The organism is Nitrosospira sp. TNL300 (assembly GCF_055385915.1).
Genome location: NZ_AP041005.1, coordinates 1,896,440 through 1,954,110, shown reverse-complemented (window position 1 = coordinate 1,954,110; position 57,671 = coordinate 1,896,440). Strand labels below are relative to the sequence as shown.

Sequence of the window (57,671 nt, the reverse complement as noted above, 5' to 3'; positions counted from 1 at the left end):
CGGCTCACGCCAATTATGCTCGTCTCCAGGCGCTCGAAATATTCGCTTCAAAGCAGAATTCCCAAATCGAGGTGAAATATCCACCACGCCTGGCCGAATACTTCTTCGGATCAAAGTATTTTCCAGCCAAAAGGGATGATACCGATGACACAAAGAAACAGGAGGAATTACAGTCGATTCGGAACCAATGGGGTCTTGGAGGAAAACTGGATAATGCCGACTATTTTGCATTGCGCAGAGAAATGGAACGGCTTGAGCTGTCACAATGGAAAGCCTTCGCAAAGGCAGTCAGGCACAGGAATGAGCGGGAAGTGGCGCGGCAGTTGGCGCTCATTTCGGATCACCTGAAGCGTCAGCCTGCGGCCGCATCGCATGCGGACATGCTCCCCTTATCCATAGACGATGTGGATCGCGCGAATCGCTGGTTGGCCGGCGAACCGAAACCCAACCCGAGCGATTTGGCGACGGAACTGGATATCTGCCGCGAAACGCTGACCAAGATCCGGGAATTTTCTGCAAACAGTGAGCCTGCAAAGCGATGAAGAAACCCTGGCTGGAAGGTATAGAGGTTGTCGATGTAAACACCCCGGTATCTGCGTGGGGCGGCTGGTTTGAAACACTCGTTATAACTGCTGTTGTAATTGCGGCATCATTCATTACTCAGCAGGCGGACCCTTTCCGGTTGAGTGGCGGATTCCCATGGGCAGTGCTGGCGCCCCTGCTCGCGGGGTTACGGTACGGGTTTGTCTTTGGTTTTGTCAGCGCCCTGCTGACACTCGCAGTGCTTGGTGTTGCCATTGACCAGCAATGGCAGGTCGCGAAGAGCTTTCCGCTGCCTTGGGCGATAGGCGTTGTAGTGGTAGCGATGGTGGCGGGGGAGTTTCGTGACATGTGGGGGCGCCGCCTGCACCGGCTGGAGGGTGCGTATCAGTACCGCGCCGAGCGTCTTGAGGAATTCACGCGCAGTTACCAGTTATTGCGCCTGTCGCACGATCGTCTCGAACAAACCGTTGCCAACAGCGGCTTTTCCCTGCGTGAAGGCATCATGCACCTTCAATCCACTCTGGATGGCATTGATGGATTGACGGAAAGCTCGTTGCAAAAGCTTATTGAATTTGTGGCGGAATATGGTGCATTGACGCAGGCCTGCATTATCGGTATTACTGCCGACCGCATTGATACCTCCCACGTTCTGGCCTGTGTGGGAGAGCGATTTCCCGTCGATGAGGCTGATCCAGTGCTGAGAATGGCGCTCGATAGCGGCGAACTGGCCACGGTGAATTTTTTGCAGGATTCAGGGATGGATCAGGCCCGGCTTCTGGCCGCGGTACCTTTGACCGACTCCATCGGCGAAATAAATGCCGTGCTGGCAGTGCGTTCCATGCCTTTTTTTTCGTTTCATGAAAGCAATCTCAAGCTTATCGCCGTGCTGGTGGCGCATGGCGTGGACCATCTCCGCTTCGGAACGGCGAGACCGTCGGTTCCCCGGTTTATTGCTTCGTTTGAACGTGCATATCAGGATTTTTCGCGCTTCAGGCTCGATACGGCACTCCTGAGATTATCCGGAAATCCGGATGAGATGCGGGGCATTTACGAAAAGCTGCGGTTTTCGATTCGTGCTATCGATTTTATCTGCCTTGCGCGTGAAAAGGATCAGCATGTCGTCTGGGTGATGTTGCCACTGACGGATATTACTGGCGCACGGGCATGGGCGCAGCGAGTAGCCGATATTCCTGCAACCTCCGCACAGGAATGGATGCCTGTCAACGAAATCGATCCGCAAAGGATCCGTTCCCTGGAGCAGGGGTGATGCGTCGCATGCATGGCCTGCTTGCGTTGTCAGGAGTGACTGCTGAAGTAGTAGCAGTTCTCCTGGTGGGGTTGAGCGCGGATGATGCGCTTGCAGCTTGGCAGGAAGGCGCGCTGCTGTTCACGGCAGTTGTATTTCACTCTGCTTCCTCGTATTACCTTGCGCGCATGTTCTGGCAGTCGTTGCCGCGTCGCTACAAACTTCCTCCTCGCAGAAGCCTGGGGTTGCTGTTTGCCTTTCTATGGATTCTGCCGGTTTTCGGGGCGCTGGGCGTGCTGTGGAGCATAACACGTGCATTGAAACGACCCCGGACCCGTTCCGCGAAGAATGTAAAGATTATAATCCTGCCTGAACTGCCTTTTTCACCACCTGTCATTTTCCCTGTTCCCCCTTACAGCCAGGGGGCCCTGCGCCAGATTGTCCATTTTGCCGAGCGCTCGCTCAAGCGGTTGAAAGCGGTGATGGCAACACGGCACATGGCGCCGAGAGAAGCCATGGAGATCTGGTCGAAGGCTACTCGCGACCCGATCGATGACGTAAGGTTGCTTGCCTATGCGATGAAGGATGCCCATGAAAAGAGGCTCATCGACCGCGTCCTGGCTTTAACCGAAGCGCTGCCACAACTTCCTCCACGAGCACAAAATGCCTGCCGCAAAACGATCGCCGCGCTGTGCTGGGAACTGGTATATCACAAGCTGGTACAGGGTGCGGTCAGGCAGCACTGGCTGAAAAACGCCCGTACACAAATGGAGATCGTATTGACCTCGTCATCCATTACGCCGCGCGACGCTCCCTCTGCATCTGCCCCTGTGCCTACTGCATCCGAGGCATCTCTGACGTCGCCCGAACATGGGATGAGTGAAGCATCCTCTCTATCGGGGGGCACAGACCCCGACAGTTGGCTGTTGTATGGCCGGATTTTATTGGAATCAGGTGAAGCTGCCCTGGCGAGAAAGGCTTTTGTCAACGCGGAAACCCATGGCGCGCACCAGCAACAACTGCTGCCATGGTTTGCCGAAATCGCTTTCCGGGAGCGGAAATTCTCCGAGGCGAAGCGCTGTTTATCTGCGCTTGCACGTGTTGGGGAGAAGGGGCGGGAACTGGCCCTGGTAAGAGCGTGGTGGAATAAATGAGCATGACCCAGGCAGGAGCGGAGAAGTCCTCGATGGTACGGGCAGCAGGATCGGTTGTGGAACCGGTGGCGGATATCGCTCTGCTGCTGGAAGGCACCTATCCCTATGTCCGTGGCGGGGTATCTTCATGGGTCCACCAGATCATCAACGGACTGCCGGAATTTACCTTCGCCGTGATCTTCATAGGCGGCCAGAAGGAAATGTATGGACCGGCGCAGTATCAGTTTCCGCCGAATGTGACGCATGTCGAAACACACTATCTGTTGCACCGCAGCCTTGCGAAGCCCCATAGCCGCAAGGGGAACCGCCAGCTTTTCCAGGAAATGGAAGAGCTGCATGCCACCATGCGGCAGCCTGGGAAATTGGCTGAGGGGAAAATGGTCGATGCGTTTGCGCGACTGGGCGCCAAGGGCGGCATCAGCCAGGAGGATTTTCTGTACAGCGAAGCTTCGTGGGATTACATTACCCGCCAATATAAAGAGCGCTGTACCGAGCCTTCGTTTGTGGACTATTTCTGGGCGATACGTGCAATGCATGCACCGCTGTTCGTGCTGGCCGATATCGCGGCCGGCCTTCCGCCAGTGCGGGCGGTGCATGCCATTTCGACCGGTTATGCAGGAATCCTGGGCGCGATGATGCGGTTGCGGCGAAACATTCCCTTTGTGCTCACCGAGCATGGTATTTATACCAAGGAGCGGAAAATAGATCTGGCGCAGGCTACCTGGATCCATGATCATAATGACGATGTATGCAACACGCTGCACGATGAAATGGGGTATATCCGCGGCCTCTGGATCAGGTTCTACGAGCAGCTCGGGCGCATGGCGTACGCGCAGGCCTCACCCATTATCAGCCTGTATGAGGGGAATCGGTTGAGACAGGTTGCCGATGGGGCGGCTCAGGAAAAAACAAGGGTCATTACCAACGGAATCAACGTGGAACGTTATCGAGGCGCACTCGAAAAAAGGCCGGAAAAGATTCCACCGGTGCTGGGACTGGTCGGGCGCGTGGTGCCGATCAAGGATATCAAGACGTTTATCCGGACATTGCGGATGCTGGTCAAGGAGCGTCCTGACGCTCAAGGATGGATTGTCGGTCCGGAAGACGAAGATCCGTCGTATGTGAATGAATGCAAGGAACTGGCCGAAAGCCTCGGCCTGAAGGATCATCTCAGATTCATGGGCTTTCAAAACATGCTGGAAATTCTGCCCCAGCTTGGCCTGATGGTGCTGACCTCGATCAGTGAAGCTCTGCCGCTGGTAATACTCGAGGCTTTCGCCAGCGGTGTTCCCTGCCTCGCCACGGATGTAGGGTCCTGCCGGGAGCTCATCGAAGGAACGGCCGAGCAGGATCGGGCACTGGGGGCAGCGGGTAGTGTAGTGCACATTGCCGATCCCGAAGGCACGGCAAAAGCAGCGCTCGAACTGCTGAACAACCCGGGGAAGTGGCGCGCTGCGCAGCAGGCGGGGCTTGCGCGTGTGAAACGCTACTATGACGACCAGCTCATGTTTTCATCTTATCGGAAAGTCTACTCGGAAGCCCTGGGCGTACCACGGCATCCGGCAGTAGCGAATTGATGTAACTAACTATATGGCCGGCATCGGTTTCAAAATCCGCAAAATCCTGGAGCGCGACAATTACTGGTCGGTGTTGCGAGCCTATGGTTATGCCGGCCTGGTCAGTGGTGGTCCCTGGGTGCTCTCAATTCTGAGCATCATGATGATAGGCGTTCTTGCCGTCATGCTGGGTGTGGAACAGCACGAAGTGAATGCCTTTCAGATTTGCGTTACCTACATGATGGCGGGTTCGCTGATCTGGACCGGGGGTATGCAGCTCATGTTCACGCGGTTTGTCGCGGATCGGACTTATGCCAATGACAAGGCAGAGGTGCTGCCCAATCTGTTCGGCGTCCTGATGCTGACCATGGCGGGCGGCTTTATGTGGGCAGCACCCTTCATCTTCTCGCTTTTCACGGGACCATTTTTCCAGCAGCTGTTGCTCCTGTGCAATTTTGTCGCGCTGAGCGGGATGTGGATTGTCCTCATCTTCCTGTCGGGGATGAAGGCCTATGGGCGCATCATATGGACCCTGGCCAAGGGTTATTCCCTGGGAATTGCAGTCGGGCTCTTCGCATCTCCGTGGGAACTCAACGGCCTGTTGCTCGGTGTGCTGACCGGTCATGGCTATCTGCTGTTTTCATTCCTGCATCATATCGTGCGGGAATATCCCGGAAATTCTCTGCTCAAGTTTGACTTTCTCGATCGAAGCCGGAGCTTTTACAGTCTGTTTGCGGTCGGCACGCTTTATTACCTGGCGGTGTGGATTGACAAATTCATCTTCTGGTTCGTACCCTACACTTCCGAAGCGGTTATCGGTCCATTGCGCGCATCCATTATCTACGATCTTCCCATTTTTCTGGCCTATCTATTCATCCTGCCGGGAATGGCCGTATTTCTGGTGAGCATAGAAGCGGACTTTGCCGAACAGCACGAACGTTTTTACCGTGCCGTGCGGGAAGGCGACACGCTGATGCATATCGAATACAGGCGTGACCAGATGGTGTACGCTGCCCGGCAGGGTATCTATGAAATCTTCAAAGTGCAGGGTTTGACGGTGGTGCTGTGTCTTCTGTGGGGCAGGGGCCTGCTGCAAACCATTGGCATATCCCCGCTCTACATTCATTTGTTTTATATCGATGTGGTTGCAGTCAGTGTGCAGGTGCTGCTGATGGCGATACTCAACATACTTTTTTATCTCGACGCCCGGCGGGAAGTGCTGATCGTTACGGCATGTTTTTTTATAACCAACCTGCTGTTCACCGTTGCCACGCTGCAACTAGGAGCAGAATCCTTCGGATACGGCTTTGCGGTATCCGTTACGTTGTCCGCATTTCTCGGCCTCTTCATCCTCTCGCACAAATTCAACCGGCTGGAGTATGAAACATTCATGCTGCAGGGTTAGCCGGCATCTCTCACGAATACCAGGTGCACCGCGGCCAGAATCATGAAAAAGTCGTTTTACGATAATGACTTGAATCATGAAATGGAGAGTTTCGCCCGTACCGGTGCCGACGGCCAGCAGCGGATTCTGCGTGGCATCGGTGAACTCCATCGCGTCAAGCCGTGTAATGAGTGCCTCCGCTTCGGTCAGCACTTCCCCCTCCAGCACTTCCCCCTCTAGCACTTTCCCCTCTCATACGAGGTTCTGCAGCCGCCCACACTTTTTGTCTTGAATGGTTCAGGTTGCAGTATTCACAAATTGACCACCTATACATCATAGTTCTCTTACAAAGGGTGTGATACTTTGATCTCACACTGGCCGTTGGCATCCTCTAAACCTATGCTGATCAGTCGAAGAAAGGCCACTGTGGGAAGTGTCGCGTTTGACCGCTGAATCGATTATTCGCACTTCATAATCGCCAGTCCATCAGCCGTGATAGCACGAAGCTAGGCGCTTTCGGTATGCGAGTTACCTGCTTATCCTGGAAGAGGAAAAACTTGGAAGCTCATCACCATGCAACTTACCATCCATACGATTGACATCGAGCAGGGAGAAAGTGCGCTCGTGGTTGCGGCAGACGTGGCAGCAGGGCGGCACCGGACGATATTGATCGAGGGCGGACTACTCGGGTATGCCGAGACAGTCCACAATTTTATCGATCCCATCCTCAGAGGTTACGGTTACTCCCTCGATCACGTTCTCGTCAGCCACTACGACAAGGATCATTCAGGGGAAATCATAGGACTCCTGAATGCGGACAACATGCGAGTCGTAAGTGAGACCATCTCGAACGCGGTGGCAAATGCGGCGCAATGGGCCGCAGCAGGTACTCGCCCCCAGCAAATCGCCTGCGGAGCCGTGGCCGCATCGGCAACGATCCTCGGAGCTTGCGGCCGGAACGTGAGCCAAATCCTGGCAATGTGCCAGGCTGTTTTCCCCCGGGCTGCCGGGAAGACAGACGACGAGGCGGCCGAGCTTGGATTTAACTACGCGCTGGAGCATACCAACAAGGTTCAGAGCTTTCCCGCACTTGAAGTCGGCAAAACCGGAAGGCGCAGAAATATCGCAAAAATATCCGCGGTCGCTGCGGCGATTGCCATCGCGTCGGGAAACAATCCGGCTGCCGCAGCCTTCGGCGCCATCTTCCTCCTGATTGCCAAAACACTTCCCAATCAGCTACGGCTCGATACCGGCGGCCGATACTGTAACGTCCATCTTATCGATATCGAGCAGCCAATCTGGCCATCACGATCTGCCGAGACATACGCCGGCACGGCGCTCGGGCAACACATAACGAAGGACGAGATTTTCAGGAACAGCGGGACTGGTACGGCTCTTTCTTCCCCCCATTCTCCCGGGATATTCTGCCGGGTGATCAGCTTCTGGGTTTGGCAAGGGATCGGCAATAATCCTGTTCAGACCGTCTGGAGGCGCAAGGCGGGGGACTGCACGTCCAACCTTGTAAGGATTTGCCAAAGAATTGCCTCATCCATACGTGCAATATTCTAGGTAAATGAATTTTACCGAAGGCATAAGAGGGAACATAGTATGAACCAGATCGTAATTGTCGCGTTACGGAAACCTTACACCTTCGTGGTCATGTCAATTCTGATTGTCATATTTGGAATCAGGGCCATACGGCACTCGCCAACGGACGTCTTTCCCACTATCAAGATTCCCGTGATCTCCGTAGTCTGGGCTTACGCCGGCATGCTGCCGCTGGATGTGTCCGGTCGTATCACTTTTTACTTCGAACGCTTCTTGACCTCGACGGTGGAAGGTATCGCGGACATCGTCAGCCAGTGTTACTATGGCATCAGCATCACGAATATTTTTCTTCAGCCCCACACCAACCTCCCTGGCGCAGAAGCGGAAGTCACAGCCATAGCCCAGACGATCGTCAAGCAGTTGCCGCCGGATATTTCCCCGCCGATGATCATGCGCCTGGAAGCCTCTCAGGTAGCGGTAGCCAGCCTGCAGGTTACCTCGGAAGAGATGACCCCGGCAGACCTCTACAATCTTTCTTATAACCAGCTCAGGCCCCTGATTGTCGTGATCCCGGGGGCGATCGTTCCGCATCCTTACGGCGGAAAGCCCAAGCAGCTTCTGGTATCCCTTGATCAAGACAAGATGCTGGCTCGCAATGTAGCGCCGACTGATGTCCATGCGGCTTTCGATCGCCAGAATATCGTGCTGCCCGCGGGTGACATGAAGATCAAGCAGACCGACTGGATGGTCGCGACAAACGCGATGCCCCCGGATATCGAGGATTTCAACAATATCCCGGTAAAGAGGGACGGAAATTCGTTCGTTTTCCTGCGTGACGTCGCCGATGTTCAGCTGGCAGGGCCGCCGCAAACAAACTCCGTCATCGTGGACGGGAAGCAGGCCGTCATTATTGTCGTCATGAAAAGCGGCGAGGCCTCGACCCTGGACGTGGTCGACGGCATCAGGGCAACCCTTCCGCGGATCAAGGAGATCGTGCCGTCCCATGTGGACGTCAGGATCATCACCGATGCGTCGGTCTTCGTGCGGGAATCCATCAACGAGGTGATGCATGAGATGATGATCGCCGGCCTGCTTGTCGGTTTCATCGTCATGCTCATGCTCGGCTCGTGGCGTCCCATGATAGTCGTTACGACTTCAATTCCGTTGTGTATCTTAACCTCCCTCATCTGCCTGCAGGCGCTGGGCGAATCGATGAACGTCATGACACTGGGGGGACTGGCGCTGGCGGTAGGGATTCTTGTCGACGACGCGACAGTGATGATCGAGAACATCGATACTCACCTGGAGATGGGCAAGGAACTCGATGAGGCAATCATCGATGCGGCAAACCAGATCGTTATTCCGACGCTGCTCGCCACATTATGCATATGCATTGTCTGGCTGCCGCTGTTCACGCTTTCCGGCGTATCGGGCTATCTGTTCAAGCCGATGGCGCTGGCGGTGATATTCGCCATGCTGGCATCCTTCATCCTGTCGCGTACGCTCGTGCCGACCATGGCGAAATATCTTATCAAGCATCCTCACGGGGAAGGGCACGGCGAAGGACACGGCGAAGGACACGAAAAGGAAGGCCACCATGGCGAGGAAAAGCCGGCAGGGAAGTTTGCCGGTTTTCAGCAGAAGCTAAAGAGTCCCCTGGTGTTTTTTACCCGTGCCCAGGAGGCTTTCGAAGCTCGTTTTCTTCAGTTCTGCGCCTGGTATGGCAATCTGCTTGAACGAACGATTGAAAATCGCCGCGTGTTCGCAACGTTCATGCTGATCTTCGCGCTCGCTTCTCTTGTTCTGTTCTACTTCAACGGCCGCGATTTTTTCCCCGAGGTCAGGTCAGGGACTATCCAGATGCACATGCGGGCGCCTCTCGGCACACGGATGGAAGCCGTAAACCGCATCACCACGCTCGTTGCGAATGATATCCACGAAATGCTTCCCGGACAGGTTGAAGGCGTCATCAGCAATTGCGGCCTGCCCGTCGGCCCGCATAATCTGGCGTTTATTCCGACCCCCACGATCGGAACGCAGGACTGCGATCTCACGGTCACCCTGTTCAACGAGAAATCAGCCGTGTGGGATCTTCGGAAAATTCTCCATGAAGGCCTGAAGGAGCGCTATCCGGGGGCTGAATTCACCTTTCAGCCAGCCGATCTGATCGCGAAAATCCTGAATTTCGGCGCCCCTTCTCCGATTACTGTTCAGGTCAACGGGATGGATATATACGGAAACTACGAATACGCGCGCAAGTTGCAAGCCAGGCTGCGTGAAATTCCCGGTTCCTCCGATGTGGTGATCCAGCAAACCATGCGCACGCCGACCATGTTTATGGAAGGCCAAAGGACCTATGGACTCGGTGTTGACAGGACCGAAGAGGATATCTTCCTGAATATGCTGATAACGACTAACGGAACCCAGCAGATCGACCAGAAATACTGGCTGGATCTGAAGACCGGCATGTCATACCAGATCAACATCTATCAGCCTCAACCTCAAGTTTCAAGCATCAATGAGTTGAACAGGGTTCCTGTCAAGTCACTGGAGGGAGACGACCCGGATCAGAAATATCAGCTCCTCGGCAATCTGACGCAGAAATCGCCGATAGGCACACCCGGCCTGGTCACTCACAGAGGCATCATGCCGTTGATTGAAGTGTATGTATCCGCCGAAGGACGGGGGCTGGGCGACGTGCTGGAGGACGTCAAGAAAATTGTCGACGAGATGGATGAAGAAGTTCCCCGCGGCTCCGAAGCTACAATCGCCGGCCAGGCCGCGAATATGGTCACGACCTATGGCGAACTGCTTGTCGGCCTCCTGGCGGCTGTCGTGCTGATCTATCTCATGCTTGTCATCAATTTTCAATCATGGCTGATTCCCTTCATCATCATCACAGCCTTGCCCGGCGCCCTGGCAGGCATTGCCTGGGCCCTGTTCCTGACCCACACGAATATTTCCGTTCCGGCCCTGACGGGCGCCATCATGGCCATGGGAACGGCCACGGCAAACTCCATACTTGTCGTGTCCTTCGCGCTGGAGCGCATCGAGATGCATGGCGATCCGCTGCTGGCCGCCATTGAGTCCGGAAAAGCCCGTATTCGTCCTGTTCTCATGACCGCGGCGGCCATGATCATGGGCATGCTGCCGATGGCGATGGGAGGGTCCACCAATGCGCCGCTGGGTCGTGCGGTCATCGGCGGCTTGACGTTTGCAACGATATATACCCTGTTTTTTGTTCCCGTTGTGTATGCCATCATCTATTACACACGAAGCACTCCAAAAGACAAGGAAAGCGTTCTTCAGCAGGACGTTCCACTACACGGCGCTCCTCAACAGGGAGATTTCTGACATGAAAATGAAAGCATTAAGTAAAAAAACCACGGTAATCATTGCGAGCGCTCTTCTTGTTTTTCTCATCTATATCGGTTACCGGGTCACTGAATCCAGGAAGCATATGGATTCTTTAAAATCACAGGCGACGCAAAATGACACTCCGAGCGTGGCTATCGTCCACGCCGAGCCGCTGCCTGCCAAAGAAACCATCCAGCTTCCAGGGACCATCGAGGCCTGGTTTCAGGCGCCGATCTATGCCCAGGTATCTGGTTATGTCAAGATGTGGTATAAGGACTGGGGTGCGAGAGTCAAAAAAGGAGATGTGCTTGCCGAAATCTACGCGCCGGCGCTCGATGCCCAATACCGGCAAAGCAAGGCGGATCTGGCGTCGGAAATTGCGCTAAATGACCTCGCCAAACTTACTGCTGACCGGTGGATAGCCTTGCGCAAAAACCAGGCGGTATCCGAGCAATCGATTTCGGTAAAGGTGGCCGAGGCAAAAGCCCAACAGGCAAAGGTCAATGCCGCCAGGCAAAATGTCAGTAATTTCGAGGCATTGATCAACTTTAAGACAATCGTCGCACCCTATGACGGTGTGGTCATCAACCGCGCCATCAATGTGGGTGATTACATCAATAAGGAAGGCACTATCAGTACCCCTCAAGGTGAGGTCCGCAATCTTTATACGGTTGCGGACATCAGCCGGTTGCGTTTGTTTGTCAGTGTGCCTGAGCGATTCGGCGCCCTGATGCATGACGGCCTGAAAGCCGATCTAACGGTGCCGCAATTTCCCAACCGGCATTTCACCGCCGAGTTTCTGACCACTGCCCGCGGCTTCAATGTGAGTACGCGTACGGTGACTACCCAATTCGTGATTGAAAATGAAGAGAAGGATCTGTGGCCCGGCTCCTATGCATCAGTCAACCTGACCGTGGATGTCGAGAATAAACACCTCTCCATTCCATCCAGTTCTCTGGTATTCGATGAGATGGGAACGCGAGTGGCTGTAGTAGATGACGACAGCCGTGTTCGCTTCAAGCCCATCAAAATAACCAGAATCCTCGACGCTACTGTCGAATTGAGCGGGGGCGTTACGACAGAAGACCGGATTATAAACAATCCCAGCGCGGCCCTGCTGGAAGGTGACAAGGTGACCATTGTAGCGCCTGCACCGGGATATGACATGATCAATGCTCCCCATAAGCCGGCTTCGGAGTCATCGAAACCAGCTTCACATGCAGAAACGCCTCTGGAGTCATCGAAACCAGCTTCACATGCAGAAACACCTCCGGAGTCATCGAAACCAGCCTCAAATGCAGAAAAACCGAATCCGGAGTTAAAACAAGCGTTAAAGGCATCACATGTACGATGACACTCATTTGACCGCGATTGACTTGCGGCATAAAAAAAGAATTCCTGTTTCAAACCTCTATCGTCTCGGCGTCAGGTTTGGGAGTTTTTTATTTGTGGCAGCCAGCCTGACGGCTTGCAGCAGCCTTCCTTTTCCTGCATTCGATCTGACGCCCGCTTATCAGCCGCCTGAATTTGTTGTTCCGGATTCCTGGGAGGGGACGAGTTCTTTCGTCAAGGCTAATCCATCGGATGATGCGCTCCGGCCCGACTGGTGGAAACTATATGACGATCCGGTTCTAAACAGTCTTGTAGAGCAGGGGCTTGCCGCCAACCCGGACTTGCACGCAGCGGCCGAACGGTTCGTTCAAGCGCGCAATTCAATGATGAAGGCACGCTCTCAATATTTCCCCCAACTCGGTTTTGAGTATGGTGGCAGTAATAACAGGCAATCCGATAAAACTCTCTTTCGTGCTCCTGGAGAACCTGACAGCGATACTCAACATATTTTCCGTGGGATTGCATCCTGGGAACCGGATTTCTGGTCGAAATATCGGAATGCGGCACAATCCAAAATCTATCGTGCTGAAGAACGCGCGGCCGATTATGGACTGGCACGCCTTATTCTGCAGGCGGAAATTGCATCGAATTATTTCATGCTGCGTGGACTGGATGCGCAAATTGCGATTTACCAACAGTCGATCGGTCTCTATAAGTACTCACTGGATGTTGTAGTGACTCAATTCGAAGGCAAGATCGCCTCTAATCTCGACGTAGCGCGGGCTCAGTCGCTGCTGTTCGCTACCGAGGCAACATTGGCCCTGATGCACGGTGACCGCAAGGTGGCGGAGCAGGCCATTGCAATTCTCCTTAATCTCGCTCCAGCCAGCTTTAAGATCGAGCCGGTACCTAACCTCCTTACCACGCATTTTAGCCTTCCAAAGACAATTCCATCCACTTTGCTTGAACGCCGCCCCGATATTGCCGCAATGGAGCGCCAGATGGCACAGGCCAACCGCAGCATTGGAATTGCACGTGCCGCCTTTTTTCCCGATGTAGCCTTCCGGCTGGGAGGAGGAATGGAAGATTCCGGGTTCAATCTGATCAGTGCGGCTAACAGTTTCTGGGCCTATGGTTCCTCTTTTTCCATTCCGCTTTTCCAGGGCGGATATCGCCGGGCTCAATTGCAACAATCATGGTCGATCTATCGCGAGACAGAAAACTTATATCGTTCGACAGTGTTGAAGGCCTTTCGTGAAGTTGAAAATAACCTGGCACAGACTTATTGGATGACTATTGCCGCCGAACGGCAGGATGCTGCCGTCGAAGCCGCACGTACAACACAGAACCTTACCATGGACCTTTATAAGGGCGGTCTGGCCTCCAGCCTTGAGCTCATTTATGCCCAGCTCGGCACGCTGACGGCAAGCATCGATTCTGTACAGATCAAGACTAATCGGCTGGTAGCATCGGTGTCGCTTATTCGTGCGCTTGGAGGAGGCTGGAGCCGCGACCAATTACCCACTGACGATCAAATTCAACCCTTTGGGACACTCCAATATACTGATCTTGATAAGCCAGTACCAGCTGGAGGAATTGACGTCAATGCAGATTTTGTCGATAGAAACAACAAAAACAATAATTTGACAAGACCTCTGGTTCCAGTTGACGACGACGCCAATATGGATCAGAGCGATGGAAGCGACAAAAACAGTACCTTGGCAAAGCCCCCGCTTCTATATAGGGATCAGAGCGATGCGAGCGACAAAAACAATAATTTGACAAAGGCCCCGGTTCCATAATTGCATCTGCGGCATCATCGTAACCATCAAGCAGTACCGAAAGGGCCGGTCCATGAGACCGGCCCATCGACCCCTGGCTACATGCAGTTCGCCCTGGTGGCTGGCGGAGCAGAGTACGCGCTTGATCGTACTGCACGCTGAAATATCGACATTGTTGAATCCCCCGCACCGGCTTCCAGTATCAGCGCATCCAGCGTATCGTTGACGAACGCGCGCACTGCGGCCGATTGAATGGCCGTCGTCCCAGCATGTCGCGCAATATCCGGCTGTCGGCAAATGGATGTTCCAGATGCAGTGCGTCGATCCGGCGCATCAATACCAGGTCGGCTTCGCTGAATTCCTGCCCCCGATAATAAGCGGTCGAGCGCGCTCGCGACAGTATCTGATATTGCCGGGGCAACCGGCAGATCGTGCATACGGTCTATCATCTCTTTGCGTTCAGCAATCCCGCCTTGTTGAGCGCGGCGCTTGAAAAATCGATTTCCAGCGCCTGCTGTCCGATCTTCGCATGCAGCACCTCAAGCTCCGGATCGTCCTCCTTCCTGCCCCCCGGCAAAGCTCCGACTTATCAATTGTCAGAATTTCCGGGGCGACTTCCATGTCTAAAGCCTATACTTATCGATAAGGGTTTGTGAAAGAAGCGCCTCCTCCTTGCGTGCAATATCGTAGGTAAATGAATTTTTTACCGAAGGCATAAGAGGGAACATAGTATGAACCAGATCGTACTTATCGCGTTACGGAGACCTTATACCTTCGTGGTTCTTTCCATTATGATCGTCATATTTGGAATCAGGGCCATACGGCACTCGCCGACAGACGTCTTTCCCGCTATCAAGATTCCCGTGATCTCCGTAGTCTGGGCTTACGCCGGCATGCTGCCGCTGGATGTGTCGGGTCGTATCACTTTTTACTTCGAGCGTGCATTGACCTCGACGGTGGAAGGTATCTCGGACATCGTCAGTCAATCGTACTATGGCATCAGCATCACGAATATTTTTCTTCAGCCCCAAACCAGCCTCCCTGGGGCAGAAGCGGAAGTCGCAGCGATAAGCCAGACGATCGTCAAGGCATTGCCACCGGATATTTCCCCACCCATGATCATGCGCCTGGAGGCCTCTTCGGTACCGGTTGTCATGCTGCAGCTTACTTCGGAAGAGATGACGCCGGCACAACTCTATAATCTTGCTTTTACGCAACTCAGACCCCTGCTTGTCGTGATCCCGGGGGCGATCGTTCCGCATCCTTACGGCGGAAAGCCCATGCAGCTTCTGGTATCCCTCGATAGAAACAGAATGCTGGCTCACGATGTGTCGCCGACCGATGTCCATGCGGCTTTCGATCGCCAGAATATCGTGCTGCCCGCGGGTGACATGAAGATCAAGCAGACCGACTGGATGGTCGAGACAAACGCGATGCCGCCGAAGATCGAGGATTTCAACAAGATCCCGATAAAGAAGAAAAAGAATTCCTTCATTTTCTTGCGTGACGTCGCCGATGTCCAGCTGGCAGGGCCGCCGCAAACGAACTCCGTCATCGTGGACGGGAAGCAGGCTGTCGTCATGGTCGTCATGAAAAGCGGTGATGCGTCGACCCTGGATGTGGTCGACGGCGTCAAGGCAGCCATTCCACTTATCAAGGAGATCGTCCCGTCCAGTGTGGACGTTAAGATCATCACCGATGCGTCGGTCTTCGTGCGGGAATCCATCAACGAGGTGATGCATGAGATGATGATCGCCGGCCTGCTTGTCGGGTTCATCGTCATGCTCTTGCTCGGCTCGTGGCGTCCCATGATAGTCGTTACGATTTCAATTCCGTTGTGTATTCTAACCTCCGTCATCTGCCTGCAGGCGCTGGGCGAATCGATGAACGTCATGACGTTGGGGGGATTGGCGCTGGCGGTAGGGATTCTTGTCGACGACGCGACAGTGATGATCGAGAACATCGATACTCACCTGGAAATGGGCAAGGAACTCGATAAAGCGATCATCGATGCGGCAAATCAGATCATTGTTCCGACGCTGCTCGCCACATTATGCATATCTATTGCCTGGCTGCCGCTGTTCGCGCTTTCCGGCGTATCGGGCTATCTGTTCAAGCCGATGGCGCTGGCGGTGATATTCGCCATGCTGGCGTCCTTCATCCTGTCGCGTACACTCGTGCCGACTCTGGCGAAATATCTTATCAAGCCTCCTCACGCGGAGGAACACAAGGAAGAACACGAAAAGGAAGGCCGCCATGGCGAGGAAAAGCCAGCGGGGAAGCTTGCCGATTTTTGGCAGAAATTAAAGCAGCATATGAAGATTTTTATGAGGATTTTCTCTCGTTATATGAGGATTTTCTCCCGTTTTCAGGAAGGATTCGAGAGCCGCTTTACCCATTTCTGTGCCGGGTATGGCAATCTGCTCGAACGAACGATTGAAAATCGCCGCATGTTCGCAACGGTCATGCTCACCTTCGCGCTCGTCTCTCTTGTTCTGTTCTACTTCAACGGCCGCGATTTTTTCCCGGAGGTCAAGTCAGGCGCCATTCAGATGCACATGCGAGCGCCTCTTGGCACACGTATGGAAGCCACAAACCGCATCACCACGCTCGTTGCGGAGGATATCAGGCGAATGCTTCCCGGGCAGGTTGAAGACATCGTCAGCAATTGCGGCATACCTGTCGGGCCGCATAATCTGGCGTTTATTCCGACCCCCACGATAGGATCTCAGGACTGCGATCTGACGATCACCCTGTTCAACGGGAAATCAGCCGTGTGGGATATTCGGAAAATTCTCCATGAGGGTCTGAAAGAGCGCTATCCGGGGACTCAATTCACCTTTCAGCCAGCCGATCTGATCGCGAAAATCCTGAATTTCGGCTCCCCTTCTCCGATTGATGTTCAGGTTAACGGGATGGATATATACGGAAACTATGCCTTCGCGCGTCAACTGGCCAATAAGCTACGCAGAATTCCCGGTTCCTCCGATGTGGTGATCCAGCAAACCATGCGCACGCCAACCCTGCTTGTTGAAGGTCAAAGAACATTTGGATTCGGTGTTGACAGGAACGAAGAGGATATCGCCCTGAACATGCTGATAACGACTAGCGGCAGCCAGCAGATCGACCAGAAATACTGGCTCGATACAAAGACCGGCATGTCATACCAGATCAATATATATGATCCTCAACCTGAAGTTGCAAGTATCAATGACTTGAACGAGGTTCCTGTCAAGCCGGTGGGGGAAGATGGCCTGTATGAGGATTATCAGCTCCTGGGCAATGTGGCGGAGGAATCGCCGGTAGGCACGCCCGGCCTGGTAACTCACAGGGGTGTCAGGCCGCTGGTTGAAGTCTATGTATCCGCCGAAGGACGGGGGCTGGGCGGCGTGCTGAAGGACGTCCAGAAAATTGTCGACGAGATGAAAGATAAACTTCCTCGCGGCTCCACTATTAAAATCGCCGGCCAAGCCGAGACTATGGTCGCTACCTACCGCGAGCTGATTATCGGCCTCGTAGCGGCTGTCGTGCTGATCTATCTCATGCTTGTCATCAATTTTCAATCATGGCTGATTCCCTTCATCATCATTACAGCCTTGCCCGGGGCCCTGGCAGGCATTGCCTGGGCCCTGTTCCTGACCCAAACGAATATTTCCGTTCCGGCCCTGACGGGCGCCATCATGGCCATGGGAACGGCCACGGCAAATTCCATACTTGTCGTGTCCTATGCGCTGGAGCGCATCGCAGAGCATGGCGACACGCTGCAAGCCGCCATCGAGGCCGGCAAAGCCCGTATTCGTCCTGTTCTCATGACCGCATCGGCCATGGTCATGGGCATGCTTCCGATGGCGATGGGAGGATCCACCAATGCGCCGCTGGGCCGTGCAGTCATTGGCGGCTTGACGTTTGCAACGGTATATACCCTGTTTTTTGTTCCCTGTATGTATGCCATCATGTATTACAAACGAGGCGTTCCTAAAGACAAGGAAAGCGTTCCTAAAGACAAGGAAAGCGTTCCTAAAGACAAGGAAAGCGTTCCTCAACCGGAAAATTCCTGACATGAAAACATTCTCTGCCCCGCCAGAAAATACCATGAATCTCGTCATTCGGGCCTGATCTGGCCAAGCCGCCGCCTTCCCGTTTCAGGACGGTTCAGGATGATCCTCAAGACGATCTCCGGACGGCCAATCCCGGTTTTTAAACACACTCTTCACTCTTTTGGAGAGATAGAAATAAGGAATCCAGATGATTGGCCAGATCATGGTCGTTATATTGAAAAAAGCTGTAGAGTCCTCCTCAAAGTACTTATTGTTAATCACGATAGCAATAAGCGAAGCTGCCAGAGCTGCGAAGAGTATGTATCTCAGGATGTGAACATAGAAATAGTTTCTAGACGTTCTGAGCTTTTCCGCCACTACAAATTCCGCACAGTACAACAACAGGCCAGGAACTGTGGACCAAAGAAAGAATGGATACAGGTCTGGCTTATTTGCCCATGCTTCAGGCAGATAGCTATCATAGGAGCTCACTGCCACCAGCACTACTATAATTACCCCTATATAGAGCCGAATATAGTAATAGAGCAGCCAACCGCCAATTTCTTTTTTCCTGCGGCTCGCACAAACGTACCATATGAGCAGCGTGAGCAGAACCCCGACCCAGCCCGCTTGAAACGACGCATCCGATGTATCGGTTGATGCGAAGACGGGCAGCGATAATGCAAGCAAGCCAAAAGCTGTTATACCAATCATGTTGTAAATTATGTTTTTAACGAGGTATGGTTTATGGGAGGCAGAGCGATATAGCAATGCGGGTGTTTTCTGTATCGGGTTGGTTTTCAGCAGAACATTTATTGAATTACGCCAAAATTAACATATCCTTTATTATTGATAAAATACATTATTGATAATCTGCCCACGAGTCAGCCCAGAGGATTCCCGCCCAAATCACGATTTTTCCACCGCCTTGCAAAAGGTTGATGATTCCAGAAGAACCATCAAGAATACACTGCCTCTTCCTTTCTTGTCATACACACATTCTGAGCATAACCCTGGCAGAATCGAGGATATCAAGCGCGGGCTCAATCCCGGGAGTTGAAGGAGATGTACAATACATGGTGTGACTCCCGGACGAAAGGGGTACAAAAGGGATATAAAAGGAATATAAAGCATATTTGTTGGATCGGCGAGCAAACAGTACAACATCATACCGGCGGAAGCGGTATCCCGTGACGTTCAAAGCATGCCATTATTGGTTTGGCTGATTTCGGAATCAGGGCCGGAATGACGAGATTCATAGTATTTTCTGGCTGGATCAATAAGCTCAGTGCGGCACGGTGTAACGGCATTTGCTTTTACCCTTATCTCCGATTTCTGGTTTGCCAGTTTTGTGGAAGTTTGCTCTACAGGTACAAGAATGAAAACTCTTACCAATGTTGTAACCATGAAGGAATTATCACCCAATGGTGGACAACTGAATTATCTGATCAGCGGCGGACGTGTATATGCGTCGGCAAAATCATGGGGCAGGGCATTACAGGTTCCGGACGCCATGAAAGTCTGGTTTGAAACAGGTCTGATCAGAACAGCTTTGCTGAACAAGAACGTGATGGATGGCGAGCTGGAAATGATCTACAAGGGTGTGCTGGTTTATCGCTGGCACATCGTTGCTGAGCAGCTGCGCGTCTTCGACAGACAATGGTATCAAACCCAGTTTAAAGGCAGGCCCAAACAGGAGCAGCGGGATATTGAAAGATTTCATGATAACTACGAACGCCTGGTTCATTGGGGATATGATCTTCAGGAGCGGGCGCTAAGTCATGGAATAAGCTCCAGTACCATGCCGGGTTCACCTGTCACACAAGAAACATTGCTTGAGGTTATCAGGCAGGTTATTGCGCCGCGGCTGGGAGATCACGATAAGAAATTGCATGAACAGGATGTTGTAATTGCGGAATTGAGAGAAGCCGTGGCTGCTCTGCGTGACCAGCACGCGTTCATTTCCGTCAAACAGGCGATTGCCGAGCAGGGTCTGGATTCAAGCCTCATGCCGCTATATCCTGGCTCAAGGGAAAATCTTTCCAGTCTGGTTGGCCGTTTTTTAAAAAGACGGGGAGTTGAGCAGGGGTCAAGCATAGTGGCGAGACTGGATGGAAAATCCTTATCGACCGAGATGAATACTTACAGGCGCGGCGATATTTACGCGGCATTGAATGAGTTCAAGGACGTCAAGCAACTAGACCTCAACATAGAATAGGGCAGTAAACGTTCAAAATGGCTGCCGGATATCGGGGAACAGCCGTATGATCAAGATCAGTAATTGCCCGATTTTGATCGTCCCGACCCGGCAAAACAGGAAGGATCTGCAGAATGGGTTTACTCGTCAAAGGCAAGTGGGTGGATGAGTGGTACGATACCAGATCGACCGGCGGCCGCTTCATCCGTACCGATGCGCAGTTCCGCAACTGGATAACGGCCGATGGCAGTCCGGGGCCCAGCGGTGAAGGCGGATTTCCCGCCGAGGCAGGGCGTTATCATCTATATGTCTCGCTCGCTTGCCCCTGGGCTTCCCGCACGCTGATTTTTCGCATGCTCAAAGGGCTTGAGAGCATGATCAGTGTTTCCGTGGTGCATCCCTACATGGGCGAGCATGGCTGGACTTTTGATGAGGCGCCGGGAGTAATACCTGATCCCGTTGGTGGTGCACACTATCTTTATGAGGTCTACCTCCGGTCAGTGCCTGACTATAGTGGACGCGTGACGGTACCCGTGCTCTGGGATTTGCAGCGGAATACCATTGTCAGCAATGAATCGGCCGATATCATCCGCATGATGAACTCGGCTTTCGATGGAATAGGCGCTTTGCCCGGGAATTATACGCCTGAGGTGTTGCTTCCGCAGATCGATGAGATCAATGCGCGCACTTACGCTGACGTCAATAATGGCGTTTATAAGGCAGGTTTTGCCACCAGGCAATCGGTGTACGAGAAGGCGGTGATGGCGCTGTTCGGATGCATGGACGAGCTGGAACAACTGCTTTCACGTCAGCGTTATCTCATCGGTAACTGTATCACTGAAGCCGACTGGCGGATATTCACCACGCTGATCCGTTTTGATCCGGTCTATCACGGCCATTTCAAGTGCAACCTCAGGCGTCTCGTGGATTATCCCAATCTCTGGGCCTACACGCGGGAGTTGTATCAGTGGCCGGGCGTGGCAGAGACGGTGAACATGCAGCACATCAAGGAACACTATTACCGCAGTCATCCCACCATCAATCCGAATGGCATTGTGCCGACCGGCCCGATTCTGAATCTCGATGAGCCGCATGATCGCGCGAAGCTGGCATAGCGCGCGGATGCTGGTCAGAATTCTTGTTATACAAGGTCCCCATAACAGATTGCAGGCAAGCTGCCTGATAGAGAGGGCGTTGCCGAATGTTTGATTGCAGATCAGCGGGATGCGCGTCTGGCGATTTCAATCCGCTTCAGGAAAATCCGCATGATTTCCTCGTAGAGCGCATCGCCGAGCACTGCGTCTTCGTTGCCGGCATCCACATTCGGGTTATCGTTGACTTCCATTACATAGCAGCCATCATTCGTCTGCTTGATATCCACCCCGTAGAATCCATCCCCGATGAGATTGGCTGATTCGAGTGCGATACTGATGACCTCTCGCGGCGCTTCATCCAATGGAACAGCCGATGTGGCCCCCTCTCTCAGTTTATGCCGCTGCTCGTCTCGCTCGATAACCTGCCAATGTCCCGGAGGAAAGAAGTATTGAGCTACGAACAGCACCTTCCGGTCGAGTATGCCAACCCGCCAGTCGAACTCGGTCGGCAGCCATTGTTGTGCAATAACGAGTGCAGATTTTGCCAGCAGTTCCGTTACCCTGGGGATCAGCTCGCTTTCAGTTTTCACTTTCACCACTCCTCGTGAAAATGAACTATCGGGTTGCTTCAGCACGCACGGAAGACCCAGTTCAGGGATAATCCGGTCGACATTATCGTGGTGGATCAACAGCGTTTTCGGTATCGGCACTTTATGCAGGGCGAGAAGTTCAGCCAGGTAAACCTTGTTGTTGCATTTGAGGATAGAGTTGGAGTCATCGATCAGTGCCAATTTTTCCGCGAATGCAAGCCGCGAAAAACGATAGGTGTAGTGATTGACGAAGGTGGTTTCGCGAATGAACAAGGCGTCGAAATGAGACAACCGGCCGATATCCGTCCGCGTTATGAAATCCACGTGCATGTCCAGTTTTTCCGCTGCCTGCCTGAACTTTTGCAGAGCCTCTGCATTGGAGGGCGGCTCGGATTCATCGGGGTTGCAAAGAATGGCAAGATCATAGCGGGGAGGAGGTTTTCTTGATTGCTGCATGCGTCCATTGAAATAAGTGGTCGCGGCAAGTATCGCGAAGGCCTGGTGTTCGGCAGGAATCTCGCTGGCGCCTATCGGGCGCGCGCTGCGCAAGCTCCACTGGTTGTGGTGGCGTTCGAAACGGACGGCCAGGAGTGGCACCTGCAACAGGCTGAAGAACTGATGACCCAGGGGATCATAACCGGTAAGCGGATTGCGGCCAAAATAGAAGGGAAGCTGGAAGTCGTCTCCCGGCAAGGGCGCCAGCATACTCTGAACGAGCTCCTCCAGATCCTCCGTGAGGTGGCGCACCAGATTCCGGGAATGCAAATCCTCGATAGCGCCTACTTTGGGTACCGGTTTATGTCCTCTTGCCTCGGCAAGCAATGAAACGTAATATCCCGATCCCTGGTAGCGGTACGATTTGCAAAGGTTGAAAACCTTGACAGACTGTCCCGCAGCGCTCATGCCGCGATTGTTTTTCGCCTGGGTGGCAAAAAATGGATCGGTCAGATAGGCCCGGGACTCAATCACGGTCACGCCTGGAATCTGAAGAGGCCAATCTTCGGGTTTGTCTACAATAATCAAGATATTCACAGAAAACCTTTGGCCGGATCGTTGCCGTTGGATTCGTGTTAGCAATCTTGCTTACGGCGTTATCGCACGGGGCTGGGGGGCGCTTTTACTGCTTTCCCCGGGCGGTGTCCCCGCGCTGCGCAGATTGACGAATTTGCTCAATGTATCGAACCAGAAGGGAGCGCCCAGCGTGACAGCAAGTATGGAAATGAACAGGCCGAATATCTTGTAAAATGCCCACCCCGTGTAGTTCCACGATAACTCGGGAGATCGAAAATAACCGGGGTCACCCGGGTCCAGCGACCATCCTACCGGCAGTTTGAGGTTCTCCGCCGCCTTGAGAACCGTTTGCGATTGCGCAGAAACAGCCGCACCAGGCTGAGCCTCCACTGTATCCTGCGCCGCCGCAACAATCGAAGCGCGCAAAACGTTGTCCTTTGAAAGCCTTTCGATGAGCATCACCGTGTCCGCATTGGAGGCAACCACGACCAGAGTCGCAAGACAAAGCAGCACGCGCTGTGTCCAGCGCTTGTACCAGCCGCCAACGCGTTCCATGGCTGTGTTGAACCAGTCTTCGAGATTGTTGCGAAAGGCTTCCGCCTGACGCTCGATCGCAGTCTCTTCCCGTCGAGTCTTATCGACAAGAACGAGAAGAGTTTCCTTGGTATGGCCCTCGGGCAGTCTTTTCAGTCCTTCCTGTATGTTGCCCAAAGGGTCCGGATATTCCGTTGCAAAATCCCGTGCGAAAGCCAGCGCCTCCTTCAATGTGGCGCCTGCTGTCAGCAGCAGTTTAACCTCCTTGGGATTTTTTGCGGAGGCGACCGCGGCGCGGCGTGCGTCGAGCATCTTGAGGGCCGCGCTGATACTGTCAGCTTCGTGCCTGGCCTCTGCCTCTGCTTTGGCAAGATCCGTATCGTTTGGCGCAGCTTTTGCCGCTTGCACGGCCTGGTCGTACGTAGTCTTTGCTTTTTCGGTAATTGCTTCGAGCGCTACCCTTGCCTTGTTACGTGCGTCTTTTGCCTGTGCGACGGCTGAAGCGCACTTCGGATCATGGGGAGCCCCTGCCGCTGCTTCCAGGGCTTCTTCATAAGCGTCATCCGCCGCCTCGGCATTCGCCAGAAGGTCGCCGTACTTTCCCGCAATGATCCCCCGGGCCGAGAGGATGTCGAGCAAAGCCAGAGAGAAGCTTTCGCCGGACATGTAGGAGGGGAGGCGGGTCCGTTTTGCCGGATCGGAAGCATACTGGGAGATCCCGCCTATCAGTCCGTGATTGTAGAGCTGCTGCGCCAGTCCGGTAAACTTCGGGTCATTCAGGAGGTTCTTTATGCCCTCCACCAGATTTTTCCCGCGTTTGTCGATCAATGACGCAATTCCTTCGTTAAAGGCTGTACATACGATGCTGAGCAGCAAATAGACGAAAATGACGGCGATTCCCACCTCCAGTATATTTGAGCCGAACAACATATCCCCCTCCGATTGTGCGGAATACACGCTATTCATCCTGAAGTCTAGCAGAACAATCGATATTCGCCGGTCGTGCTCTCCAATGCCAATTGGACCGACTCTGGTTGACCGGAACGCCACTTCCAGGTAAAACTTAGAAGTTCGTTCAGGGGTGCCTTAGACAGACAGCCTGGCACAGCCTCATCAATGAAGTTTTTCTGGCAGAATCTGGTTACTCATCGATCCTCATGCGTCAATTTATTTCACTCCTGTTCATTGCTGCTGCCGTATCAGGCGTATCGGGTGTCATTGCTGCCGCTTCAGACGCAATTCCATCGAGCAAGGCTGCACCGGCTATGCCGGTGAACGTGCCGGATACCATGGCCGAACGGGTCAAGCCCTGCACAGTGTGTCATGGCCAGGCAGACAGGGTGGGCAGGGACGCCTATTACCCCCGGATTGCGGGTAAGCCGGAGGGATATCTTTTCAATCAGTTGCGCGATTTCCGGGATGGGCACCGTTATTACCGGCCAATGACGTTACTGCTGGCAAACGTGAGCGACGAATACCTGCGGGAAATGGCAGCGTATTTTTCGGGACTCAGGCAACCTTACCCTCCGCCGGAACAGGTGATATCTTCCCCCACTGAAATCAGACAGGCCCAGAAGCTGATTCAGCAGGGCGATGCCACGCGGGATATACCCGCGTGCGTCGAATGCCACGGCCAGCAGCTCATGGGCACTGCGCCTTTTATTCCCGCACTCCTGGGGCTTCCGCGCATCTATATCGCCGCCCAATTCGGCGCCTGGAAGAATGGTGGAGTGATGCGGGGACAAGAGAGCAACTGCATGTCCGATATTGCCAGGCAACTCACGATCGAGGAGACAAACGTGGTGGCGGCGTGGCTTGCCGCCCAGCCTGTGCCGGAAAATGCAGCTCCGGCGGATGTGCTGCCTTCCGAGATGGTGCAGCGCTGCGGGAGTATTGTCCAACCGAGGGCAGACCGATGAAAATTGCTGTCATCGCTGCCGCAGCGGTAGTTCTTGCGGGTATCAGCCTGTCTCCTGGGGTAACCGGCGCAACTTCACCGAAAAAGGAAGCAAAGGCAGAAAAGAATGCTACGCCGTTATCATCGGTTCTTTTGAAACAGCGGCAAGCGCGCGGAGCATATCTTGCGCGAGCCGGGAATTGCATAGGCTGCCATACAGCGCAAGGTGGACTCGCCTATGCCGGCGGGAGGAAGCTTTCGACCCCATTCGGCACGTTTGTCACGTCCAATATCACGCCGGATAAAGCAACCGGAATCGGTGACTGGAATGAAGATGATTTCTGGAAAGCGCTGCACGAGGGTAAATCGCGCGATGGGAGGCTTCTGTACCCTGCATTTCCGTATACGGAATATACGAAAATCATCCGTGAAGATTCCGATGCAATTTTTGCCCATCTTCGAACTCTCGAACCCGTCGTTCAACAGAATCCGCCAAGCCAGGTTGCTTCCCGATACGATTTCCAGCCATTGTTGACCCTTTGGCGTGCGGCTTATTTCAAGCCCGGCGTGTATCAGGCTGATCCCACCAAAAGCACTGAGTGGAACCGGGGTGCTTACCTGGTACAGGGGCTTGGTCATTGCAGCGCCTGTCACGCCGAGCGAAATCCCCTGGGCGGCATGATCGGCCGCAAGGGAGATGATAAGCTGGGAGGCGGGCAGATCATGGGTTCGAACTGGTACGCGCCATCGCTGACCTCGAGCCTGGAGGCAAGTATGGCTGGCTGGCCGATCGAAGAAATTGTCCAGCTGTTGACCACTGGAATTTCACTGCGAGCGACGACATCAGGACCGATGGCGGAGGTTGTCAGCCAAAGCCTCCAGCATCTGGCAAAAGAGGATGCCCGAGCAATGGCGGTCTATCTGAAATCATTGCCTGAAACACAGTCGCATCAACAGGTAAATCCTCCCGCGCAGACAGAACAGGTGCAAGCCTGGTTGCGGTATGGGGCACGGATATACAAGGAGCACTGCCAGGATTGCCATGGCGACTCCGGACAAGGTGCCCCGGGAATTTACCCTCCGTTGGCCGGTAACCGAAGCGTTACCCTGACACCCCCTACGAACCTCATTCGCAGCGTGCTCAATGGAGGTTACCCCCCATCGACCACAGGCAACCCCCGGCCTTATGGCATGCCTCCATTTGCGCAGGTTTTACGCGATGGGGAGGTTGCGCTGGTTCTGTCGTATATCCGCAACGCGTGGGGCAATCGCGCCAGCCTCGTGACAACCGCTCAAGTCGACAAGAGCCGCGAAGGGATAACGGAACGCTGACAACATCTATTTTGCACGACGCTTGACAGCATAGCCATACTGTACCGGCCATTCCGGTTCTATCGCTAACGCATGTTGCGCCTTGAGGGCCCAGTAAGGCTCCCGCAGCAATTCTCGGCCGATAAAAACGAGATCCGCCTGACCGCTGGTGATCGGAATGCGCGGCAAATCTCGTCCAGGTGATCTGGTTGCGAAGCAACCTTTAGGCGAAGCCGTCGAACACTTTCCTGCCATGACCCAGGTGAGGCTCAACTGAAAGCGAGGAACTCTACTCCGATCAAAGCAGGGGCTCATCCGCCGGATCGATGATAGGATCGCCGGGGGTGGGATCAGGATCGTAGGGACGAGGATCGACAGGTTTGTCGGGATTATAGGGTTCCGGATCCCGCCGCGGCTTATCGGGATCGATGGGACGGGGCGGTTCCTGAATGGGGCGGTCAGGGGAGGGACCACGATCGGGGGCAGGACCTGGCCCTGGGCCATCTGGCTTGTCCGGACGTCCTGGCCCATCCGGTTCTTTCTGCAAACGGTATTCTGGCATGAAAATGAGGTCAGGTTTTTGGGCTATCGGGGCTGGGTATCGGCAGCCGTGGATAAACGTACCGGCTCCAGCCCGGCTTTTTCGGAACAGGAATACTGTGTCAGCGTTTTAGCTGGCCGCGTATTTCTCCGTTCTTATGAGCATCGCTGTGAACGTTGATGTAAAGTCCGCCTGCCTTGAAGGCATCGTATTGCGCGTCTGTCAACTTCGCTCCATCTGGTATGGTCCATTCGTTATCGGAAGTTTTATTGAGCGTGATGATATCGGGACCATTCTTGCCCACCGCAGCCTCATGGACATGCGCACCGGTACCTTTTATATCGGAGGTCATGACTTTGCCCTTGATGGATTTGTCATCCTCTACAGTTATGTTGCCATGGCCCATTGCGGAAGTCTGAACCGGAGGCACTTCCTGGTCGCCGGTCAGGTGCACGGTAACGTCTGTGGCGTTAGCTGCGGTGGCACCTAAAGTCAGTACAGCCAGCATAGCGGCTGTCCAAGCAGGGGCGGCGAAGAGCGTTTTGCGAACTTTATTCATTTAACTACCTCCTCTAGAAATAAAATTATGTAGTTTCATGGGTCGTTTTGAATTGGAGTCTGCCATATTCTTTTGACTTTTCTGGCGGAAGCGCTGTGAGAAGTGCTCCACATGAAGAATCCGGGTAATTCTATTCGTCATCTGGCATGATGTCCGTACGCTAGCGTACGCAACTCTCTGTTATTCAGCTTCGTTTGATCTGATTCATCATTTTTCTTTTTTACTTCCTTCATCCTTCCCGTTCTGAAAGCATCCAGGTTTCCGGCTATTTCATTGGAATGGGATTGCTCCTGCCGACAGGGACGGCCGTAACGCTGTTTTGCGGGCTGCCTTCTATAATCCTGTCAGAGTATGTCATATAGATAAGCGCGTTACGCGCCGGATCCACCACCCGAACCACATGCAGGCGCTTGAATAAAATTGACATGCGTTCGGTAAACACGTCTTCCTGACGAGGAAGTTTGCCGCGGAACTCGATAGGGTCGCTTACCTGCCGGCAAGCGATCGATGCCTCCGCCCTGTCTTCCGCCAAGCCTACAGTGCCTTTGATTCCGCCCGTACGGGCCCGGGAAACGTAGCAGGTTACACCCCGCACTTTGGGGTCGTCATAAGCTTCTATCACTACCCGATCATCCTTTCCCAGCCATCGGAACGCGGTATCCACTTCACCGATGAGCTCTGCTTTTGCCATACTGCAAAACGCTATGGAAAATAATGCAACTGCCGCCATTCCCGCCATAAATCTTTTTCGTAACATTTTTTCTCCCTGTCGGTCAAAATTGAAACACTTCATTATATCGGCGCATAATTGATTAAAGCCGGTATACCGGGTTGAATTTACCAAAATGACGCGGGGAGGTGTGGTATCGGTCACGATATGAAGGGGTGGGAACATGCCTCTGGCACTTCTTCCCGAACTGCTTCCCTGCCATCACGACATTCTCCGTTTTGTGTCTAGGGGGAGTGAAGGTATCTGCGAGACATTCTGGCTGGCGATAAGCTTTAAAGAGGTGGGCCGACGAAACCGGGTTGGAAAATTGATCTTTTGTAAGAGGAGGCCAAGGCAGGAATGAATCTGAAGCTCAAAAGGGTTTACGAACCGTCCGACAAGAACGATGGTACTCGCATCCTGGTTGACAGGCTTTGGCCGCGTGGAATGACAAAAGCAAAAGCGGATGTGGATATCTGGTTGAAGGAATTGGCGCCGAGCGCCGAGCTTCGAAAATGGTTCGGACATGATCCGGACAAGTGGACCGAATTCAAGAAGCGTTATCGGGCCGAGCTAGAGGAGAATGATGAGCAGTTGGCGCGACTGAGGGAGGAAATAAAGAAAGGGACTGTTACATTGCTCTATGGCGCCAAAGACGAGGAGCACAACGATGCCGTCGCTCTGGTGGAATTTCTGCGTGACCAAAGGAAATGAGGCATATCCCTTGCCATGTTTCTCATGCCTCTGTCGCATGATTTGTATCAGGGACAGTGCGTGTACGTTCTCCAGGTATTACACCTTGCTTCTTTCATTTAATCTGGCCGGTAGTGTTTCGTTGCGGGGAAGAGCGTGCCCGCTGATCTTAACGCGCTCTTCCTCCAAGGCTCCCCCACTTAAAAACGCGGTGGAAGCCTCGGAACGCCGACCAGTTTCTAGTTCAGCGCTTCCTTTCTGCGCTTCATGATGAAACCCATGAGGCCGAGGCCAGCTAGCAGCATTGCGTAAGCATCGGCTTCCGGAACAGCCGGAATTGCATCGGCAGTGACTGCCAGTTTTGAATGGACAGGAAGAACGCCTCCGATTCCCAAGGTCCCGCCCAAGTCGGCAGCCCCATCTACTTGACTTGCAACGCCCATGTCTGCCTGCAAGGTATCTACATCAAGCGCAGCAGATATACCGACATTGGCAGTTGTGTCAACCGGGGCGATCAACGCAGCGATTCCGGTGGAAGTTGATGTATCCACGTCAGCGGCAAGTTTGAGTTTCGGTGCTCCCACACTTACACTGCTGATCGCATCAACGGCCGGCACACCTACTGTGATCGTACTCATGGCGTCCAATGATTGGGCTGCAGCCACCTTGCCCGTAATTCCAAGCGCGGGTGCCTCCACGGTTACCTTGCTCGCCCCGAGTGCAGGGGTGGAGGTTGTTATATCCACAGTGCTGTTTGCACCGAGTGTCGTTAAGCTTGAGGTGGTAGCAGCGACACTCCTGCCCGCAGCGACTCCAAGGTCTGTAGAGACTCCCAGGTCCGTAGAACCCCCTATGTCTGTGGAAGTTCCCAATCCAGAAGAAGTTTCCAGACCTGTAGAGGTTCCGAGATCCGTGGAAGTTTCCAATCCCGGAGAAATCCCTAAGTTCGTAGAAGTTCCCAATCCAATGGAAGCTCCAGATCGCGTAGAAATACCCAGATCAGTGGAGGTTACCGAATTGGTAGAAGCTTCCAGGCTGGAAGAAACCCCTGGTCCCGTAGAGCTGAGTCCCGTGGAGGCTCCTAATCCTGCAGAAACTCCTAATGCGGAAGACTCCGCAACCAGTCCAAACACTGCCAACAGAGTAAGTACGATTTCTTTCTTTTTTAACATACCAATTCTCCAATTTTTCATATTATGTTAAAAAACGTTATAGCCGGCCAAAATGGAATTGCCGTGACAATTGGGCAATAGCGCGGCTTTAAAGGGAGTAAGCAATTTGTATGCCAGAAAAAATAATTATTTTGAATCATGAAATTACGATGATTTAACTGGTTTTAACTGGAGTAATCGTCCCCATGTGGAGACGTTTATCCTACCAGCTTCGACCAAATGCATGAGCTTAAAGCGTTTTTCCTGTCGTTGAATCAAGACAAGCTTTCTGGTTACCAGGCTGATCTGCAAGCGCAGGTAGCAGGTAAGGGACGGTGAAGGACTTCTGGATCTGTGCAGGTATTTCGGGCAGGAAGAGAATCTATTGGAGTAAGAAAAAGGATTTGCTGGGGAACAACTTGAAGCCGGTTGAAATCAGAAGAAACCCGATTCCGCTCGTGCGCCGACGGTTCTTCTCAGCGTTGCCTGAGTGCTTTCTGAATTTCCCGTGTTTCCTGGGCTTCTTTCCGGATATCCTCGGATTGCTGGCCTTCGCGCACGGAGTTGGGGAGTTCGATCACCTTATCCTGGGCCTCATCGGATGCAAGACTGGCGCTCTGGGCTGCGGCATCATTTTGCCCGTTCCTGTGCAACCTGTAAGCCTGTATCAACAGTGAAACGCCGATCCATCCCGCAAGCAGCGAGAAAGGGATTACCATGAGCAGGGGCTCCAACAATGCCAGGGCTGTCAAGGCAAGCAGCGTAAGGCCCCCGAAAAACATGATTTTTGCCTCGGCAGCTCCCAGGACCAGTCGACTGGTGATAGCCGCTCCAACGGTGTTGCCTACACGCAAGGCGCCCGCTGTTAGCCGGCTCGCGCTTCCAGCCCGGCGCCTGACAGCCGCGGGTTGACGGCGGTCGCGGTGGGGGAGGTGATCTGCTACGGGGCGAACCCGGTTCCTTTTGTTGAGAACGATCTCGGTCGAATTTTCCAGATCATCCAGGTACATTTGCTCCATTTTCTGCGCAAAATCAAGATTTTCCACCGCAACGTCCAGCTCCCAATTTCCCAGCCAGCTCGCCATGTTGAGATTGCTTGAACCGACGCGCGCCCAGCGCCCGTCGGCAACGGCTGTCTTGGCGTGCAGCATTGAGCCATTCCACTCGAACACGCGTACGCCGGCTTCCAGCAGCGGACGATAACCGGCACGCGAAATCGGTCTGAGAAACTTGAGATCTCCACTTGATCCGGGAACAAGCAAGCGGACATCTACATCGTCCATTGCAGCGCCTCTCAACGCTTGCACATAACTTGTAGTCCCAACGAAATAGGCATCGGTAAGCCAAAGCGTTTTTTGCGCCAGCACCGTGATCAGTTGCTCCAGCCGGTATAAGCCCGCGGTCGCGGCAAAATTTCCCAACACCCTCACATCGACGTGACCCGAAATCGGAATTGAATCGGGAGCAGGCAGTTCATCCGCAGGTATTTCCGGTCCCGTCTCCGCCCATGCGCGCGCAAAGGATTTTATGACGTCCGCTACCACGGGCCCCCGCAGTTCGACACCCGTATCCCGCCAGGGCGCAATATTTCGCTCGGGGTATCCATCCCACATCTGGCCGACGCACAATCCGCTGACAAATGCAACACGATCATCCACGCAGACCGATTTGCGATGCAGCCTGCTCAGCCATGCCAGAGGACTATCGAAGCGCATTGGATTAAAGCATCGAACTTCCACACCGCCATCGCTCAGGCGCTGCCAGAAATTAGATGACGTTTCAGTCAGCCCTCCAAGCCAATCATAGAGTAATCTTACCCGTACGCCTTCTTTTGCTTTCGCAATGAGCGCATCAGCAAATCGCTGGCCAATGGTGTCATCACGAATAATATAATTTTCAAAATAGACGTTCTTTTCAGCCGACCGAATCGCCTCAAGCCATGCAGGATAATTCTCGCTTGCATCCTTGAGAAGACGGATGCTGTTGCCATGCACGAGAGGCGCGCCTCCGGCGCGTGAAAACGCCTGGGCTGCCATGATTCTGGCAGAAGCATCCTCACGCGGGGTTTCGCGGGAAGTATCGCGCAGCAGGTTTGTCAGCTTGAATTTGGCCATACGCTATTCGATCTGTTCTTCCCCGTGTATGTTCCCTGGCAGATCTTTCTTTTGAGTTTCCTCACCTTTTTATATTTCCCCCAATCCTTGTAACGTTTAGTCCGTAACCTCTTCTCCAAACTTGGAATCTACATAGCAGCGCATTGCGGCAATCAGGGGAGTAAGCCCTTTTTGCCGGTTTCTGCCTGATCGCATGAACGCCGTGCAATGCTCGGAACCCGGTTCCAGGCTGTGACTGAGATTTATTCCTTCTCTTTCGATGATCGGTCCTCCTTGAGACCAATCTACCGAAGGTTCCCAGCGTTGATGGTTGATCACGCAGTGAGAATCGATAACATGCACTTCTTCCACATCATTGGCTTTTGCCACCCAGTAGTCGAGCAGTTCGTCTTTAAGCTCGGAGACTCTCATAACTGTTCCCCTTGTGAGTTTTGAGGCAAGGCTACAGCTTTTCCGATCCAAGGGTATTGCAATCCGCCATATTTCCCGTTTGCAATCCCCGCGTGAACCAGCGAGTACGCTGGGCGCTTGTGCCGTGCGTGAAGCTTTCCGGCACGATCGTGCCGCGTGTCCTGCGCTGCAATGTATCATCACCGATCTGCGTTGCCGCGTTCATGGCCTCCTCGATATCGCCTTCCTCCAGCCACCCCTTGGAACGCTGCGAATGGTAAGCCCAGACCCCGGCCAGGCAGTCCGCCTGCAATTCGACACGTACCGACAAGGAATTTGCCTGTGAGCGCGGCAAATGAGGGCGAGCGGCATTCACCCGATCGGAAATGCCAACGAGATTCTGTACATGATGCCCGACTTCATGCGAAATGACGTATGCCTGCGCGAAGTCGCCTCCTGCCCCAAGCTGGTTTGCCATCGTATCGAAGAAGTTCAGGTCGATATAGATGCGCTGGTCCTCCGGGCAGTAGAAGGGACCCATTGCCGCGCTTCCCTGACCGCACGCCGTTAGAGCAGCACCTCGAAACAGCACAAGTTTGGGTGGTTCATAAACTTTGTTTTCATGCCTCAGAAGGCTCGTCCATACATCCTCGGTATCGGCGAGGACCGTCGAAACAAAGACTGCCTGCATGTCCCCTGGGGGCGCCGAAGGTGCAGGACCTTGTTCCTGAACCAGACTGCTGCTGCCTCCGCCGGTGATCACGCTGAGCATGGTGAGGGGATCGATACCGAACAACAGCCCGCCGATCAACGCTATGACAATCACTCCGACGCTGATTCTGCCGCCACCCAGCCCAAATCCGCTGCCCGAATCTCGGCGATCTTCGACGTTACTACTTTGGCGATAACCCTCCCACTTCATTTTCGGCTCCAGGTAAAATCAGTTCTTGTGTAATTGCGTAATCCCTTGTTAATTTTTTAGCAGCCTTGCCTTCAGTCTCCTTCCACTCGGGGTCGCTCAGGCCGTGGTAATCATCAACGGAATCAAAGGCGCCTGCAGCCTTGTGAGCGGTGCGGAACTCGAACTCGTGAGCATAAGCGGTCACCCTGCAATTTCAGTATACTATGTTCGCATGAGGACAAATGTTTGCGATCGTACAGACTTCGTAATTACCACGCTATATTGTTTTTCTTTCCCTGATTTGATGATTACCACAGGAGATAATATGAAGGGGGCGCGTAAACTGCTTTATCTGGCAATATTTTTATTGGCGCCAAGTCTGTCCGGCTGCTGGCTACTCGCGGCAGGTGGCGCAGGAGCTTATGGTGGTTATAAAATGAAAGAGGAAGGATATACGCTGAAAAATCCGGTTACAAAGGAGAAACGCAGCGATCAGCAGGAGAAAGACTGAAGAAATGAAAGCTCGTACTCGCCCAATCCTCGCGCTTTTGGATATTCCGGCTAGGACGTGCTTCCTGCGCGGTTTTGCCACGCGCCTACCCATGCTTCAAACTCATCGGCAGTCATGGGCCACGCAAAGAGATAACCCTGGCCTTCCTTGCATAAGACACTTTGGAGAAATTCCGCTTGCGCTTCCGTTTCTACGCCTTCGGCAATGATACGGAAGCCCAGGTTGAGACCCATTGCCACAATTGCCGCCGCGATGGCTTCGGCATCGTTATTACCCGGCACATCGCGCACGAATGACTGATCAATTTTCAGGCGGTCAACGGTAAACTGCCGTAAATAGGCGAGACTTGAGTAACCCGTACCAAAATCGTCGATTGCGACTTTCACTCCAAGCGCATCCAGTTCGCGCAGCTTGTTCAGCGCGGGTTCCACACCCTGCATCACTGCACTTTCAGTAAGTTCCAGTTCCAGGCTCGCGGGGGTCAAACCGGACTCCTGAAGTGCATTTTCAATGATCTCGACAAAATCAGTCTGACGGAATTGCACTGCCGAAACATTGACCGAGATGCATGCATTCAGTAATCCACGTTCACGCCACAGTCGTGCCTGCCTGCACGATTCGCGCAAACCCCATTCGCCGATCGAGAGAATCAATCCCGTATCTTCCGCAACGGGAATAAAGCGAACAGGTGAAATCAATCCACGTGCGGGATGACGCCAGCGCATCAACACCTCCACCCCGATAATATGGCTTGTCGCAAGCTCGATCTGGGGCTGATAAACCAGAAACATTTCACCGCGTTCGACCGCCCCGCGGAGATCATGTTCCAGGCTGAGCCGTTCGATCGCCCGAGCTGTCATGTCTTCCGAATAGAAATGGTAACGGTTGCGCCCCGCTTCCTTTGCTGTATACATGGATGCATCCGCATTGCGCAGGAGGATACTCGGTTCCGTACCGTTATCAGGATAGATGCAAATGCCGACGCTTCCAGTCAGCAGCAGCTCATGCTTTTCGATCCGGTATGGTTGAGAAAGACCATCTATGATTTTTTGTGCGACACGAGCTGCATCCTCCGCGGTTTCGATCTCACTCAGGAGCACGACAAATTCGTCACCTCCCATCCGGCTTACCGTGTCTACGCTGCGTACCGAGGTTTGCATCCGTTCGGCTACAGCCTTGAGCAGATAGTCGCCAATGTCATGACCAAGCGAATCATTGATTGCCTTGAAACGGTCGAGGTCTATGAACAGTACAGCGAGCCGTTTGGCTTGCCGCGCCGCACGGTTGATTGCCACTCTCATCCGGTCGGCCAGCAGGGCGCGGTTTGGCAGGCCGGTGAGCGAATCGTAATGGGCTAGATGCAGTATTCTTTGTTCTGACGCCTTGCGTTCTGTAATATCACGCGCAAGAACGATAAAACGGGGACCCGTTGCGGGATCGACATGCTTGCGTGAGACAGAAAGCTCAAACCACCACTTGTCTTCACGGCCGGGAAGGCGGAGTTCCAATTGTTTCCCGGAGGAGAGTCCTTTCTCCTGCGCCTCCGACAACGCCGAAAGGATAATATCTACGGCCTCACCCGGGAGAACATCCGCAACCTTTTTGCCTACGAGGCTTTCACCGGACACAGTCGGGAACTCGGTACGCCGGACCGAATGCCACGCGTGAACACAGCCGTCTGCATCGAGCTCGAACAGTAAATCGGGAATGGCGTCGAGTGTGGCCTGCAGCTGGCGTCGCGCCGCCAGAATTTCAGTTTTCCGGCGTTCCTGCTCGGTAATATCCCGGATCATGGAAACAAAATAATGCACCGTGCCATTGGCCCTGCGGACGCATTTGACATCCACGTTGGCGAAGATTATTGAACCGTCCTTACGGATGAAGCGCTTGTTCATCGCATAGCCTTCAGACTCACCTTTCATGATGCGCTCGCGCTCGGCAGCACTCCTGGCGACATCGTCCGGATGAGTCACCTCAACCCAGGTTTTTTTTGCCAACTCCTCACCCGAGTATCCCATCATCTCGCAAAACTGATTATTGAACCGCAGCCAGCGTTTCGTATCGGGAGAGGTGATCGCCATGCCGATGAATGGCAACTCATAGAAATACTTGAGAAGGCGATCCTGCTCGGCGGTGTGAACGATCAGTGCCAACTGGTGGGCGCGTTGCTGTTGACGCCATAGCAGCAGCAGCACGACGCTTACCGCAGTAACTGCAATGAGAATGATGGCACTGATCCAGAATACAAGAGTCCATAACTGCGTCAGTACTTCATTCTGGTCGATCTTTGCAAGCAAACGCCAACCGGTACCGTTAAGGGGTCGATAGGCCGCGAGTACCCGCTCTCCCCGGTAGTCGATTCCATGCACTGTCCCCTGTTTTTCGTCCCGGGTGGCAATGGCGCTGGCAAGTTCGTCCCTGCCGACAAGCGCATGATATCCATGTGTGCTGTGTGTCCTCTGAAAGCGGTACAATTTATTAAGATAAGTGACGCTTTCATTCTTCTGGGCGATAAGCAGTATCTCTCCGCTGCGGCTGATACGTGGCCACTTCTCGACAAGTGGAAGAAGGAATTGCTCCAGATCCGCCCGTAAGAGCACTACCGCAACGGGTTCCTTATTTGTTGTTTCCGCCACCAGAGGCACTGCAATATCCAGCAGAGGTTTTCCGTTTTCATCCAGAAAGAAATCGGTGCTCTGTATCTGGCGCGTCCGTAATGCGTTAGATAGTAATTCGTGGGTAACAGATGGCAGTTCATGCTTTTCGCCTAACACGAGCAAAGGTCGGCTTTCAACATCAAGCAATATCACTGACTCATAGCTGTAGGCTTGCCGCACCGCCTCCAGGCGATTACGGATGAGATCCATCCCATGTCCGTTTATTCCTTGCTGGAGGTTGACCACTCGCTCGATGAGCGCCTGGCTTGCCAGCAATGCTTCCGCGTCGTTATGCCGTTCAGCGAGCCAGAGTTCGATCTGCTCCGCCTTAAGATCGACGATGGTTTGCAGATCAGCATAAGTCCCTCGCTCTATCTCCGGGCCATACACTTTTACGATCATTATGCTAATAATGGGCGCTACCATCGCCAGCGAGAAGAACGCCAACATCAACCGGTTCAGTCGGAAGTCTGCCGAAGCCGAAGCTGCTGCGCCTCCTTCGCGGACAGTAGTGTCCCGGCCCAGTTTGAGCAGCGCATAAAAGAGGATACTGCTGATGGCAATGAGAACCAGTTCCTTTGCCAGATAGGCGCGGCCTCGCAAAACCGGATCTTCGAGCATGAGTGATATCAGATAGCTCGCAACAGCCATCCAGAGGGTCGATAAAGCGACGTAAAGCAAGACGATGAGCCAGGGAGAACGACTCATCGTATAACGGCTGAGCAATGAAGAAACTTTATCATCTGAATTCAGAAACCCGGTACCACCCGGGACCAATAAGGGGGCAAAGGACTTCCGATTATTTGTTATTGATTGGCAGAGGTTAAGTTCAAGGTCAGTTCAGCATAAGGTTAGACAATTGTCTGTGTGATTGATTACAGTGGGATGTGTTTTCTGATCGTCGGCTCTTCCTCTTCCTTAAGGCAAAGCCTTCTTCTGGCTGGGTAACAATCTTGTATATAATATGCTTGCCTTTTGGAGGAGCATCATGAAAAAGGAATATATTTCCACTCTCACGCTTATTCTGTCTGTCGCCCTGATCTGGCCGGTTCTGTCGGGGAATGTGTTTGCCAGCGAAACGTGCCATGGCTCTCTGGCAAATGGATTTTATGACGAATACCAGAGGATTACGCCGCCCCTGAGAGACCGGGCGATGTATGCAGAATTGTGCGCATTGAGGTATGAGGATGCGCAAAAGGCGATCAAGCGTGCCCAGCAGTTCGGTAAGGATAAATCGCTGGGGCTGACGTACGGGCTTGTCAATCTGGATGATCTGCCGCCTGACAACAGTCCGGATTCAGACTCAAGTCCGGCAGATACGATGAGCGATATGCGATTCGGTCAATGGAAGGGGGGATATTGCGTACAAAATGCAACGCTCGATCCTTCCCAGGCTTCGGAGTTTTTCATGCAACGGGCAGTGGCCGGCAATAGCGATGCATCTCGGGCAGTCGAAAACTGGTCAGCATGCCTGCGCAAGCGGCCGGGGCTGACCTGTTGGGCAACTCCGGCCAAGGTATCCTCCGCAGAACAAGGAGAAGAGTTCGTGCTCAATGTCAATTGGGCATCAGGCGGGTCTTCAGGATCTCAGGGCCAGCCCGAGGTCGAATATTCCTATCTTACGAGGGGCGGGGTTGCGAAGTTCGAAGGTGTGGCGGCGTCCCGGATATTGCCTGATCGTTATAAGTTGAAAGCAGGAACGCTGCAGATCCCTGTTACCCGACCCGCAGATAAGGGTGTGTTTGCAACCCTCAAGGTAAGCCACGCTGGAACGGAACACAGCTGCAAGGTTTTCGTGCCGGGCGACAGGGACTTTTCGTTGTCTGAGCCATTCATTAACCGGTTGAAGCTTAAATATCCGGGTTGAGAGCGGCTTTCCCCGGCTATCCTTTCTTTTATCTCCTTTTTCATGGGGAGGGGGATGGATTCCCCCGCGCTGCGGTCGACGCTAATGTTGCGCCAGTTGAGCTATGCCAGTGAGGATATCCTTGAATTGTTGGGCCCGATACGCGGGTACGACATTCTCGTAAGTTTTGGCGCCCTGATTGGAGTCAAAAAAAATCGTCCTGATATCGAGAAGCTGGGCTCCATATATGTCCCGGAACATATCATTTCCCACCGCGATTACCTCTGAGCGCGAGATACCCATTTTATCGAGCGCTTTGTTGAAGAGACGGGAATCGGGTTTTCTGAAACCGTAGTAACTGGAAATGATGACAGGATTGAAATAACTCTCAAGACCCACCGCTCGAATTTCGGGCAGTGCAAAACAGGGTTGTGCGTCAGACACCAGCGCGAGTTGGTAGTGCGCCTGAAGCTCATTCAATACTTCCTTCACGTTTGGATAGAGTCGAAGACGTTTGCGGGAGATGCCGCGATAAATATGGGCGATCACTTTTGCCTGCTGCCCGCGGATATAGCCTGACTTGATGCCTTGCTGGAGGAGCAGTTCGTTCCATATGGCTTCCACATCGATTTCCGGGTATTCCTCATCCCTCGCATCCTTCTGTTGTCTCATGATGGCATAGTAGCGCTCCCGTACCTGTCCACGATGAAGATATACACCCTGGTAAACCAGGTAGTGTGCGATGGCGCGATAGATTTCATCGATGGATTCATCGGTTTCGATATCGATCAGAGTGCCATAGAGGTCAAACAGGATGCCTTTTATTGCCATAATAAATATCCCTCAGACCAATGTCTTCCTGGCTTCATCCAGTAAGCGCTTTCTATACGTCCCATCGATCCACGCATTGCGGCTGATGCGCAGGAGAGTGAGCGCGGCATAGAAAGGAAGACGGCGGGTTATCGCAGCGAAGGCTGCATCGCGATCGGGAAAATGACAGCTGTATTCCCATAGAAAATGCCCGATAAAGGGTTCGGCCCGCGACTTGTCGCCCGCCTGCTGCAAGAAGAAATGCTGGAGTTCGCCTGCGACCCGGCCCAGATCAAACACCCTGTCAGATGATTTCATCCGCTCCAGGTCGAGCATGATGACCCAAAGGCCATCGCCAAAAAGAACATTATCCGGAGTAACATCGCCATGGATCAGAACCTTGCAGTCTTCCCACATGCAGGCTTTGTCCCTCCATCGGTTTTTTAGCCGGTACAAGTCCTGCGCCTGATCCCATCCAATCCATGCTGCGCTTAGCAATCGGTTCATGACTTGGTCAAAGTAATCGCATTCTTTGTTGAAATCCACCTTGCTATCGTGGGCTGTCCGGTTATGCAGCGTGGCAAGAGAATAAGCGAGCGCGGTAAGCTTCTGGAAAAGAACATCGCGCACATTCTCGCGGATTGCCTTGAGAATGACATGTTTAAAATGTGTGCCATAGCAATATTCTTCCACAACCACGCGGTTAAGGCTGGCGTTGCGCCCAAGGGGGCGCGCCACATAGTGGGGATAGGCATTGAAGCCGATTCTGCGCAGGTAATTCAAATTATTGAACTCCTGCTCCATGTGACGCAACGCAGCGTCAGGACCGATATGCGGAACGCCACCGAAGAATTTTCCGATAACCCGCGCTCCGCTGTCCCGCTCTTCGTAAAGATAAACATGGTTGGAGGCCCGCAACTCATAAACCCTGAAATCCGGATGACTCACGGCGTGCAGCGCCGGGAGGATGTCATGCCGGAGGTATTCATAAAAGGGGTCATCTGTCGACAGATGGCCTAAGTATTTCATTAACCTCTACGATACCTCCGGTTTTTAAATGTGCCTGCACAAAGAACCAGTTGCATTGAGCAGCTAGCCCCTGAAGACAATATCGAATACTGCAACCATGACGATGATGGGCTGTCCCTTGGCAAATCCTGATCCTCCGGGTACCCGTGTGAGGTTCCCGTTGCGATCGGGTTCGCTCATAATGGGATAAAAGGGACCCAGAATCTGGTCCTGTGTCCGATCCAGGGCCTTCTGCCCAAAAACTGTACTGGCAGGCGGCAACATACCCGCTGCAAACACGGCGGCAGACGCTTTTAAAATAGTGCGCCGACTGATAGTCCGGTATTCTTCTTGTATTCGCATTCCTTTGCTAGCGCGCATGGTTGATGTTCTCTTTTAGCCGTGCCTGGTCTCGGTTTCTAAGAATCACGGAGAGGGAAACGTGAACCGGCAATCCTACCTCCCGACATCACTCTCCAGTTCTTCCCTATAAAATGACAGTAGTACAGAATAGTCCTGTTTGCCAGTAAAAAGAGCCGATAACAGCAAATGTTTCCGGACCGGGAGATATCGGATGTTGTTGTCATAGGTGGCGGACCTGCAGGCGCCACCTGCGCGCTTGCGCTCGCGCGTGCGGGTGTTGATGTAAAGCTGGTGTACTGGGGGGGTTACGCTCCAGGCGGCATCGAACTCGTATCGGGTCAGGCCCGCCATTTTATCGAGCAGTACTGTCCCGATTTTTTTTCAGAGGTGGTGCACGGAATAGAGATTCATGAAACTGTCTCGCTGTGGGATACAGCCGAGCCGGTAATATTCAATGCAATGTTTAATCCATGGGGTGCCGGTGTAGCGATCGAGCGTCCGCTTCTGGATGAAGCTTTGCGAAATCTTGCTGCCGACGCGGGCAGCACTATAATCCCCGATACCAAAGTAGTGGGCGTGGAGCGCCAGAGTGACAGATGGCGGCTGATCGCGCGTTCTTCCCAGGAAGCACCTTCCAATGAAACCACTTTCGGCGCAGGTGAACGCGCTATTTATGCGCGTTTTATAGTGCTTGCGACAGGCCGCGTGCCACTACCGTTTTTTGACCATGTACCTGTATCGGAGCCCTCGCAGATTGCCCTCATGACTTCGCTCCAGGCACGGATGGCGCCCGGCCATACTCTCTATATCGAGGGTACACGCAGTGGCTGGTGGTACGCTTTGCCTGCCGGAAAAGGATATTTCGCCGGTTTTTGTATCGAAAGGAATGAACTCAAGCAGCGGCAGTCGCGCTTAAAGGATTTTTTCTTTCAGGAATTGCAGTGTACCCGTCTTCTCGCGCCATTGTCGGCAGGAGCTTCCGATCAGCGGCCGATATCCGGACGCACGGCTGGCGCGACGACGTTTCCAGTAATGGGTGGAGATGCCTGGATTGCAATCGGAGATGCAACGGCAGCGCCAGACCCTCTCAGTGGAACGGGGATCGAGTGGGCAATCGAATCTGCGCAGCTCGGCGCAGACATGTTACTGGAAGCTTTACAGAAATCTGAAGGGAATGTTCTTTTCGATCTGCCGGGCTTTGAGAATGCGATACGCCAACGCGTTTTCTCTCAGAAAAAGACGGCCGCTTACCATTACCATAGGTTAAAAGAGATAAGGGAAACAAAGGAAACAAAGGAAACAAAGGAAACAAAGGAAACAAAGGAAACAAAGGAAACAAAGGAAACAAAGGAAACAAAGGAAACAAAGGAAACAAAGGAAACGTGAGGAAGGGCTTTCGTGGAGATACGCGGGGGTCCAACCTTTGCTTCAGATAAGAGGACCTTATATCCCGATCTGGACTGCTGTCATGGAAATTGATCCATCATCAAATCCTTCCACCGGAAAACTGATTTCCTCGTTGTGCTGCCTCTGAGCAAGAATATAGAGAAACGGAAGGTAATGGTCAGGGGTTGGCACCGATAGCAACGCGTCCTTTCCCAGCTTTTCATAGGCAATCAGGGATTCGACATTGCCTGATCTCAGCGCTGTACGCACCATTTTTTCAAACCGCAGAGCCCAGTCATAGGGTTCTGCATCATGCTTTCCCCATGAATAGGCGTGCAGATTATGGACGATATTACCGCTTCCCAGGATAAGGACGCCACGATCCCGCAACGATGCCAGATTTCGCGCCGTCTCATAATGCCATGCGGCCCCTTTGGTTTCATCTATACTCAATTGAATGACGGGAATATCCGCATCCGGAAACATATGGACGAGGACCGACCAGGTGCCATGATCAAGCCCCCAGGTCGTGTCCATGACCGCATCAGGCAGGAGTAAATCCGCAACTTCCGCTGCAAGTTCCAGGGAGCCGGGCGCTGGATACTGGACTTGATACAGTTCTTGCGGGAATCCGCCGAAGTCATGAATCGTGGGTGGATTTTCCTGTGCAGTTACCGCTGTTTTCGGTATGTACCAATGTGCGGAAACACAGAGGATAGCTTCAGGTTTGGCCGGAAGGTCCGTGCCAATAGCGGACCAGGCTTCAGTATACGCGTTGCGGGACAGGGCATTCATAGGGTTTCCATGGCCTACGAAGATGGCGGGCATTGCGGTCATGAGATTGGGCAGGAGCTATGGAAGTGGGGAAAGTTGGAGGGGCGCTGCCGGGCTTACTGGAACGCCATGATTGTTGAAGTCACCGGAAGCACATTGGCAATCGCAGGAAAGCGTATAGCGGTATACTCCTGGTCGGATGGGAGCTTCTTACACGTTTTCTCTGAAGTATATCACACCATGATTTTTTCCCGCTTCCGGTAATCTTTCAACCGTTTTCCACTGCCTGCATTTATTCGTCTGAAAATGTGCAAACATTTTTTGCCGAAATGCCGCCGATCGGGGATCGAACGAAGCAAAGGCATTGCCGAACAGAACCTGATCACGATGTTTTTTCATTTTGCGTTTCCTGAAAGGATTAAAAGGCTGATTTGGCTGATTTGCGTTCCGGTTTTGGTACAAACCCTATCTATCAAGCGTGCGATTGCGAACCGTCAAGTTAAAGCAAGCGTTTTACAATAATATGAATATCGCTGCTTTTTTGGATGGGCCCATTGTCAGAGGATGAACCCTTTCCCGTTTGTGCGGCACCGTACAAAAGCTTCATTTATCGCGTGACATTTGTATCGAATCAATGGAAGAATTGCGCGGAGGAGTGTGGGTGATAGATGCCATGGCCGCGGCTGGCGCAGGGGAATTGCAGGCATGATGAAAAACAGAGTCAACTTGCATTTTGGGGGCAATTCACACCAAATGGGGCGGATTGCTGATAAGAGTGAATTCCCTTGGTATCAATCTCGCAGGTTCAATATTTTTGGACTCGTATTTATGACGAGCGCCGCTATCAGCCTTGCTTACGTTTACAGCCAGCCGGCAATTTATCGTAGCAGCGCGACATTGCTTACTTCGGCCATGACACCGATCGATCAGCAGAGCGATGATGCCGATATCCAGCACGTTGCAATCCAGCGCCAGATCCTGCTGGGACGGGAGCTTGCTGCCGAAACCCTGGCGAAATTGAAGGCTTCTCCCATCGGCAAATCTCTAAATCGGTTGACTGAATCTGATATTCAGACTTTATTGGCCGTCGAGCCTGTTCCCGAAACCAACCTCGTCGAGGTCACGGCGGAAGGTTCAGATCCCCGCTTTTTGCCTTTGCTCATCAATACATGGATAGACGTATACCTGGAGGCGCGAGGTGAAGAAGTAAAACGTTTGAAGAGCAATACTGAACGTATTGTCGAGGATGAGCTGGAGGGGTTGGCTGACAAAGTTACTGCGGCGAGAGCGGCGCTGGAGACCTTCCGGGAAAACAACAACATTCTATCGACAGAGCGCGATGAGAATGAACCGTCGGCCCGGCTGAAGGGGCTGAACGAGTCGCTTAACAAGGCTTCCGAGGCTGAGGTCAAGGCGAAAGCGGAACTGGATGCTATCAGGGCCGCAATTGCCAGGGGAAAGGCAGTGGTTCCGGACGACGAGAAAATCAGCCTGGCCGACCTCGAGAAGCGTCTGCATGATTCACGTGAAAAACTGGCGGAATTCGATAAAAAATTTACCCGCGAGTACTTAAACCTGCAACCCGACTTGAAGTCTCTCCCTGAGCAGATCAAGGAACTCGAGACTGCTATCAATAATAAGCGGTTGCGTGGTCAAGATGTAGTCTTGAACGAGGCCGAGGTAAATTATGCGGCCGCACGACAGACTGTCAGGGATATTCGCGAGCAATTGGGCGAGCACAAGCAGCGGGCCTCGGTCTTCGCGACAAAATTTACCCAGCACGAGGCGTTGAAGAGCGATCTGGAAGGGCTGGAAAAGCTGTATCGGGATACGCAGGAACGGCTGGTACAGGTGAAAACCGGACGCAAGGACAAATATCCGCAGGTCGATGTGATCAGCAGGGCGTATGAATCAAAGGAGCCGGTAAGGCCGAACTACAGTCGTGAAGCCTTGATAGCGCTCACCGGTTCCCTGCTGCTGGGGTTGATCAGCGTGTGGGTTTTTGAGTATCTGACCCAAAAGAAGGAACAACAGCCTTCCATTGCGGTATTCGGTGTGGAGAGATATACCCCGCCTGCTGCCGAACTGATTGATCATCCTCATGCCGCGCTCGGGGCCAAAGCCGAACCGTTAGAGCAGAAAACAAACTTTGCCTTGTCAAAACCGGTGCACAGGGAACTTTCGAGTCATCAGTTACGGACCCTGATCAACGCCGCCAGCCTGAAAGGGAAGCAGCTTATCGGTTTGCTGCTCAGTGGCCTCGACATCGATGAAGCGGCATCATTGAAGGCGAATCAGCTCAACGAGCGTGCCAATGTCATCAACCTCGACGGAAGATCTCCGAGGACGGTGCCGCTCAGCAATCCGCTCAAATCCTTGTTCCAGCAATCTGGCAATCGTCCGGTATGGGACCCGGATGATTCGCAGACACGGGTCGATCTGTCAACAGCGCTGGTTTGCGCCGTAATCGATTCGGGATTGCCTGATCCCCAGGAAATCACCGCCGAGACGATCCGACATAGCTACATTACTTATCTTGTACGCCAGGGCTTGCGGCTTTCCGATCTGGAGCAGATCGTCGGTCATCTGGACCCTTCGGTGATTTCGAGTTACAGCGCTTATTCGCCCCCACAGCAGGGCCGCCCTCTGTACGAGATCGAAGTGCTGCATCCTGCGTTGCTCGTAATCTGAGCGGAATACCTTTCGCGCAAGCAATACACTGCCCTTCCCTTAGCCTTAAACCCTTTCCTAAACCGGGCAATCCCTTCGGCTTGAGGAAGCTCTCCGAAGGAGTGCCTGGAGACAGGATCACCCCACTGTCTTCACCGGACCATGATCGTCGCAATGATCATCATGGGGATAGTGAAGATGGCCTCCGACCAGATAATCCACATGGTCTCCGTGAGGCACGGCTTCGTGACCGCAGTCGGGGCCGTGTACATGGCCTTGCGCGTGACCTTCGCATTCATGTCCCGGAGTACAGCCCTGGGGATTGGTCTCACTGACATCTATGACATGCTCATCGATATGGTTGCCGTGCGGGTAATGCAGATGGCCATCATGAAGGTAGCAGACATGGTCATCGTGTGCGACGCCAGTGTGGCCGCATTCCGGGCCGTGGGGATGGGTATGATTTTCATGCTGTGGCAGGATACAATTAGAATTCGTCATAGCGCTTTTCCTTAAGTCTCAATAAGGTGAATCAGTTCAAAAGCTGATGCATCCATAAATAACAATAAAAATGAAACGACATAACACTCACTCTTGCATTCGAACCTACCCGCTTGCTTCCTTTTTTCTTACGTTACCGGTTACCCTTGGTACGACGACGAGACCGCACCCGCATCCGGCAGGGCCGCATGCAATTTGAAGGGTATATTAAAATAATGGTTTGACCATTGTTTGACTCCACCGGTTCCTGATCGAGGGAAATCCATGCCGGAAAGACCGGTAGGAAGAGTATTTGCAGGACGTTTGCAATCCTGGCCTGGCGGCAGTTAAGAGTGGAAAGAGTGGAGCGTGAGTACGGGCAGGGACCTACGCCATCTCAAGGAGCCTATCTGCGGCAAAGGATTCTATCTGCGATAAATATCAGTGTGGATGATACGTGGATCGAAATCGAAAAGTTATGGGACAGAACTGATTGGCAACTGGAAAAGGCAGTGATGGCAGTGGCCGGCAATAAAGAGGAGGGTTAATTTCGATATGGAAATGAAAGCACACAAGCAGGCAAATACCAAACACGCGCATTTGCAGGGGAATTTGATAATAGTGGGTTTTGGCAGCGTAGGGCAGGCTTTGCTTTCGTTACTGTTTCAGAATATCGAGATGCGTCCGGATCAGGTAAGGATAATTACGGCTGATGAACATGGCGGCGAAATCGCACGCCATTTCGGCGTAGTATTCATGCACCATTCGCTGAACGAGGAAAATTATCTTGCTGTGCTGGAGCCCTGGCTCGATGAGGGAGATTTCCTGCTTAATCTCGCAGTAGACGTTTCCAGCCTTGCCCTGATGGAATTGTGCTGGCGGCGAGGCGCATTGTATCTGGATACTTGCATCGAACCCTGGGCTGGCGGATATATTGACCAATCCGTTTCCCCGTCTTTGCGTTCCAATTATGCATTGCGTGAGCAAGCGCTCACTTTTGCGCGGGAAAAGCGGGAAGGCCCCACCGCGCTTCTGTCGCATGGCGCGAATCCGGGTCTTGCCTCGACTTTTGCGAAACAGGCATTACTGAACATTGCTGCTGACACCGACATGGCAGTGAAAAAACCGACAAACTCCTGCGAATGGGCGCAACTTGCGCATCGGCTCAACATAAGAGCAATCCACATTGCAGAGCGTGATACCCAGGTCGCTTCCCAACGCAAACAGCCCGATGAGTTTGTCAATACCTGGTCGGTGGATGGTTTTGTCGGGGAAGGTCTTCAGCCATCGGAACTGGGATGGGGCAGTCATGAACGCCATTGGCCGGTGGATGGGGCGCATCATGGATTCGGATGTGATGCCGCCATTTATCTCAGCCGCCCCGGCGCCTCTACCCGCGTGCGCAGTTGGACACCCCTCGGCGGACCGTATCATGGTTTTCTGATAACCCATAACGAATCCATTTCGATAGCCGACCATCTGACATTGAGAGAAAAGGGAGAAGTAATTTACCGCCCAACAGTGCATTACGCTTATCTTCCCTGTGACGATGCTGTACTTTCAGTCCACGAGCTTGCGGGCAGAAATTGGCAGGTACAGGCGAAAAAGCGCATTCTTCGGGATGAACTGGTGGAGGGAACGGACGAGCTTGGCGTGCTGCTCATGGGCCACGCAAAATGCGCTTACTGGTATGGTTCCCGGTTATCCATACGGGAAGCACGCCGGCTTGCACGGTTCAATAGCGCTACCAGCTTGCAGGTCGTGGCTGGCATTCTTGCCGGGATGATATGGGCTCTGCAGAATCCGAGATCGGGTGTGGTGGAACCTGAAGTAATCGACCACGAGCTTGTCCTGGAGGTGGCCAGGCCCTATCTCGGAGAGCTTGTAGGGGTCTATTCGGGCTGGACTCCGCTGCAGGATCGAGGATGGTTATTTGACGAGGATATCGACAGGGATGATCCCTGGCAATTCAAGAATGTCCGCGTAACATAAGACCTGCTGCTTTAATCTTTAAGGTTCCGCAACCGGGACTTCTGCGACTTCATTTTTCATGTGACAGTCCGAGAGGGCTGCCATTGCTACTGCATGGGAAACAACTGCGGCAACAATTGCTGCCGCCGCATTCCTGAGCTTTTGACTGCTAAACTTTTTCTTTTCTTTCCTGGGGAGATTTCGATCTGCTGACAGACTTTGGAACTGGCGAATTTTTTACCATGCTATCAGGTGTGTCGGCTTTCGATCGAGAATGTTCGAGTTTTTTCTTGGTAAAGATTTCGGCTCCTTTGTCGAGCAAGTCAGAAAAAAGGATGTATTTGTGCGAAGTGACATGCTGTTTCACGTTCAACCTCCTAAAGTCCGTTAGAACAACCGCTACACGCTCAAAACTCAAACAACAAGCGACAAGACGTCACTTGTAAAAATTTTAGGCACCGGTCCGGACGCTTTTGTTCCCAGGCATGTTCATTTCGTCATTTATTGCCGATTTCATGGCCATTTTACTCATGCCTGTCAAGGATTTTGTTTTCCACAATAACTGTGGATAACTTTGTTGATAAGGTATGAGCACAATCGGTAAGTAACGTCTCCGTAACGGATTTTTTTATTCGGCCATTTTTTGTCATCAAAAAAACAGATTTGTTTTCAGGCGGTTATAAATAAGCCTTATATCAGGAAAGTTTTGCAAAAAAGGTTTCTCGAAGATATGGCACTTTTGTGACGCTGTGGATTAATTCAATTTGTCAAGCCCATTTTGAATGCTGGCTGCATCATTTGTTGCGGTTGATATCGTCTTTAATGTGAAGGAGCGCCTGCTCGAAACCGCAGGGGGATTATGAGCATCTTGCGCAAGGAGGATCGCGCTTGGACAGAGCTTCTGAGGGCACATAAAAGCTTACTGGTCAGTGCGGAAATATTTCATGACTGCCAACTCGGCAATTCGCCTACCCATGGCGGTGCCTACCTCGCCGGAGTTGCGATAATGTACTCCATCATATATGCGTGCGTTGGCTACCTCCTGGATGACCTCATCGATATTTTTCCAGCTGCGCATCACGCCACCCGCCGCGCGACTGGTAGTAGCCAGAGGCGGCACGGATTCTGCACCGATCTCAGCTTTCAGTACCGTTCCTACCGCGCCTGCGACGATGCAGTGGGCGCACGGGTATTCAGGATGCATGGGTGTGTCGATAAAGGGAACCCATGAAGGATCCCGTTCCGTCGCGTTGTTTCCATCAAGATCGCCATTGCGAATGGCAGTGAGCGGACGCCAGAAGCCGTAATGATACTTGGCGTCAAATACCGCTATAAGTGCATCGGTCGAAGCCTGGGTTGCCGCCGCAAAGAGGCGCGCATTTCGGGTGATCTCCCTTCCCGGCGCTTCGGCAACCGAACGCATCACTCCATGGTAGATCGGAGGCATTACTTCTTCCCAAAAACGGGCAATTTCGGTCTGAACAGCGGTGCGCTGGCTGTGCTTCCCGCCCAGCGCTTTGACTTCATTGTAGTCGCGTGCCCATAGCTCGCTTTCCAGTTGGGGAGGAGGGCCGGGACGAAATTGGGCAGGATTGTCCATAAGCCAGGGCTTGATCTGCAGCCAGTGCGGTGCTTCCGGTATTACAGTAGGCACATAGACTCCGGGAGAGGTGTGCGGGCGGTATGATTCTCCTGCATCGGCACCGTCCTGTGCCCGCTGCGACAGAATTCCCGCTGCGGCTTTTTCGCCAATCGCAAGGCCGTCGCTTCTTGCGATATCGTCCGGGATGGTAGCGAGCGCCTGGCGATAGGCAGTATCGATAGCTGTCCGTTGCGCCGGTACCAGGGCTGTAAGCGTAGCGCGATTTGCCGCTGCAATGGCGGCCTCAACCGAGGCTTCCGGCTTACTTTTCAGCTTGAGGTCGCTGGCCGGATATTGCTGGGTAATTGCGTTTGTTGCCTCATATACCGCGGTTTGCACGATTGCGAGAGCACGGTCTGCCGGGAGCGGGCCCAATCCCGAGTCTACGATAATATCGCCTGCCACGCGGTTCCAGTGCGTCACTGCGTCGGCTCGCGCCGCGGAACTGACAAGAATAGGTATAACGGCTATTGCCAGTACCAGTAACTGATTCTTCTTTACATCTTGAGTCATTGTTTTTCCTTGCTGACGATTGGGCAGGATAGGAGATATGAATCGACATAAAAGTCTCCTTCCTGCCGAGGCGCATGCTGCTGAACATTTCCCGATGGAGTAGCGGACTATGAAACAGGCGGGAGATCGAGGAGGACAGACATTGCTCGTAGTATTTCTGGCTTTGCCGGTTAACCAGCGCTTGCAGGTATTCACTCAATTAGTGCTAGTTGGGCTCAGGATGAGTGCAGGATGAAGCAATTGGTATTAGTATGAAAGTATAACTGCTACAGTCTGAGTTCGATCGGTTATATTAACATTTCCAGACGCTGAGGAGGCTTAAACAATGGATATTGAATGGAAGATAGTTGATGAACATCATCAGGAGGTATTCGTAGAACAGCATGTAAGAGGGTTATTGTGGATCACGACTGCAGGGTTTTCTTTCTGGCATAGCTATCCCAATCCGGGAATCGATCTGTCGCACGTAAAGAACATGGAGGAGGCCAAGGAAGTCGTGGAAGCGGCATTGCGGGAAGAGGAGTATGAAAAGCCCGTGCGGTAGAAACAGACGGACGTTTAATACTGTTTGATGCTTTGACGAGGCTTCAAGAAGCGTCTTTGAATCAGGAACCCTAAATGCTGAAGCAAGCGAAATGGGCAAGGATTCCTGATGCGTAAGTGTTCGTCTGAATTCCCCCGTATGCAGCACCTTTTGCATTTCCTGACACCGTTACATCAGGTGTAGTAAATCAAATCTGACGTGTTGGCAGCTGTCAGATTTGATTTCGTCTTGAAACTACTTGGATGGCGGCTTTCAGCCAGAAACCACCTGTCGCCTCTTCGGTATTCGACATTTAAAGGACTGCTCCGTCACACCCTGGTCCGCAAGCTGCTAAAGTAGTGCGGTGCCTGCTCAGCTTGAATGTACATATCTGTTCCAACTCAGGAGAACCAAGATGGTCAGCAAGAACACGATTTGTCTCTGGTACGACGGCACCGCGTTGGACGCCGCGAAGTTCTACGCCGAGACGTTCCTGAACAGTGCGGTGGAGGCAGTCCACCGTGCGCCTGGCGACTATCCTGCGGGCAAGCAGGGCGATGTCTTGACGGTCGAGTTCACGGTAATGGGCATCCCTTGTCTCGGCCTGAACGCGGGCCCAGCGGTCAAGCACAACGAGGCATTCTCGTTCCAGGTTGCGACCGACGACCAGGCCGAAACGGATAGCTTGTGGAACGCGATTGTCGGAAACGGCGGCCAAGAAAGCGTATGCGGTTGGTGCAAGGACAAGTGGGGAGTGTCATGGCAAATCACGCCGCTTGCCCTGACAGCCGCAATCACCGATCCTGATCGAGCAGCGGCCAAGCGCGCGTTCGAAGCCATGATGGGAATGGGAAAGATTGACATAGCTGTGATCGAAGCGGCTCGACGTGGCTGACGCGCCCGATGCCTAACCCATGTGGCCGCCTGCCTGCTTGTGTTGGTTGGGAATGACTGCTTTGGGTCGGGAGTAGACATTCACGATCTGACACATCCTGTCAGATCTAATTACAATGTATACACATCAGGCGTTTTATTTTCCACAATTGCTGTGGATAAGTTTGTTGATAAGCTGATGAAAGGAAGAGTAAGTCGCCCTCCTGTAACAGCTTTTTCTTGTCTGGCTATTTTTTGAACATTTCTAAAAAGGCTTTACTATCAATAAATTAAAATAAAGTCAAGCTCTGTTGCAACCTCCAAAGAGCATGGCGGTTTTCGATTCTGAGTTCAGAGCAGAACTGTGGATTATTCTAAATGTCAAGAGAAATCTTCCCGGTAGATATGTTTCTCCGCTGGTTCTCGTATGGATACAAAGAAAACGTGCTCTTGACATCCTCTCCCGCCTGAAGGCAGGGGATTCCTACGGCGCTCAAGCGCGGCATTGAGCCGCCCCTGAGTCGCTTCGGTAGGTTCCTGCTGCTGGCGACCTGGACATATTGCTCACCTGCAAGTTCTCGATACACACCATTGCGTGGTTTTGGCTGATCGTGGTCGTGGCCTTGTGCAGGTAATCGCGGCGGGCGTTGCCGATGCGGGCATGAATACGCTGGATGCGAGCTTTCGCTCGTCTCCAGTTGTTGCTGAACTTGGTCTTGCGGCTCATGCCCTGTTGCGCAAGGCGCAGCGCGGACTCATGCCGCTTGAAGCTGTTCAGGGGCGCGTAGAACGTGCCGTCCGACAGCGTGGCGAAACGGGTGATACCCATGTCGATACCGACCGCGCCGCCCTGCGGAATCGGCTGCTCAAGCTCACGCTCAGTCTGGATCGACATGAACCACTTGCCTGCATTCAGACTGACTGTGACGTTCTTGACTTCGCCCAGCACCTCACAGCTGTTGCGGTAACGCAGCCAGCCCAGCCTGGGCAGGAAGATGCGGGCGTTGCCTTGGTCGAGCTTGATCTGTTTCGGGTCGGGGTAGCGGAAGCTGTCGGATTGACTCTTTTTCTTGAAACGCGGGAAATCGGCCCGCTTGGCGAAGAAGTTGGCGTAGGCGCGCTCAAGATCCTTGAGCGTCTGTTGCAGCGGATGCACGGGCGCATCCTTGAGCCATGGCGTGAGTTCCTTGCACAGCCCAGCATAGCCGAGCTTCTTGTCGCCCTGCTCGTAGCGCACCTTCTGTAAGGCCAACGCCTTGTTGAACACGAACCGGCACGACCCGGCGAAACGGCGCATCTGGTGCTGCTGTTCGCCAGCCGGCATCAGTTCGTATTTGAAGGCTTGGAGACGTTTCATGCGGATAGTATAGTTTGGCCTATGAGCAACGACAACGATATCAGGCACGGCAGACACTGCGTATTTCTGATGCATGTGCACCTGGTCTTCGTAACCAGATACCGCCGCGAAGTGTTCACCAAGGAAACTCTCGACGGCCTGCGTGACATCTTCGCCAGCGTCTGCGCCGATTTCGAGGCGGAACTGGTGGAGTTCGACGGCGAGGACGATTACGTCCACCTGCTGATGAACTATCCTCCAAAGTATCCGTCTCGGCGCTGGTGAACAGCCTCAAGGACGTATCCAGCCAGATGATCCGCAAGAAGAGCTACCCGAGCATCCGCAAGAAGCTATGGGACGGTGCACTGTGGTCACCGTCCTGCTTTGCCGGTAGCTGTGGCGGCGCTCCAATCTCAGTGATTCGACAGTACATCAAACAGCAGCAGGCGTCCGCGCTATCCTTCCCCGGCCTGAAGGCCGAGGCTTGTCGCGCACCTGGTCAATAATGTGTGCTAACGAACGGTTTTAGTTACAGCTTTCCCCTACTGTAGGAATGCGGTATTTATTTGTTCCGTGCCGAACTTGCGAAAAGGATCATTCCTGTGAAAATACTAAAATTGTTTATAGTGACGTTATTGCTCGCTCAAATCATGGGTTGCGTATCCGTAGAGCGTCCTGCAGAAAAAGAAAAGGAGAAGGAAAAAATTATTGTCGTGCCAGAGAAAGATTCCGACAGAAATTATTGATCAATTCCGAAAATTCACAGCGCAGTTCATGCGCAAGCCAACCGCGTAAGCTGATACTTCATTAAATGGATCGTCCAATATTAAACGTGCTCCTTTTACGGAAAATTTAATATTGGACGAGCAAAGAAGTGGCCTGGACTAGAGGCAAAGGCATGACTTTTCTGGGCTGCGCTACTCGCAAGTCGATTTCCCTCTTTTGTTGAGATACAAGGCCACGGTATTTCAACTCCATCAGCCTTTAATGGCTCCTGTCAAGCCCAATAACTCACTGCTCCGGATTGACCAGCTTGGCCTAAGCTATTAGTATATGCACCTCTCCAATTCCCCGATAGCTCAGTCGGTAGAGCGACGGACTGTTAATCCGCAGGTCCCAGGTTCGAGCCCTGGTCGGGGAGCCAAATAAACAAGGATTTATTAAAAATTATTATCTTCTTGTTTTCGTTTAGTAGCCCCATAGTAGACTGAGCATCAGTTAAGTTCGATAGAAGGTGTTCGCGGTCAAGTAACCCCACCGCATCCTCCCATGGGGTTATAGATTTGAACATCTTCTCATGAAACAAAATCTACCCCCAGCAACGACCATTAATCCCTGCTGTTCCCCTCTCAGCAGGGAGGAGCCGCATACGGTTGAACCTCGTGAGTGGCATGGATCAGTATTCACAACTCAGCAGTGGAGCGTCTACCAAGGCGATGCTGTCTCAATCCTCACTAGATTACCTAATGAATCGGTTAATTGCGCCGTAACTTCACCTCCCTATTTTTGGTTACGTGATTACCGCGTGGAAGGGCAAATTGGTTTGGAAGAGACTGTCGAAGAATATGTAGAGTCAATTTGTTCGGTAATGGATCAGGTAATGCGCGTGTTGCGTCCAGATGGTTTACTTTTCCTAAATTTGGGTGACACCTACTATTCCGGGAAAGGCAAATCTCATGGCACCGATAAGAAAAGCAACAAGCGCCGCTTTGGTCTTCGCGCCGTCGATAAGAGTGGTGGGCTCGGAATCGGCATTCAACGTAAATCGATCATAGGTATTCCGTGGCGCGTCGCACTTAAGATGTCGACCCTTGGATGGGTTTTGAGAAGTCCAATCATTTGGCATCGAGAGCATTGTTTGCCGGAATCCGTCACAGATCGTCCAAGTAGAAGCTATGAGCATCTCTTCATGTTTGCCAAAAATCGACGTTACTATTTCAATAAGCAGCCTCTAATTGAACAAAAGGTCGAGGAAGATATGTGGACCATCCGGGCTAGACCAAAAATAACCAACGGATTAGATACGGCACCGTATCCAGACGAACTCGTTCAACGATGCCTTCAGATTGGTTGTCCCCCTGGAGGTGTAGTGCTTGATCCATTTCTTGGAAGTGGGACTACTGCTCGCGTTGCCTTGGCGATGGGATACTCGACGGTAGGCATCGACTTGAAAAGAGAGTTCTGCTTATATTCGGTTGATCAAATACGCGGTTTATGAGCAAATTTTTTACGGCATCACAGATAGCGGAATCTATTGCGGCACTAGCTGATGTTCACTCTTTCCATGGGATCACTTTCCTAGCTTGTAAGCAGGCAAATCTACCTGTCGGTAAAACAACAGTGTTTGCCATGGATACAAATACAGATTCGTTTCTTAAAAAACACCATCGAGTCGATCCTGTATCAGGTTGGTTTTTTAAACCCTTTAAATCATCCGATACGCAAAAGAAATGGGTGAGACCTGATTATTCCGCCAAGGGGCTTCAAGCGGTAAATACTCAAACATTTCGTGATGCGTTTATCCATCCGCACAATTCAAGAATATGGGGTTGGACGGAGAAATACGTAACCGTTCTTGAATCAAAACTCCCTAAAAAAAAGAAGATTCCAGCGTTCCATTTGGCCGTATGGTTATACCAACGAAGGGAGTGGCCCAACTCCATAACGACTGAAGACGTTCTGGCAACGTTCCTAAAAGAGTTCAATATAACCCCCCAGGAGGAAACGGCACTATTTGACACCACACTACCAAATTCACCCCTAGTTACTCCCCCCTTTAACGATAAAATTTACACTTGGGCGGAGCTTCGGTTGCTACTCCCGCCCGCCCCAGATGCAGCTCCTGATCAGGGTGGAACACTTTCTTATTTGGAAACAACTGCCCTTGGCCCCGCAGAAAAGTTCGTGCTTGAGCCGGCAGATCGTTTGACCCTGATTACAGGCGATAATGGGCTTGGTAAGACGTTTTTGCTCGAGTGCTGTTGGTGGGCTTTAACCGGGACCTGGCCGAGTCGTCCAGTTTTACCAAATTCTAATTTACATTTTGGTAACGCCGAGATTACGTTTGCGATTAAAGGCCAAGCTGCTAAACCGGAGCGAAAAACTATTCGATTTGATTGGAAATCGCTGGCATGGCCAGTCCCTAAGAAGCGTCCGACTATCCCTGGTTTAGTTGTCTATGCGCGTGTGGATGGTTCATTTGCAGTTTGGGATCCGGCGAAACAAAGCGTTTCTCAACCGGAGCAGCAGGCTGTCTTTACTAGCGCTGAGGTTTGGGATGGATTACCTGGCCGCATTGAAGGGTTAATTCGAGATTGGGTTCGCTGGCAAAATAGTCCGTCAAAATCTCCGTTCGAAACATTCAAACGGGTCCTTGCGCACTTGTCTCCTCCAGATCTTGGAATTTTGGAGCCAGGGGAACCAATGCGTGTGCCAGGTGATCCGCGGGACATCCCAACTATTAAACATACTTACGGCATAACGCCGATGATCTATTCCTCTGCTGGCGTTCGTCGTATCGTTACCCTTGCATACCTTATCGTCTGGGCATGGACAGAACACTTAATCGCCGCTGATTTAGCACGCACGACCCCACAACGACGCATCGTCATATTAGTTGATGAAATGGAAGCCCATCTCCATCCTAGATGGCAACGAGCGGTATTACCTGCACTGATGTCGACACAGGAAATGCTATCTCCCAAATTAGAAGCGCAATACATTGTTGCGACGCATTCTCCACTTGTGATGGCATCATCTGAAACAGTATTTACACCTGCACTGGATTCATTGGTTCATCTTAACCTAAGCGGGGCTGGCAAAGTGATCCTCGAAGAAGTCGACTTTGTGAAATTTGGAGATATATCAGCTTGGCTCACTTCACCAATTTTTGAGTTAAAACAGGCCCGTTCAAGTGGGGCGGAAGCTGCGATTGAAGCTGCAAAGAAATTGCAAAATAGTTTAGATATTTCTTCAGCTGAAGTTCGCAGCGTATCGGAGAGATTAGTCCGATATCTTGCTTCCGATGACAAGTTCTGGCCGAGATGGATTTTTTTTGCCGAGCAGCACGGAGTAATTCTGTGATTCCAGTCTCCCTCAAGGCGGAACCAGCAACATTTAATTCGAGGGTTAGACAGCTAGGAAAGTCCTTCCTAGCACAACGTCCCAATCCGACGAGTAAGGAATTCCAAAATAATTCATTTTGGAAGGCGTTAGCTCAAGAATTACATAACGCATATTCCGGTATATGTGCATATTCCTGCTTTTACTTAGTCCCACCAGGTACAACCGATCACTTCCTTCCTAAGTCAATCTATCCAAATGAGGCTTACGAGTGGAACAATTATCGACTTTGTTCTCATAGAATGAATTCACACAAAGGTAATAGCCGGGAGGTTATTGATCCGTTCGTAGTGAAACGCGGATGGTTTGTTCTCGATGTTCCAAGCTGTTTAATAAGGCCGGGAAAAGAGTTATCCGAAGTGCTTATAGACCAAATCGAAGCCACGATTAAGGTATTGCGGCTAAACGATGACGACTATTTCGTCCAAGAGCGATGCGATCTTATGGTGGCATTTGCTGCTGGAGAAGTTTCTTTGACATACCTATTTCGAAGATACCCTTTCCTTGCTTCGGAAATAGAAAGACAGGGGTTGCAAACGACGGCGGCTATGATTTT

The 57,671-nt window shown here is 52.6% G+C and carries 48 protein-coding genes, 1 tRNA gene and 1 pseudogene (1 of these 50 cut by a window edge); 29 read left to right on the top strand and 21 right to left on the bottom strand.

The window, feature by feature from the left end:
* From ACZ5BW_RS09020 to ACZ5BW_RS08975, 10 genes are all read left to right on the top strand, one after another.
* Positions 1-542: the 3' end of a tetratricopeptide repeat protein gene (locus ACZ5BW_RS09020; protein WP_464539109.1), read on the top strand. The gene continues 2,206 nt to the left of window position 1, outside the view; 542 of the gene's 2,748 nt are visible here — the last part of the coding sequence; the start codon falls outside the window, past its left edge; the stop codon is at positions 540-542.
* Entirely contained in the window at positions 539-1,810 is a 1,272-nt protein-coding gene (locus tag ACZ5BW_RS09015; protein ID WP_464539107.1) for a protein PelD, read from the top strand. Before ACZ5BW_RS09020 ends, ACZ5BW_RS09015 begins: the two co-directional genes overlap by 4 nt.
* On the top strand, positions 1,810-2,943 hold the full coding sequence (locus ACZ5BW_RS09010) for a protein PelE (protein WP_464539105.1): 1,134 nt from the start codon (positions 1,810-1,812) through the stop codon (positions 2,941-2,943). The genes ACZ5BW_RS09015 and ACZ5BW_RS09010 overlap by 1 nt, the downstream gene beginning before the upstream one ends.
* Positions 2,940-4,520: a GT4 family glycosyltransferase PelF gene (gene pelF / locus ACZ5BW_RS09005; RefSeq protein ID WP_464539103.1), complete on the top strand. Its 1,581-nt coding sequence runs from the start codon at positions 2,940-2,942 to the stop codon at positions 4,518-4,520. Before ACZ5BW_RS09010 ends, pelF begins: the two co-directional genes overlap by 4 nt.
* 13 nt (positions 4,521-4,533) lie before the next feature.
* Complete coding sequence (pelG, locus tag ACZ5BW_RS09000) at positions 4,534-5,904, top strand: exopolysaccharide Pel transporter PelG (RefSeq protein ID WP_464539101.1); 1,371 nt, start codon at positions 4,534-4,536, stop codon at positions 5,902-5,904.
* Between the two features lie 42 nt (positions 5,905-5,946).
* Positions 5,947-6,123, top strand: a complete 177-nt coding sequence (locus ACZ5BW_RS08995) for a hypothetical protein (protein WP_464539099.1) — start codon at positions 5,947-5,949, stop codon at positions 6,121-6,123.
* Positions 6,124-6,456: 333 nt separating this feature from the next.
* Entirely contained in the window at positions 6,457-7,452 is a 996-nt protein-coding gene (locus ACZ5BW_RS08990) for a hypothetical protein (protein WP_464539097.1), read from the top strand.
* Between the two features lie 39 nt (positions 7,453-7,491).
* The gene (locus ACZ5BW_RS08985; protein ID WP_464539095.1) at positions 7,492-10,785 is read left to right on the top strand and encodes an efflux RND transporter permease subunit; all 3,294 of its coding nucleotides are present in this window, start codon (positions 7,492-7,494) and stop codon (positions 10,783-10,785) included.
* 1 nt (position 10,786) lies between these two features.
* Positions 10,787-12,142 (top strand): efflux RND transporter periplasmic adaptor subunit, encoded by a 1,356-nt coding sequence (locus ACZ5BW_RS08980; RefSeq protein WP_464539093.1) that lies wholly within the window; start codon positions 10,787-10,789, stop codon positions 12,140-12,142.
* A gap of 94 nt (positions 12,143-12,236) precedes the next feature.
* Positions 12,237-13,922 carry an efflux transporter outer membrane subunit gene (locus ACZ5BW_RS08975; RefSeq protein WP_464539091.1) on the top strand — a complete coding sequence of 562 codons (1,686 nt, stop codon included), beginning with the start codon at positions 12,237-12,239 and terminating at the stop codon, positions 13,920-13,922.
* A 181-nt stretch (positions 13,923-14,103) separates the two neighbouring features.
* On the opposite strand, the gene ACZ5BW_RS08970 is transcribed toward ACZ5BW_RS08975, so the two are convergent.
* Both ACZ5BW_RS08970 and ACZ5BW_RS08965 read right to left on the bottom strand, forming a co-directional pair.
* A complete protein-coding gene (locus ACZ5BW_RS08970) occupies positions 14,104-14,322 on the bottom strand; it encodes a hypothetical protein (protein ID WP_464539089.1) in 219 nt (72 codons plus the stop codon).
* Between the two features lie 24 nt (positions 14,323-14,346).
* The gene (locus ACZ5BW_RS08965) at positions 14,347-14,478 is read right to left on the bottom strand and encodes a hypothetical protein (RefSeq protein ID WP_464539087.1); all 132 of its coding nucleotides are present in this window, start codon (positions 14,476-14,478) and stop codon (positions 14,347-14,349) included.
* 154 nt (positions 14,479-14,632) lie between these two features.
* Here ACZ5BW_RS08965 and ACZ5BW_RS08960 point away from each other — a divergent pair, with 154 nt between their 5' ends.
* Entirely contained in the window at positions 14,633-17,959 is a 3,327-nt protein-coding gene (locus ACZ5BW_RS08960; protein WP_464539085.1) for an efflux RND transporter permease subunit, read from the top strand.
* Between the two features lie 84 nt (positions 17,960-18,043).
* Here the strand turns inward: ACZ5BW_RS08960 and ACZ5BW_RS08955 are convergent, their stop codons facing one another.
* The gene (locus tag ACZ5BW_RS08955; RefSeq protein ID WP_464539083.1) at positions 18,044-18,652 is read right to left on the bottom strand and encodes a DUF2569 family protein; all 609 of its coding nucleotides are present in this window, start codon (positions 18,650-18,652) and stop codon (positions 18,044-18,046) included.
* A gap of 664 nt (positions 18,653-19,316) precedes the next feature.
* Here ACZ5BW_RS08955 and ACZ5BW_RS08950 point away from each other — a divergent pair.
* Together ACZ5BW_RS08950 and ACZ5BW_RS08945 are read left to right on the top strand one after the other, a co-directional pair.
* The gene (locus ACZ5BW_RS08950) at positions 19,317-20,156 is read left to right on the top strand and encodes a hypothetical protein (RefSeq protein ID WP_464539081.1); all 840 of its coding nucleotides are present in this window, start codon (positions 19,317-19,319) and stop codon (positions 20,154-20,156) included.
* A 113-nt stretch (positions 20,157-20,269) separates the two neighbouring features.
* A complete protein-coding gene (locus ACZ5BW_RS08945) occupies positions 20,270-21,250 on the top strand; it encodes a glutathione S-transferase family protein (protein WP_464539076.1) in 981 nt (326 codons plus the stop codon).
* 101 nt (positions 21,251-21,351) lie between these two features.
* On the opposite strand, the gene ACZ5BW_RS08940 is transcribed toward ACZ5BW_RS08945, so the two are convergent.
* Positions 21,352-22,788, bottom strand: a complete 1,437-nt coding sequence (locus ACZ5BW_RS08940; RefSeq protein WP_464539074.1) for a RimK family protein — start codon at positions 22,786-22,788, stop codon at positions 21,352-21,354.
* A 114-nt stretch (positions 22,789-22,902) separates the two neighbouring features.
* Positions 22,903-24,294, bottom strand: coding sequence for a hypothetical protein (locus tag ACZ5BW_RS08935; protein WP_464539072.1), 1,392 nt, complete (start codon positions 24,292-24,294; stop codon positions 22,903-22,905).
* 227 nt (positions 24,295-24,521) lie between these two features.
* Here ACZ5BW_RS08935 and ACZ5BW_RS08930 point away from each other — a divergent pair, with 227 nt between their 5' ends.
* On the top strand, positions 24,522-25,283 hold the full coding sequence (locus ACZ5BW_RS08930; protein ID WP_464539070.1) for a c-type cytochrome: 762 nt from the start codon (positions 24,522-24,524) through the stop codon (positions 25,281-25,283).
* The gene (locus ACZ5BW_RS08925) at positions 25,280-26,593 is read left to right on the top strand and encodes a c-type cytochrome (protein ID WP_464539068.1); all 1,314 of its coding nucleotides are present in this window, start codon (positions 25,280-25,282) and stop codon (positions 26,591-26,593) included. The genes ACZ5BW_RS08930 and ACZ5BW_RS08925 overlap by 4 nt, the downstream gene beginning before the upstream one ends.
* Positions 26,594-26,599: 6 nt before the next feature.
* On the opposite strand, the gene ACZ5BW_RS08920 is transcribed toward ACZ5BW_RS08925, so the two are convergent.
* The 4 genes from ACZ5BW_RS08920 to ACZ5BW_RS08905 all read right to left on the bottom strand — a co-directional run bounded on the left by ACZ5BW_RS08920 (position 26,600) and on the right by ACZ5BW_RS08905 (position 28,429).
* Positions 26,600-26,761, bottom strand: a complete 162-nt coding sequence (locus ACZ5BW_RS08920) for a hypothetical protein (RefSeq protein ID WP_464539066.1) — start codon at positions 26,759-26,761, stop codon at positions 26,600-26,602.
* Positions 26,762-26,870: 109 nt separating this feature from the next.
* Positions 26,871-27,134 carry a hypothetical protein gene (locus ACZ5BW_RS08915; protein WP_464539064.1) on the bottom strand — a complete coding sequence of 88 codons (264 nt, stop codon included), beginning with the start codon at positions 27,132-27,134 and terminating at the stop codon, positions 26,871-26,873.
* Positions 27,135-27,234: 100 nt separating this feature from the next.
* On the bottom strand, positions 27,235-27,672 hold the full coding sequence (locus tag ACZ5BW_RS08910) for a CHRD domain-containing protein (protein ID WP_464539062.1): 438 nt from the start codon (positions 27,670-27,672) through the stop codon (positions 27,235-27,237).
* Positions 27,673-27,937: 265 nt separating this feature from the next.
* On the bottom strand, positions 27,938-28,429 hold the full coding sequence (locus tag ACZ5BW_RS08905; protein WP_464539060.1) for a CreA family protein: 492 nt from the start codon (positions 28,427-28,429) through the stop codon (positions 27,938-27,940).
* Positions 28,430-28,741: 312 nt separating this feature from the next.
* Here ACZ5BW_RS08905 and ACZ5BW_RS08900 point away from each other — a divergent pair, with 312 nt between their 5' ends.
* The gene (locus tag ACZ5BW_RS08900; RefSeq protein WP_464539058.1) at positions 28,742-29,095 is read left to right on the top strand and encodes a DUF488 domain-containing protein; all 354 of its coding nucleotides are present in this window, start codon (positions 28,742-28,744) and stop codon (positions 29,093-29,095) included.
* Positions 29,096-29,313: 218 nt separating this feature from the next.
* On the opposite strand, the gene ACZ5BW_RS08895 is transcribed toward ACZ5BW_RS08900, so the two are convergent.
* The 4 genes from ACZ5BW_RS08895 to ypfJ all read right to left on the bottom strand — a co-directional run bounded on the left by ACZ5BW_RS08895 (position 29,314) and on the right by ypfJ (position 33,651).
* A complete protein-coding gene (locus ACZ5BW_RS08895) occupies positions 29,314-30,000 on the bottom strand; it encodes a PEP-CTERM sorting domain-containing protein (protein WP_464574130.1) in 687 nt (228 codons plus the stop codon).
* Between the two features lie 701 nt (positions 30,001-30,701).
* Complete coding sequence (locus tag ACZ5BW_RS08890) at positions 30,702-32,339, bottom strand: phospholipase D-like domain-containing protein (RefSeq protein ID WP_464539054.1); 1,638 nt, start codon at positions 32,337-32,339, stop codon at positions 30,702-30,704.
* A 96-nt stretch (positions 32,340-32,435) separates the two neighbouring features.
* Complete coding sequence (locus ACZ5BW_RS08885; protein WP_074974939.1) at positions 32,436-32,750, bottom strand: phage protein NinX family protein; 315 nt, start codon at positions 32,748-32,750, stop codon at positions 32,436-32,438.
* A 31-nt stretch (positions 32,751-32,781) separates the two neighbouring features.
* A complete protein-coding gene (ypfJ, locus tag ACZ5BW_RS08880) occupies positions 32,782-33,651 on the bottom strand; it encodes a KPN_02809 family neutral zinc metallopeptidase (RefSeq protein ID WP_464539052.1) in 870 nt (289 codons plus the stop codon).
* 103 nt (positions 33,652-33,754) lie between these two features.
* On the opposite strand from ypfJ, the gene ACZ5BW_RS08875 reads away from it, so the two are divergent.
* Positions 33,755-34,141, top strand: a complete 387-nt coding sequence (locus ACZ5BW_RS08875) for a hypothetical protein (protein WP_464539050.1) — start codon at positions 33,755-33,757, stop codon at positions 34,139-34,141.
* A 50-nt stretch (positions 34,142-34,191) separates the two neighbouring features.
* Here ACZ5BW_RS08875 and ACZ5BW_RS08870 read toward each other — a convergent pair whose 3' ends face one another.
* Entirely contained in the window at positions 34,192-37,506 is a 3,315-nt protein-coding gene (locus ACZ5BW_RS08870; protein WP_464539048.1) for a bifunctional diguanylate cyclase/phosphodiesterase, read from the bottom strand.
* 280 nt (positions 37,507-37,786) lie between these two features.
* Here ACZ5BW_RS08870 and ACZ5BW_RS08865 point away from each other — a divergent pair, with 280 nt between their 5' ends.
* Positions 37,787-38,665, top strand: coding sequence for a hypothetical protein (locus ACZ5BW_RS08865; protein ID WP_464539046.1), 879 nt, complete (start codon positions 37,787-37,789; stop codon positions 38,663-38,665).
* A gap of 81 nt (positions 38,666-38,746) precedes the next feature.
* Here the strand turns inward: ACZ5BW_RS08865 and ACZ5BW_RS08860 are convergent, their stop codons facing one another.
* The 3 genes from ACZ5BW_RS08860 to ACZ5BW_RS08850 form a co-directional block, all read right to left on the bottom strand.
* Positions 38,747-39,475, bottom strand: a complete 729-nt coding sequence (locus ACZ5BW_RS08860; protein ID WP_464539044.1) for an HAD family hydrolase — start codon at positions 39,473-39,475, stop codon at positions 38,747-38,749.
* A gap of 12 nt (positions 39,476-39,487) precedes the next feature.
* Positions 39,488-40,483 (bottom strand): phosphotransferase, encoded by a 996-nt coding sequence (locus tag ACZ5BW_RS08855; RefSeq protein ID WP_464539042.1) that lies wholly within the window; start codon positions 40,481-40,483, stop codon positions 39,488-39,490.
* Positions 40,484-40,546: 63 nt separating this feature from the next.
* Positions 40,547-40,825, bottom strand: a complete 279-nt coding sequence (locus ACZ5BW_RS08850) for a twin-arginine translocation signal domain-containing protein (RefSeq protein WP_464539040.1) — start codon at positions 40,823-40,825, stop codon at positions 40,547-40,549.
* A gap of 186 nt (positions 40,826-41,011) precedes the next feature.
* Here ACZ5BW_RS08850 and ACZ5BW_RS08845 point away from each other — a divergent pair, with 186 nt between their 5' ends.
* A complete protein-coding gene (locus ACZ5BW_RS08845) occupies positions 41,012-42,211 on the top strand; it encodes an NAD(P)/FAD-dependent oxidoreductase (protein WP_464539038.1) in 1,200 nt (399 codons plus the stop codon).
* A gap of 57 nt (positions 42,212-42,268) precedes the next feature.
* Here ACZ5BW_RS08845 and ygiD read toward each other — a convergent pair whose 3' ends face one another.
* Positions 42,269-43,006 carry a 4,5-DOPA-extradiol-dioxygenase gene (gene ygiD / locus ACZ5BW_RS08840; RefSeq protein ID WP_464539036.1) on the bottom strand — a complete coding sequence of 246 codons (738 nt, stop codon included), beginning with the start codon at positions 43,004-43,006 and terminating at the stop codon, positions 42,269-42,271.
* Positions 43,007-43,813: 807 nt separating this feature from the next.
* Here ygiD and ACZ5BW_RS08835 point away from each other — a divergent pair.
* Positions 43,814-45,676, top strand: a complete 1,863-nt coding sequence (locus ACZ5BW_RS08835) for a GumC family protein (protein WP_464539034.1) — start codon at positions 43,814-43,816, stop codon at positions 45,674-45,676.
* A gap of 117 nt (positions 45,677-45,793) precedes the next feature.
* Here the strand turns inward: ACZ5BW_RS08835 and ACZ5BW_RS08830 are convergent, their stop codons facing one another.
* The gene (locus ACZ5BW_RS08830; RefSeq protein WP_464539032.1) at positions 45,794-46,156 is read right to left on the bottom strand and encodes a hypothetical protein; all 363 of its coding nucleotides are present in this window, start codon (positions 46,154-46,156) and stop codon (positions 45,794-45,796) included.
* Positions 46,157-46,488: 332 nt separating this feature from the next.
* Between ACZ5BW_RS08830 and ACZ5BW_RS08825 the strand changes: the two genes are divergently transcribed.
* Positions 46,489-46,683 carry a hypothetical protein gene (locus ACZ5BW_RS08825; RefSeq protein ID WP_464539030.1) on the top strand — a complete coding sequence of 65 codons (195 nt, stop codon included), beginning with the start codon at positions 46,489-46,491 and terminating at the stop codon, positions 46,681-46,683.
* Positions 46,684-46,690: 7 nt separating this feature from the next.
* Positions 46,691-48,127, top strand: coding sequence for a homospermidine synthase (locus ACZ5BW_RS08820; RefSeq protein WP_464539028.1), 1,437 nt, complete (start codon positions 46,691-46,693; stop codon positions 48,125-48,127).
* Between the two features lie 898 nt (positions 48,128-49,025).
* On the opposite strand, the gene ACZ5BW_RS08815 is transcribed toward ACZ5BW_RS08820, so the two are convergent.
* Positions 49,026-50,261: a vanadium-dependent haloperoxidase gene (locus tag ACZ5BW_RS08815; RefSeq protein ID WP_464539026.1), complete on the bottom strand. Its 1,236-nt coding sequence runs from the start codon at positions 50,259-50,261 to the stop codon at positions 49,026-49,028.
* Between the two features lie 325 nt (positions 50,262-50,586).
* Here ACZ5BW_RS08815 and ACZ5BW_RS08810 point away from each other — a divergent pair, with 325 nt between their 5' ends.
* Both ACZ5BW_RS08810 and ACZ5BW_RS08805 read left to right on the top strand, forming a co-directional pair.
* Positions 50,587-50,805 carry a hypothetical protein gene (locus ACZ5BW_RS08810; RefSeq protein WP_464539024.1) on the top strand — a complete coding sequence of 73 codons (219 nt, stop codon included), beginning with the start codon at positions 50,587-50,589 and terminating at the stop codon, positions 50,803-50,805.
* 394 nt (positions 50,806-51,199) lie between these two features.
* A complete protein-coding gene (locus ACZ5BW_RS08805) occupies positions 51,200-51,679 on the top strand; it encodes a VOC family protein (protein ID WP_464543677.1) in 480 nt (159 codons plus the stop codon).
* Between the two features lie 471 nt (positions 51,680-52,150).
* Here ACZ5BW_RS08805 and ACZ5BW_RS08800 read toward each other — a convergent pair whose 3' ends face one another.
* Complete coding sequence (locus tag ACZ5BW_RS08800; RefSeq protein WP_464539022.1) at positions 52,151-53,089, bottom strand: RNA-guided endonuclease InsQ/TnpB family protein; 939 nt, start codon at positions 53,087-53,089, stop codon at positions 52,151-52,153.
* Here ACZ5BW_RS08800 and tnpA point away from each other — a divergent pair.
* From tnpA to ACZ5BW_RS08775, 5 genes and pseudogenes are all read left to right on the top strand, one after another.
* Positions 53,036-53,499: pseudogene (gene tnpA / locus ACZ5BW_RS08795) on the top strand (IS200/IS605 family transposase). The gene ACZ5BW_RS08800 and the pseudogene tnpA sit on opposite strands and share 54 nt — an antisense overlap.
* 96 nt (positions 53,500-53,595) lie before the next feature.
* Positions 53,596-53,739, top strand: coding sequence for a hypothetical protein (locus ACZ5BW_RS08790; protein WP_464539020.1), 144 nt, complete (start codon positions 53,596-53,598; stop codon positions 53,737-53,739).
* 322 nt (positions 53,740-54,061) lie between these two features.
* A tRNA-Asn gene (locus tag ACZ5BW_RS08785) sits at positions 54,062-54,137 on the top strand.
* Positions 54,138-54,290: 153 nt separating this feature from the next.
* Positions 54,291-55,211 carry a DNA-methyltransferase gene (locus tag ACZ5BW_RS08780; RefSeq protein ID WP_464539018.1) on the top strand — a complete coding sequence of 307 codons (921 nt, stop codon included), beginning with the start codon at positions 54,291-54,293 and terminating at the stop codon, positions 55,209-55,211.
* The gene (locus tag ACZ5BW_RS08775) at positions 55,208-57,076 is read left to right on the top strand and encodes an AAA family ATPase (RefSeq protein WP_464539016.1); all 1,869 of its coding nucleotides are present in this window, start codon (positions 55,208-55,210) and stop codon (positions 57,074-57,076) included. Before ACZ5BW_RS08780 ends, ACZ5BW_RS08775 begins: the two co-directional genes overlap by 4 nt.
* Positions 57,077-57,671: the final 595 nt, after the last annotated feature.

Excerpts from the sequence above, each read along its gene's own strand:
- ACZ5BW_RS08935 (WP_464539072.1), bottom strand. The coding sequence starts at position 24,294 with ATGTTGTTCGGCTCAAATATACTGGAGGTGGGAATCGCCGTCATTTTC.
- ACZ5BW_RS08830 (WP_464539032.1), bottom strand. The coding sequence starts at position 46,156 with ATGACGAATTCTAATTGTATCCTGCCACAGCATGAAAATCATACCCAT.
- ACZ5BW_RS08905 (WP_464539060.1), bottom strand. The coding sequence starts at position 28,429 with ATGTTACGAAAAAGATTTATGGCGGGAATGGCGGCAGTTGCATTATTT.
- ACZ5BW_RS09010 (WP_464539105.1), top strand. The coding sequence starts at position 1,810 with ATGCGTCGCATGCATGGCCTGCTTGCGTTGTCAGGAGTGACTGCTGAA.
- ACZ5BW_RS08995 (WP_464539099.1), top strand. The coding sequence starts at position 5,947 with ATGAAAAAGTCGTTTTACGATAATGACTTGAATCATGAAATGGAGAGT.
- ACZ5BW_RS08915 (WP_464539064.1), bottom strand. The coding sequence starts at position 27,134 with ATGCCAGAATACCGTTTGCAGAAAGAACCGGATGGGCCAGGACGTCCG.
- ypfJ (WP_464539052.1), bottom strand. The coding sequence starts at position 33,651 with ATGAAGTGGGAGGGTTATCGCCAAAGTAGTAACGTCGAAGATCGCCGA.
- ACZ5BW_RS08890 (WP_464539054.1), bottom strand. The coding sequence starts at position 32,339 with ATGGCCAAATTCAAGCTGACAAACCTGCTGCGCGATACTTCCCGCGAA.
- ACZ5BW_RS08800 (WP_464539022.1), bottom strand. The coding sequence starts at position 53,089 with ATGCATCAGAAATACGCAGTGTCTGCCGTGCCTGATATCGTTGTCGTT.
- ACZ5BW_RS08910 (WP_464539062.1), bottom strand. The coding sequence starts at position 27,672 with ATGAATAAAGTTCGCAAAACGCTCTTCGCCGCCCCTGCTTGGACAGCC.
- pelG (WP_464539101.1), top strand. The coding sequence starts at position 4,534 with ATGGCCGGCATCGGTTTCAAAATCCGCAAAATCCTGGAGCGCGACAAT.
- ACZ5BW_RS08985 (WP_464539095.1), top strand. The coding sequence starts at position 7,492 with ATGAACCAGATCGTAATTGTCGCGTTACGGAAACCTTACACCTTCGTG.
- ACZ5BW_RS08925 (WP_464539068.1), top strand. The coding sequence starts at position 25,280 with ATGAAAATTGCTGTCATCGCTGCCGCAGCGGTAGTTCTTGCGGGTATC.
- ACZ5BW_RS08950 (WP_464539081.1), top strand. The coding sequence starts at position 19,317 with ATGAAAACTCTTACCAATGTTGTAACCATGAAGGAATTATCACCCAAT.
- ACZ5BW_RS08885 (WP_074974939.1), bottom strand. The coding sequence starts at position 32,750 with ATGAGAGTCTCCGAGCTTAAAGACGAACTGCTCGACTACTGGGTGGCA.
- ACZ5BW_RS08980 (WP_464539093.1), top strand. The coding sequence starts at position 10,787 with ATGAAAATGAAAGCATTAAGTAAAAAAACCACGGTAATCATTGCGAGC.
- ACZ5BW_RS08900 (WP_464539058.1), top strand. The coding sequence starts at position 28,742 with ATGAATCTGAAGCTCAAAAGGGTTTACGAACCGTCCGACAAGAACGAT.
- ACZ5BW_RS08775 (WP_464539016.1), top strand. The coding sequence starts at position 55,208 with ATGAGCAAATTTTTTACGGCATCACAGATAGCGGAATCTATTGCGGCA.
- ACZ5BW_RS08845 (WP_464539038.1), top strand. The coding sequence starts at position 41,012 with ATGTTTCCGGACCGGGAGATATCGGATGTTGTTGTCATAGGTGGCGGA.
- ACZ5BW_RS08850 (WP_464539040.1), bottom strand. The coding sequence starts at position 40,825 with ATGCGAATACAAGAAGAATACCGGACTATCAGTCGGCGCACTATTTTA.
- ACZ5BW_RS08945 (WP_464539076.1), top strand. The coding sequence starts at position 20,270 with ATGGGTTTACTCGTCAAAGGCAAGTGGGTGGATGAGTGGTACGATACC.
- ygiD (WP_464539036.1), bottom strand. The coding sequence starts at position 43,006 with ATGAATGCCCTGTCCCGCAACGCGTATACTGAAGCCTGGTCCGCTATT.
- ACZ5BW_RS08835 (WP_464539034.1), top strand. The coding sequence starts at position 43,814 with ATGACGAGCGCCGCTATCAGCCTTGCTTACGTTTACAGCCAGCCGGCA.
- ACZ5BW_RS08990 (WP_464539097.1), top strand. The coding sequence starts at position 6,457 with ATGCAACTTACCATCCATACGATTGACATCGAGCAGGGAGAAAGTGCG.
- ACZ5BW_RS08930 (WP_464539070.1), top strand. The coding sequence starts at position 24,522 with ATGCGTCAATTTATTTCACTCCTGTTCATTGCTGCTGCCGTATCAGGC.
- ACZ5BW_RS08960 (WP_464539085.1), top strand. The coding sequence starts at position 14,633 with ATGAACCAGATCGTACTTATCGCGTTACGGAGACCTTATACCTTCGTG.
- ACZ5BW_RS08810 (WP_464539024.1), top strand. The coding sequence starts at position 50,587 with ATGGATATTGAATGGAAGATAGTTGATGAACATCATCAGGAGGTATTC.
- pelF (WP_464539103.1), top strand. The coding sequence starts at position 2,940 with ATGAGCATGACCCAGGCAGGAGCGGAGAAGTCCTCGATGGTACGGGCA.
- ACZ5BW_RS08955 (WP_464539083.1), bottom strand. The coding sequence starts at position 18,652 with ATGATTGGTATAACAGCTTTTGGCTTGCTTGCATTATCGCTGCCCGTC.
- ACZ5BW_RS08865 (WP_464539046.1), top strand. The coding sequence starts at position 37,787 with ATGAAAAAGGAATATATTTCCACTCTCACGCTTATTCTGTCTGTCGCC.
- ACZ5BW_RS08860 (WP_464539044.1), bottom strand. The coding sequence starts at position 39,475 with ATGGCAATAAAAGGCATCCTGTTTGACCTCTATGGCACTCTGATCGAT.
- ACZ5BW_RS08815 (WP_464539026.1), bottom strand. The coding sequence starts at position 50,261 with ATGACTCAAGATGTAAAGAAGAATCAGTTACTGGTACTGGCAATAGCC.
- ACZ5BW_RS08820 (WP_464539028.1), top strand. The coding sequence starts at position 46,691 with ATGGAAATGAAAGCACACAAGCAGGCAAATACCAAACACGCGCATTTG.
- ACZ5BW_RS09015 (WP_464539107.1), top strand. The coding sequence starts at position 539 with ATGAAGAAACCCTGGCTGGAAGGTATAGAGGTTGTCGATGTAAACACC.
- ACZ5BW_RS08855 (WP_464539042.1), bottom strand. The coding sequence starts at position 40,483 with ATGAAATACTTAGGCCATCTGTCGACAGATGACCCCTTTTATGAATAC.
- ACZ5BW_RS08780 (WP_464539018.1), top strand. The coding sequence starts at position 54,291 with ATGAAACAAAATCTACCCCCAGCAACGACCATTAATCCCTGCTGTTCC.
- ACZ5BW_RS08870 (WP_464539048.1), bottom strand. The coding sequence starts at position 37,506 with ATGAGTCGTTCTCCCTGGCTCATCGTCTTGCTTTACGTCGCTTTATCG.
- ACZ5BW_RS08805 (WP_464543677.1), top strand. The coding sequence starts at position 51,200 with ATGGTCAGCAAGAACACGATTTGTCTCTGGTACGACGGCACCGCGTTG.